The sequence below is a fragment of the Clostridium sp. ZS2-4 genome, assembly GCF_026719745.1.
Lineage (GTDB): Bacteria > Bacillota > Clostridia > Clostridiales > Clostridiaceae > Clostridium_H.
Genome location: NZ_JAPPRQ010000027.1, coordinates 173,015 through 227,115, shown reverse-complemented (window position 1 = coordinate 227,115; position 54,101 = coordinate 173,015). Strand labels below are relative to the sequence as shown.

The window sequence follows — 54,101 nt, the reverse complement described above, 5'->3', positions numbered from 1 at the left end:
GAGACCACATAGACATGACAGTAGAATTAATAACTCCAGTAGCAATGGAAGCTAACTTAAGATTCGCTATCAGAGAAGGTGGAAGAACAGTTGGTTCAGGAGTTGTTACTACTATAACTGAATAGTTTAATTTGAAAAATTTAATGTAATTAAGAATTCTAATAAAGGCCTTTATAAAATTAAAAGGAGAAGGGAGAAACCTTCTCCTTTTGTCTTCAAAAAAAGTTAAATTCAACATTTTTTATTGAATAATTAATAATAAAGAAAGAAATTTTGATAAAAAATAAAAAATACTTGTCAAAACAGAAAAAATATTATACAATATAAGAGTTGTGACACAAGGGAAGCGATGAAGCAAGAGGTTGCTGGAGATTTTCAGGGTATTCTTAGCTGAGCATGCTTTGATCTTGAATCAGGCGGCAGTGTTGTGCAAACGTGAAAGTGTGGTTCGAAATATGCAACACCTGGAACAGTTTACACTACATTGATGTTACATCTGTGAAGTAAAGAGGAACGAAAAGGAGGGAAATATAATGGCAAATCAAAAAATTAGAATTAGATTAAAGGCTTTTGATCATAATATTTTAGATCAATCAGCTGAAAAGATTGTTGAGACTGCAAAGAATACAGGAGCTAAAGTGGCTGGTCCAGTACCACTACCTACAGAAAAAGATATAGTTACAATCTTGAGAGCGACTCACAAATATAAAGATTCTAGAGAACAATTTGAAATAAGAACACATAAGAGACTTATCGATATATTAAGTCCATCACCAAAAACTGTTGATGCTTTAATGAGATTAGACTTACCAGCAGGTGTTGATATTGAAATAAAACTATAATTATCACGATGTATCATGAGATATTATGATTGCAAGAAAGTGATCCGCTAATATTTAGGGAGGTGCGCAGAATGAAAAAAGCGATATTAGGTAGAAAATTGGGGATGACTCAAATATTTGATGAAAATGGAAGAGTAGTTCCAGTTACGGTTGTAGAAGCAGGTCCATGTGCAGTATTACAAAAGAAAACTGAAGAAAAAGATGGATACAATGCTATACAAGTAGGATTTGAGGACATTAGAGAAAAATTAGCTAATAAACCTAAAAAAGGACATTTTGCTAAAGCAGGTGTTTCTGTTAAAAGAATAGTTAGAGAATTTAGATTAGACAACATTGATGAATATGAAGTAGGAAACGAAATAAAGGCTGACATATTCGCAGTAGGGGATAAAATAGATGTATCAGGAATTTCTAAAGGAAAGGGATTCCAAGGAACAATTAAAAGATGGAACATGCAAAGAGGACCTATGTCTCATGGTTCGAAATACCATAGAGCGGTTGGATCAATGGGTGCAGCATCAGCTCCATCAAGAACATTCAAAAACAAGAAAATGCCAGGGCAAATGGGAAATAAAAAAGCAACTGTTTTAAATCTTGAAGTTGTAAAAATCATGGCAGAGAAGAACGTTATTTTAATAAAAGGCGGAGTACCAGGACCAAATAAAGGCTACATTGTAATTAGAAACACAGTGAAAGCTTAAAGATTTGTAAGAAAGGAGGATATAGAATGCCTACAGTAGATTTATTTAATAGAGAAGGACAAAAGGTTGGAGATATTCAATTATCAGAAAACGTATTTGCAGTAGAAATAAATGAAAGTGTTTTACATCAAGTTGTAGTTGCACAACTTGCAAATAAAAGACAAGGAACTCAATCAACTAAGACGAGAGCAGAGGTTTCTGGGGGTGGAAGAAAACCTTGGAGACAAAAAGGAACAGGTAGAGCAAGACAAGGATCAACAAGAGCTCCACAGTGGATTCATGGTGGTATTGTTTTTGCACCAAAACCAAGAAGCTACAGAATGTCTATTCCAAAATCAATGAGAAGAGTTGCAATGAAATCAGCGTTAAGTAGCAAGGTTGTTGGAAATGAAATAGTAGTTCTTGAAAATTTAGAGTTAGATATGCCAAAGACTAAAGAAATGGTTAAAATGCTTAATACATTTGAAACTAAAAAAGCTTTAATCGTTGTACCAGAATCTAACGAAAATGTTTATAAATCAGCAAGAAATATACAAGGAGCAACTGTGATTCCTGTTAATAATTTGAATGTGTATGATATATTAAAACATGATAAATTCATTATTACAAAAGATGCGGTTGCTAAAATTGAGGAGGTGTATGCATAATGACAATGAGCAGTTATGATATTATAAGAAAACCAGTAATAACTGAAAAAAGCATGTCTGATATGGCAGATAAAAAATACACCTTTATAGTAGATATACATGCTAACAAATCTCAAATTAAAAGAGCAGTAGAAGAAGTATTCGATGTGAAAGTTGAAGAAGTAAATACTGTGAGAGTTATGGGAAAAGTTAAAAGAGTTGGAGTACATGTAGGAAAAAGAGCTGACTATAAGAAAGCTATAGTTAAGCTAACTGGGGAAAGTAAAACAATAGAATTCTTCGAGGGAATGTAAGAATTTAAATAAAGTCGTTATTGGTAAAAAAACCAGATAAGCTATAAGAAGGAGGGAATTTAGATGGCAGTTAAAAAGTTTAGACCAACTACACCTTCAAGAAGACAAATGACAGTTGCTACTTTTGAAGAAATAACTACTAATCAACCAGAAAAATCACTTCTTGTTACAATAAAGAAGAATGCTGGTAGAAACAATACAGGAAGAATAACTGTTCGTCATCGTGGTGGTGGAGAAAAGAGAAAATATAGATTAATAGATTTTAAGAGAAACAAAGATGGAATACCTGCAAAGGTTGCTACTATAGAATATGATCCAAATAGAACAGCATATATAGCACTTTTAAACTATGTTGATGGTGAAAAGAGATACATAATTGCACCAGTTGGATTAAAAGTTGGAAGTACTGTTATATCAGGCCCAGAAGCTGATATAAAAGCAGGGAATGCACTTCCACTTAAGAATATACCAGTAGGTACAGTGATACACAACATCGAATTACAAGCAGGAAAAGGTGGTCAAATAGTTAGAGCAGCAGGAGCTTCAGCTCAACTTATGGCTAAAGAAGGAAATTATGCTATCTTGAGACTTCCAAGTGGTGAAATGAGATACGTAAGAATCGAATGTAGAGCTACTATAGGAACAGTTTCAAACTTAACAAATGATATTATAAACATAGGTAAAGCAGGAAGAAAGAGACATATGGGATTCAGACCAACTGTTAGAGGATCTGTAATGAACCCTAACGATCACCCTCACGGTGGTGGAGAAGGTAGATCACCAGTAGGACGTCCAGGTCCAGTTACACCATGGGGAAAACCTACTCTTGGATATAAAACTAGAAAGAATAAGAAGTATTCTGATGGCATGATTATTAAGAAAAGAGGACAAAAGTAACAAATAAATAGAAGAAAAGGAAGGAATTTATATTCTCTTCCTGGACTTTTAAAATGTATGAAAGGAGGACACTAAATTGGGAAGATCAATTAAGAAGGGACCTTACGTTGCAGAGTCATTAATAAAGAAAATTGAGGCTATGAATGAAAAAGATGAGAAGAAAGTTGTAAAGACTTGGTCTAGATCATCAACAATATTCCCTCAAATGTTAGGTCATACTATAGCTGTCCATGATGGTAGAAAACATGTTCCGGTTTATATAAGTGAAGATATGGTAGGACATAAGTTAGGTGAATTTGTTTTAACAAGAACATTCAAAGGACACGTTGATAAAAGCGAAAAATCATCACGTGTAAGATAGTCATAGGAAGGAGGAACAAAAATGGAAGCTAGAGCTATAGCAAAGTATGTGAGAATGTCTTCAAGAAAAGTTGGGGTTGTTCTTGATTTAGTAAGAGGAAAAAATGTTAATGAAGCTTTTGCTATATTGAAATATACTCCAAAAGAAGCAGCTACTATAATTAATAAAGTGTTAAAGTCAGCTGTAGCTAATGCAGAAAATAATTATAATTTAGATGTTAATAAATTATATGTTGCAGAGGCTTATGCTAACCAAGGACCAACACTTAAAAGATTCAAACCGCGTGCACAAGGTAGAGCATATTCAATAATGAAGAGAACTACTCACGTTACAGTAGTTGTTAAAGAAAGAGCATAGAAGGAGGGAAATAGAGTGGGACAAAAAGTACATCCACATGGCCTCAGAGTCGGAGTTATTAAAGACTGGGATGCTAAATGGTATGCAAATAATAAAAATTTTGCAGATAACTTAATAGAAGACGATAAAATAAGAAAATTTGTAAAAAGCAAAGCTTATTCTGCTGGAATAGCTAAAATAGAAATCGAAAGAACTACTAAGAGAGTTAAGCTAAATATCTACACAGCTAAGCCAGGAATGCTTATAGGAAAAGGCGGAAAAGGTATAGAAGTTTTAAAAAAGGATATAGCGAAAATAGTTTCAGAAAAAAATATTATAATCAACATTGTTGAAGTTAAAAGGGCAGAAACAGATGCTCAATTAATGGCAGAAAATATTGCTCAACAACTTGAAAAGAGAATTTCATTCAGAAGAGCTATGAAGCAAACTATTCAAAGAGCTATGAGAAGTGGAGTAAAAGGAGTTAAAACTGCATGTGCAGGTAGACTTGGTGGCGCTGAAATAGCTAGAACTGAACAATATCACGAAGGAACAATTCCTCTTCAAACATTAAGAGCTGATATTGATTATGGATTTGCTGAAGCAGATACTACTTACGGAAAAATTGGTGTAAAAGTTTGGGTATATAAAGGTGAAATTCTTCCAACAAAAAAAGTTAAAGTAGAAGCAGAAGAAGTTAACCAATAAAGGAAGGAGGAATAAGGTATGTTGATGCCAAAGAAGGTTAAACATCGTAAGCAACAACGTGGTAAAATGAGAGGAAAAGCGACAAGAGGAAATTTCCTAGCATACGGTGATTATGGTATTCAAGCAACTGATTGTTCTTGGATGACAAGTAATCAAATAGAATCTGCCAGAATTGCAATAAATAGATATATAAAAAGAGGAGGAAAACTTTGGATTAAGGTTTTCCCAGACAAACCAGTAACTGCAACTCCTGCTGAAACTCGTATGGGTAAAGGTAAAGGTTCAGTTGAATTTTGGGTAGCTGTAGTTAAACCTGGTAGAGTATTGTTTGAACTATCTGGAGTTCCAGAAGATGTTGCTAGAGAAGCTATGAGACTTGCGGCACATAAGCTTCCAATGAAGACTAAATTTGTTACAAGAAGAGATTTTGAACAAATGGGTGGTGAAGTAAATGAAGGCTAATGAATTACAGGAATTAAAACAAAGTTCTTCACAAGAACTTTCAGTAAAATTAAATGATTTAAAGTCTGAGTTATTTAATTTAAGATTTCAATTAGCAACTGGCCAACTTGAAAACCCAATGAGAATTAGACAGGTTAAAAAGTCTATAGCACAAGTAAAAACAATACTTAGACAAAATGAATTACAAGCACTTGATCAGTAGTAAACTGAAAGGAGGATTACCCAGTGGAAAGAGGAAACAGAAAGACTAGAATAGGTAAGGTCGTTTCAGATAAAATGGATAAAACTATTGTAGTTGCAGTTGAAGATAAGGTACGTCATCCATTATATGGAAAGACAATGAACAGAACTAAAAAGTTCAAAGCACACGATGAAAATGGTGAAGCTAGAATTAATGATAGAGTAATGATAATGGAAACAAGACCATTGTCAAAAGATAAGAGATGGAGATTAGTAGAAATCGTTGAAAAAGCAAAATAATTCAATGATCGAAAGGAGGCATATATATGATACAGCCACAAACTCGCTTAAAAGTAGCAGATAATACTGGAGCAAAAGAGATTATGTGTATTAGAGTTTTAGGCGGTTCTAAAAGAAAGTATGGTAACGTTGGAGATATAATAGTTGCTAGCGTTAAAAGTGCAACACCAGGCGGTGTTGTTAAAAAAGGTGATGTTATCAAAGCAGTTATTGTAAGAACTAAGAGAGGCTCAAGAAGAGCTGATGGTTCATACATAAAGTTTGATGAAAATGCTGCGGTTGTTATTAAAGACGATAAACAACCAAGAGGAACACGTATCTTTGGAACTATCGCAAGAGAATTAAGAGAAAAAGATAAAGAGTTTAACAAAATATTATCATTAGCACCTGAAGTTCTATAAAAAGGAGGTGGCTGTGATGGCTAAAGTACATGTAAGAAGAACAGACAAAGTAGTTGTTATTTCAGGTAAAGATAAAGGAAAGGTAAGCGAAGTTTTAACGGTTTACCCAAAAAATGGAAAGGTGTTAGTTAAAGATGTAAACATCGTTACTAAGCACGTTAAACCAAATAGAGAAAATATGCAAGGTGGATTAATTAAACAAGAAGCTCCAATAAATAGTTCAAAAGTTATGCTACATTGTACAAAGTGTAATGCTGCTACAAGAGTTAGCAAGAAACTTTTAGAAGATGGAACTAAAGTGAGAGTTTGTAAAAAGTGCGGAGAAATACTATAGATTTTGAAAGGAGGTTTACTGAATGGATCGACTACAACAAAAATATAATAATGAAGTAGTGCCGGCCTTAATGGAAAAGTTCGGATATAAAAATATAATGCAAGTTCCAAAAGTTGAAAAAATAGTTATCAATATGGGTATTGGAGAAGCTAAAGATAACTCTAAGGTTATTGAATCAGCTCTTAATGATTTACAAATAATTGCAGGACAAAAGCCTGTAGTTACTAGAGCAAAAAAATCTATAGCTAATTTCAAACTTAGAGAAAAGATGCCTATAGGATGCAAGGTTACATTAAGAAAAGAACAAATGTATGAATTTGCAGATAAATTGATGAACATAGCTTTACCAAGAGTTAGAGATTTCAGAGGCATTTCAGCTAAGTCTTTTGATGGTAGAGGAAACTATGCATTAGGAATAAAAGAACAAATTATATTCCCAGAAATAGAATACGACAAAGTGGATAAAGTAAGAGGTATGGATATCATATTTGTTACTACAGCCAAGACTGATGAAGAAGCAAGAGAATTGCTTAAGTGTCTTGGAATGCCATTTGCTCAATAATAAGGAGGGAAAAACGTGGCACGTAAGGCAATGATTGAAAAATGGAAAAAAGAACCAAAATATTCAACTAGAGCATATACAAGATGCAGAATATGTGGAAGACCACATTCTGTATTAAAAAAATACGGAATATGCCGTATTTGTTTCAGAGAATTAGCATATAAAGGGCAAATTCCTGGATGTAGAAAAGCTAGTTGGTAAGAGATGATATTTAGAAAGGAGGCATAATAAATGGTTATGACAGACCCTATTGCAGATATGCTAACTCGTATAAGAAATGCAAATATAGTTAGACATCAAGTTGTTGAAGTCCCATCTTCAAATATAAAAAAATCTATAGCTAACATATTGTTTCAGGAAGGATATGTTAAAAATGTAGAAGAGTACGCAGATGGAGCAGTTCCAATGCTAAGATTGTCTTTAAAATATAATCAAAAAGAAAGAATAATAACTGGTCTTAAAAGAATATCAAAACCAGGTTTAAGAGTTTATTGTAAAAAGGATAACATTCCTAAAGTATTAAATGGATTAGGAGTTGCACTTATATCAACTTCTAAAGGAATAGTTGTTGATAGAGAAGCAAGAAAGTTAGGATTAGGTGGAGAAGTTATTTGTTACATTTGGTAATTTAACGTGAATAGGAGGTGTGGTCATGTCAAGAGTAGGAAGACTTCCAATAGAAATACCTAATGGAGTAAAAGTTGATGTAACACCAGATAACGTTGTTACAGTAAAAGGTCCAAAAGGCGAATTAGTAAAAGAAATGCATAAAGATATAAAAATAGCTGTTGAAGATAATCAAGTGGTTGTTACTAGACCAAGTGATGTTGCTCAACACAGAGCTCTACATGGCTTAACAAGAGCATTAATTAATAATATGGTAATTGGTGTAAGTCAAGGATACCAAAAAACTTTAGAATTAGTTGGTGTTGGTTATAAAGCTCAATTAAAAGGAAAAGATTTAACACTAAATCTTGGATATTCACATCCAGTTGAAATAAAATCTGTTGATGGCGTAGAATTTTCAGTTCCAGAAGTAACTAAAGTAGTAGTAAGTGGAATCGATAAAGAATTAGTTGGATCAGTTGCTGCTAATATAAGAGTATGGAGAAAACCTGAACCATATAAGGGTAAAGGAATTAGATACGCTGGTGAAGTTATAAGACGTAAAGAAGGAAAAACAGGTAAGAAATAACAGATATAACAACAGAAAGGAGTGAATATAATGTTCAAGAAAACTGATAGAAAGAAAGCTAGAGTAAAGCGTCATTCGAGAGTACGTAATAAAATTTCTGGTACATCTGAAAGACCAAGATTAGCAGTATATAGAAGTGAAAAAAATATATATGCACAAATTATAGATGACGTAGCTGGAAGAACTTTAGTTTCTACTTCCACTTTGGATAAAGACTTTGCAGGAAAAGTTGGAAGTAATAAAGAAGCAGCTAAGGTTGTAGGTGAACTTATAGCTAAAAAAGCTGTAGAAAATGGAATAGAAGAAGTTGTCTTTGATAGAGGCGGATACGTATATCATGGAAGAATAAAAGAACTTGCTGAAGGAGCAAGAGAAGCTGGTTTAAGATTCTAGAAAAGGAGGGAAAACTATGAAAATAGATCCTAACACGCTAACTATAAAAGAAAAAGTTGTGTTTATTAACAGAGTTACTAAAGTAGTTAAAGGTGGTAGAAACTTTAGATTTAGTGCTCTTGTAGTAGTAGGAGACGAAAACGGACACGTTGGCGTAGGAACGGGTAAAGCTGTAGAAATACCTGAAGCTATAAGAAAAGGTATCGAAGACGCTAAAAAACATTTAGTTGAAGTTTCTATAGTTGGAACAACTGTTCCACATAGAATACAAGGACAATTCGGAAGAGGAGATGTTTTAATAATGCCTGCTTCTGAAGGTACAGGAGTTATAGCTGGTGGTCCTGTTAGAGCGGTACTTGAATTAGCAGGATTAAAGGATGTTAGAGCAAAATCTTTAGGTTCTAATAACCCTAGAAACATGGTTGGCGCAACAATAGATGGATTATCAAAATTAAGAACTGCTGAACAGATTGCTAAATTAAGAGGCAAGACTGTAGAAGAGATATTAGGTTAGGAGGGGATCAACCTTGGCTAAGCTTAAGGTGACACTAACTAAGAGTTTAATTGGTAGAAAAAAAGATCATATTGCTACGGTGAATGCTCTTGGATTGAAAAAAATTGGTAAAAGTGTTAATCACGAAGATACTCCTCAAATAAGAGGTATGATAGAAAAAGTAAGCTATCTATTAAATATTGAAGAAGTATAGTAAGAGGAGGTGTAGAACATGAAACTTCATGACTTGAAACCTGCTGCAGGATCAAGAAAAGCTCCTAAGAGAATTGGTAGAGGTACTGGTTCAGGCTGGGGAAAAACAGCAGGAAGAGGAGAAAAAGGACAAAATGCTAGATCAGGTGGAGGCGTAAGACCAGGATTTGAAGGGGGTCAAATGCCTTTATACAGAAGATTACCAAAAAGAGGTTTTACTAACATTTTTGCAAAAGAATATGTTGAAGTCAATGTAAATAGATTAAATATATTTGAAGATGGAACAGAAATTACACCTGAAGTATTAAAAGCAAATGGCGTAATTAGCAAAATAAAAGACGGAGTTAAAATAATGGGACACGGTGACCTTGAAAAGAAACTAGTTGTTAAAGCAACAAAGTTTACTAAAGGTGCTATCGAGAAGATAGAATCCAATGGAGGAAAAGTAGAGGTGATATAATATGTTATCAACCTTACGAAATGCTTGGAAAGTTCCCGAGTTAAGAAGAAGAATTATATTTACAATTTTTATGGTAGCAATTATCAGGATGGGAAATCATATTCCTGTTCCTGGAATTGATACCGGGGCATTATCCAATTTAACAAAAACTGGATCATTGTTTAGCTTTTATGATTTAATGTCTGGTGGTGCTTTAAGTAATTTTAGTATCTTTGCTATGGGAGTTGTACCATATATTAACTCATCAATTATATTTCAATTATTGACTATTGCAATTCCTTCATTAGAACAACTTTCTAAGGAAGGAGAAGAGGGAAGAAAGAAAATACAGCAATATACAAGATATGGTGCAGTTATTATGGCAGCACTTCAATCGTTTGGAACATATGCTTTGATTAGAAGTCACGGAGCAATATCAAATGTTAGTAAATTGGATGTATTTTTAATAGTTCTTACCCTAACTACTTCATCAATATTTTTGATGTGGCTAGGTGATCAAATTACAGTTAAAGGTATAGGTAATGGTGTATCAATTATAATATTTGTAAATATAATGTCCAGATTACCACAAAAAATATTCCAAGTTGTTAGTTTACAGTCAACAGAAGCAGTAAGTTTTATAGAAATTATACTGCTGTTAGCATTTTCTTTATTGCTATTCATAGCAGTAGTTATAGCTACATTAGCTGAAAGAAGAATACCAATACAATATGCAGCTAAAAATTCTGGTGGGAGAATGTTTAAGGGTCAATCAACACATATTCCTATAAACATGAATTCATCAGGGATCATAGCTATAATTTTTGCAATGTCTGTTATGCAATTTCCTACAGTAATAGGAACATTTTGGTCAGAGTCTGCGTTCAATAAATTTGTATCAACAAGTAGATATAGTATGTTTAGAATGAATACATGGCCATATGCACTGGCAACTGTTATTTTAGTAATTTTCTTTACATGGTTTTATACTGAAGTTACATTTAAGCCTGATGAAATGGCTGAAAACATACATAAATCTGCTGGCTTTATACCTGGTATAAGACCCGGTGAACCTACTGCAAAATTTATTTCTAGAGTATTATTAAGAGTTTCAATACTTGGAGGGTTATTTGCTGCGGTAATAGCAACAACTCCTATGTTTATTGAAAACTATAGTAATTTTAAAGGATTATCATTTGGAGGTACTGCACTGCTGATTGAAGTTGGAGTTGCACTTGATTTTATGAGACAATTAGAAGCTCAATTGGTAATGAGACACTACAAAGGATTCCTTAAATAAAGAAATGTAAAGAAATTGGAGTTGATATAAATGAGAATGATTTTGTTAGGACCTCCTGGAGCAGGAAAGGGCACACAGGCAAAATTGATAAGTGAAAGATATTCTATTCCTCATATATCTACTGGAGATATATTTAGAAAAAACATTTCTGAAAAAACCCCATTAGGTATAAAAGCTAAAGAATATATGGATAAGGGATTGCTAGTTCCAGATGAATTAACAATAGATATAGTTAATGATAGATTAGCTAAAGATGATTGTGAAAATGGATTTCTATTAGATGGATTTCCTAGGACTGTAAAGCAAGCAGAATCCTTAGAAGGTTTTCTAAGAAAAAATAATCAAGAGATTGACATTGCATTGCTAATAGATGTGCCTAGAGAATTTATTCTTGAAAGAATGACTGGAAGAAGAGTTTGCCCATCATGCGGTGCAAGTTATCATATAAAATTCAACCCTCCTAAGAGTGAAGAAAAATGTGATGCTTGTGGTAGTGATATAGTGCAAAGAAAAGATGATGCTGAAGAAACAGTAAAAGATAGAATAGATGTATATGAAAAACAAACTCAGCCTTTAGTAGATTACTATAAATCTAAAAATCAATTGTTTGTGGTTGATGGTACACAATCAATTGATAAAGTGTTTGAAACTATTTGTATTCATGTAGGAAGTAATAAATAATGATTACCCTAAAGAATGATAGAGAAATAGAATATATGAGACAGGCTGGGAAAGTTGTCGGAGAAACTCTTGCTATCTTGCAAGAATGTATTAAACCAGGAATAACTACTGGTGAATTGGATAGAATAGCAGAAGAGTATATAAGAAGTCGAAATGCTGTTCCATCTTTTAAAGGATATTGTGGTTTCCCTGCTTCAATATGTGCTTCTATTAATAATGAAGTTGTTCATGGAATACCAGATAAAAGAGCATTGCAAGAAGGTGATATAATAAGTATTGATTGCGGTGCTATTCTAAATGGTTACCATGGTGATGCAGCTAGAACTTTTGCTGTAGGTCAAATTTCGAAGGAAGCTGAAAACTTAATCAAAGTTACTAAGGAGAGTTTTTTCAAAGGCATCGAAAAAGCTATAGCAGGAAATAGATTAAGTGATATATCATCAGCTATCCAGCAATATGCCGAAGGTGAAGGCTATTCTATAGTTAGAGATTATGTAGGACATGGAATAGGTACAGAAATGCATGAAGATCCTGAGGTGCCCAACTTTGGGAGACCGGATAGAGGACCTAAATTAGTTGAAGGTATGGTTTTAGCAATCGAACCTATGATTAATATAGGTGACTTTCATGTTAAGGTACAGTCGAATGATTGGACTGTAGTTACTAAGGACGGAACATTATCAGCACACTATGAAAACACTGTGGCAATTTTAAAGAATGGCCCTGAAATATTAACTTTATGTTAATCGAGGTGACCATGTTGGGATATGAAAATCTTATTGGAAGAGTAGTATACTCTAAATCAGGAAGAGATTCAGAAAGAGCATTTGTAATACTTGATGTAATTGATAAGAATTATGTCTATATTATAGATGGTAATCTGAGAAAAGTTGAAAAACCAAAGAAAAAGAAGATGAAACATTTAAATATAACAAATGATATATTGGAAGATATTAAGAAGTTGATAATGTCTGGAAATAATATCAGTAATTCAAAAGTAAGAAAGTGCTTAGAAAATAAGGACGCTGATAAGGAGGGTTAAGTGCCTTATGTCAAAAGACGATGTAATTGAAATGCAGGGTGCAGTTTTAGAAGCTTTACCTAATGCTATGTTTCAAGTTCAGTTAGAAAGTGGTCAAATAATATTAGCACATGTATCTGGAAAATTAAGAATGAACTTCATAAGAATTTTACCAGGTGACAAAGTTACAGTTGAGCTTTCTCCATATGATTTAAGTAGAGGTAGAATAACTTGGAGAGCAAAATAGCAAGGAGGGTTAGTAATGAAAGTAAGACCATCAGTAAAGCCTATATGTGAAAAATGTAAGGTTATAAGAAGAAAAGGAAAAGTAATGGTTATTTGTGAAAATCCTAAGCATAAACAAAAACAAGGTTAATAATCATTAAAAAATTTCTTAAAACCATTGATAATTTTGCAGATTTGCAATATTATGTATAGGTATGATATTGAATATAATTTTAACAAGATTATATGCGGCTGCTAACATATATGAAAAAGAATTAACTTTTGGAAAATTAGGAGGTGTAGGATTCAATGGCTAGAATAGCTGGTATAGATCTACCAAAGGATAAAAGAGTTGAAGTAGGTCTAACATACATCTACGGGATTGGAATATCAAGATCTCGTAAGATTCTTGATGTAACTGGAGTAAACCCTGAAACTAGAGTTAAAGATTTAACTGAAGAAGAAGTAAATACACTAAGAGATTATATAAGTAAAAGCTTCGAAGTTGAAGGTGACCTAAGAAGAAAAATAGCTCTTGATATTAAGAGATTAGTTGAAATAGGATGCTATAGAGGAATAAGACATAGAAAAGGTCTTCCACTAAGAGGACAAAAGACTAAGACTAATGCAAGAACAAGAAAAGGACCAAAGAAAACTATTAGCGGTAAGAAGAAGAAATAGTAAGGAGGGATGATAAGTGGCTAAGGCAAAAGTTAAAAAAACTAGAAGAAGAAAAGAAAGAAAAAATATTGAACACGGCTGTGCACATATAAAATCAACCTTCAATAACTCTATTGTTACATTGACTGATAGTGTTGGAAATGCTTTATCTTGGTCAAGTGCAGGTGCATTAGGATTTAAAGGTTCAAGAAAGAGCACACCATTTGCAGCACAAATGGCTGCTGAAACAGCAGCAGCTGGAGCAATGGAACATGGATTAAAGAGTATTGAAGTATATGTAAAAGGACCAGGTGCTGGTAGAGAAGCAGCTATAAGATCTTTACAAGCTGCAGGTCTTGAAATAACATTAATAAAAGATGTTACACCAATACCACACAATGGTTGTAGACCACCAAAGAGAAGAAGAGTTTAATTATATAGAAACAGGAGGTGTTACTTGAATGGCTAGATATACTGGACCTACATGTAGACAATGTAGAAGAGAAGGTATGAAACTATTCCTTAAAGGAGATAGATGTTATACAGATAAGTGTGCATTTGCTAGAAGAGGCTATGCACCAGGACAGCACGGACAAAGTAGAAAAAAACTTTCTAACTATGGAATTCAATTAAGAGAAAAGCAAAAAGCTAGAAGAATATATGGAATTCTTGAAAGCCAATTCAGAAAATACTATGAAAAGGCTGATAAAATGAGAGGAATAACAGGTGAAAACTTGTTAAAACTTCTTGAAATGAGATTAGATAACGTAGTATTTAGATTGGGAATTGCTGCTTCAAGAACAGAAGCAAGACAATTAGTTACTCACGGACATTTCTTAGTAAATGGAAAGAAAGTAGATATTCCATCTTATATAGTAAGTGTTAATGATGTTATAAGCGTTCGCGAAAAGAGCAGATCAGGTGAGAAATTCAAAGTATTTGCTGAAAATCCAAAGCCACTACCAGCTTGGTTAGAAGGCAATGTAGCAAATTTGGAAGGCAAAGTTATTGCTGAACCTACTAGAGCAGATATTGATGTTCCAGTAAACGAAACATTAATTGTTGAGTTATACAGTAAATAAGAATGGTGATTAGAATGGAATCAGTTACCCTCAGTATGGTATAATTCATTAAGGGAGGGTTCATATGTTAGAAATAGAAAAACCCAAAATAGAATGTATTGAAGCAGCTCAAGATGGATCTTATGGTAAATTTGTTATTGAACCATTAGAAAGAGGCTATGGTATTACACTTGGAAATTCATTAAGAAGAATTCTTTTATCATCATTACCTGGTGTTGCAGCAAATTCCATAAACATAGATGGAGTTCTTCATGAGTTATCAACTGTAACAGGAGTTAAAGAAGATGTCACTGAATTAATTTTAAATGTTAAAGGATTAGCATTAAAAATGGAAGGTGAAGGTCCAAAGACAGTATATATAGATATGCAAGGACCATGTGAAGTAACTGCTGCAGACATTACATCAGACGGTGATGTTGAAGTTGTAAACAAAGATTTACATATAGCAACTTTGGATGAAGACGGAAAATTATATATGGAAATCAATGTTGACAAGGGTAGAGGATATGTTTCTCAAAATAAAAATAAGAGAGATGATTTACCAATAGGTACTATCCCAGTAGATTCAATATACACTCCAGTTAAAAGAGTTAATTTCAGTGTAGAAAATACTAGAGTTGGTCAAATTACTGATTATGATAAATTAACCATAGAAGTATGGACTAACGGTACTATAAGACCGGAAGAAGCTATAAGTCTTTCAGCAAAAATTCTTATCGAACATTTCAAATTATTTATGACACTTACTGATCATGCGGATAATGTTGAAATAATGATTGAAAAAGAAGAAGATAAGAAAGAAAAAGTTCTTGAAATGACAATAGAAGAGTTAGATCTTTCTGTTAGAAGTTACAACTGCTTAAAGAGAGCAGGTATTAATACTGTACAGGAATTAACTGAAAGATCTATGGATGATATGATGAAGGTTAGAAATTTAGGCAAAAAATCACTAGAAGAAGTGCAAGAAAAACTTGCAGCTTTAGGATTAGGCTTAAAGAAATCCGATGAGTAAAGGAGGATGAAACATGGCACAACAACGTAAGTTGGGGCTTCCAACTGATCAGAGAAGAGCTATGCTAAGAAACTTAGTTACTAGTTTCTTAAAACATGGTAGAATAGAAACTACTGTAACTAGAGCAAAAGAAACTAGAAATATAGCTGAAAAAATGATCACTCTTGCTAAAAGAGGAGATCTTCATGCTAGAAGACAAGTATTAGCATATGTTACTGAAAAAGAAGTAGTTGAAAAGTTATTTGCAGATGTTGCTCCAAAGTATGCAGATAGAAATGGTGGATACACTAGAATATATAAAATGGGACCAAGAAGAGGAGACGGAGCAGAAGTAGTTATACTTGAATTAGTATAATTGTTTGTACGGGGATTAAGTATTTTCCAGCTTAGTCCCCATTTTGTTATAGTTTTTATTAGAAATTTTTGAAGGAGTATTTGTTCATATGAGTAAAAATATGATAGAATGCAAAAAGGTTATATACAAGTATGAAAAAAGTGAAGAAGATGCTAAAATTGCTGTAAATGGAGTTGACCTAGATATAAAAAAAGGTGAATTTTTAGTAGTACTTGGGCATAATGGGTCAGGGAAATCTACCTTAGCAAAGCATATGAATGCGCTTTTATTACCAAGTGGAGGACAGGTATATGTAGATGGTATGGATACATGTAATCCAGAATATATGTGGGAAATAAGAAATAAGGCAGGTATGGTTTTTCAAAATCCTGATAACCAAATTGTTGCTACAATAGTAGAAGAAGATGTAGCTTTTGGACCAGAAAATCTAGGGGTTGAACCATCTGAAATAAGAAAAAGAGTGGATGAAGCATTACAAAAGGTTAAAATGTATGAGTATAGAAAGCATGCACCACATTTATTATCAGGTGGACAGAAACAGAGAATAGCAATAGCAGGTATTTTAGCGATGAAACCAAATTGCATTATATTTGATGAACCAACAGCTATGCTAGATCCTTCTGGAAGAAAAGAAGTTATTGAAACAATTAGGGATATTAATAAGAATAATGGTATTACCATTGTACTAATTACTCATTATATGGAAGAAGCTGCTGAAGCAGATAGGATAGTGGTCATGGATAAAGGAAACATTATGATGGAAGGAACTCCTAGAAAAATTTTTAGTAATGTATCGGTAATGAAAGAAATCGGTCTTGATGTTCCACAGATGACAGAGTTGGCTTATGAATTAAAAAAAAGCGGAATAAGTATTGATTCAGATATATTAACTATAGATGAGATGGTGAATGCATTATGTCAATTAAAATAGAAAATTTAACACATATATATATGCCAGGGTCACCTTTTGAGAAAAGAGCACTTGAAAATGTAAACTTAACTATAGATGATGGAGAATTCGTAGCATTAATAGGTCATACTGGTTCAGGAAAGTCTACATTAATTCAACATATTAATGGACTTTTAAAGCCTACAAATGGAAAAATAATAATTGATGATATAGATATTACATCTGCAAAAGTAAAATTAAGTGATATAAGAAAAAAAGTTGGACTTGTATTCCAATATCCTGAATATCAATTGTTTGAAGAAACAATAGAAAAAGATATTGCATTTGGTCCTAAAAATTTAGGACTTAGTAATGAAGAAATATCAAATAGAGTCAAAAAGGCTATGAATATCGTAGGCTTGGATTATGATACATATAAAGATAAATCTCCTTTTGATTTAAGTGGAGGTCAGAAAAGAAGAGTTGCAATAGCTGGAGTTGTTGCAATGGAACCCAGGGTTTTAATTTTAGATGAACCTACTGCAGGACTAGATCCAAAAGGAAGAGATGAAATTTTAGATAGAGTTAGAGAACTTAGAGAAGAATATAATATGACAATAATATTAGTATCACATAGTATGGAAGATGTTGCAAAAGTTGCAACTAGAGTTTTTGTTATGGATAAAGGAAAATGTATTTTAAATGATATACCAAGTAACGTATTCAAGGAAATAGACATACTGGAAGATGTTGGTCTCGCAGTGCCACAGGTTACTTATTTGGTAAGAGAATTAAGAAAAAGTAATTTTAATATATCAGAAGATATATTTACAATAGATAAAGCAAAACAAGAAATAATAAATGTATTAAGGGGAGCTAAAAATGATTAAAGATATTACTATAGGGCAATATGTTCCAGGAGAATCCTTTATTCATAAATTAGATCCTAGAATTAAAATATTATTGTCTATGATATATATAATTGATTTGTTTTTAGTTAATAATTTTAAAGGGTATATTTTTATAATAGGTTTCACATTAGCCGCTATAATTATTTCTAGGGTACCCTTTTCGTATATATATAAAGGACTAAAACCTATATTCATATTGCTTATTATAACCGCTTTGCTAAATATTTTCATGACAGGTGGTTCACAGGGTGAAGTGCCACTGTGGCAGTGGAAATTTTTAAGAGTATATAAACAAGGATTGGTACTAGCTGCTTTTATGATTATCAGATTAGTTTTCTTAATTATAGGAACATCATTACTTACATTAACTACTTCTCCTATTGAGTTAACAGATGGTCTTGAAAAGCTTTTAAATCCATTTAAAAAGATTGGTTTACCAGCCCATGAACTTGCTATGATGATGACGATAGCTCTAAGATTTATTCCTACACTTATGGATGAAACTGATAAAATAATGAAGGCACAAATGGCTAGGGGAGCAGATTTTGAAACAGGTAATCTTTTTAGTAGAGCCAAGAATCTAATTCCTTTATTAGTGCCGTTATTTATTAGTTCTTTTAGAAGAGCTGATGAGCTTGCTATGGCTATGGAAGCCAGGTGCTATAGAGGCGGAGATGGCAGGACTAGAATGAAGATATTAAAATTAGAAAATAGAGATTTTATAGCGGTAACTATCATAATACTTTTAGTAGTTGTATCTGTTTGGAGCAGAACTTTATAAAAATTATATTATAGTTGATGAGTTACTATCAGAGGTGTAGCTGATGAGAAGGAATATAAAAATAATTGTAGAATTTGATGGAACTAATTATGCTGGATGGCAGAGGCAGAAAAATGCTGTCACAATTCAACAAAAAATTGAGAATGCTATAAAAGAGATAACAAAGGAAACGATTGAAGTTATTGGATCTAGTAGAACTGATGCTGGAGTTCATGCTAAAGGTTTTGTAGGAAATTTTTTTACTGAAAGTAGTATACCACCAGAAAAATTCAAGTATGCAATTAATACAAAGTTGCCAGAAGATATAGTGATACTTCATTCAGAAGAAGTTTCACAGCATTTTCATGCACGATATAACAGTAAAGGTAAGAAGTACGTGTATACTGTATTAAATAGAAAAGACAGAGCAGCAATTCAGAGAAATTATATATATAATTTTCAAGGAGAGCTTGATTTAAATTTAATGATAGAAGCTAGCAAATATTTTTTAGGTACACATGAATTTGATTCTTTTAGAAAAAAAGGTAGTTCAGTGAAAACAACAATAAGGACAATATACTGTTTGGATATTTTGAAAAATAATGATGAAATTAAATTTATTATTTCAGGTGATGGTTTTTTATATAATATGGTAAGAATAATTGTAGGAACTCTACTTGAGGTGGGAATAAATAAAATTAAGCCTCGAGATATTAAAAATATAATTCTGGCTAAAGATAGAACTAAGGCAGGAAAAGCAGTTCCAGCTAGTGGATTATGCTTGAAAGAAGTATTTTACTAATATAGTAAAAAAACTTTTGAATTTGTCAATTAAAATTGAAAGATATGTTGACACGCCTGGCTAATTGTATTATAATATTCTTTGTTTGAAGGGTAAGTATATAAGACCACAGGCCCCGGTCTTGATATAGAAGAGAAGAACACGAGTGAAAAGTTCAAGGAGGGAAAATGATGAAATCATATATCGCAAAGCCAAATGAAGTAGAAAGAAAATGGTATGTTATAGACGTTGAAGGAAAAGCATTAGGAAGAGCAGCAAGTCAAGTTGCTTCAATTTTAAGAGGAAAGAATAAACCAACATATACACCAAATGTTGATACTGGAGACTATGTTATAGTATTAAATGCTGATAAAATACTATTAACTGGAAAAAAATTAGATCAAAAAATGTTAAGACATCATTCATTATATCCAGGTGGATTAAAAGAAATTTCTTATAGAAAAGCTATAGAAAAGAAACCTGAATTTGTTTTTCAAGAAGCTGTAAGAAGAATGCTTCCACAAGGGCCTTTGGGAAGACAAATGCTTAAAAAATTAAAAGTATACAAAGGTTCAGAACATAATCAAGAAGCTCAAAAACCAGAAGTTTTAGAGTTAAGATACTAAGAGGAACTGAAGGGAGGATATATAGATGGCTAAAGTTCAATATTTTGCAACAGGAAGAAGAAAGAAAGCAGTAGCTAGAGTAAGACTTGTACCTGGTGAAGGTAGAGTTACAATAAATAAAAGAGATATACAAGAGTTCTTTGGTTTAGAAACTTTAAGATATATCGTAAATCAACCATTAGTTTTAACAGGAACTAAAGAAAAATTTGACGTATTAGTAAATGTTTATGGTGGTGGATTCACAGGTCAAGCAGGAGCTATAAGACATGGTGTAGCAAGAGCACTTGTTAAAGCTGACGAAACATTAAAGTCAGAAATTAAAAGAGCTGGTTTCTTAACAAGAGATCCAAGAATGAAAGAAAGAAAGAAATACGGTCTTAAAAAAGCAAGAAGAGCTCCACAATTCTCAAAGAGATAATATGGATTCAAAGCAAGAAAGAGAAATCTTTCTTGCTTTTTTTATGATGTATCTTGACTTACAATTTTGATATTTTTTTCAAGGACAAACTCAATTACGTTTTCTAATGAAAATATAGATCAATCAATTTATATTTTAAAATATTAATATAAGTCATATATTATTGTATTATTTGATATGGAACACTAAATTGGGAGGGAGAATTTTGATAAATATAATTATTGGACTTTTAGGTGGATTAGGATTATTTTTATATGGAATGAAGCTGATGGGAGATGGATTAGAAAATATTGCTGGAGATAAAATGAAGGTATTTTTTCAAAAGATAACATCTAATCCAGTTAAAGGAATTACTACAGGTGCTATTGTTACAGCCATTATCCAGAGCAGTAGTGCCACCACTGTGATAGTAGTAGGTTTTGTTAATGCAGGACTTATGAATCTTTATCAAGCTGCAGGAGTAATAATGGGAGCCAATATTGGAACTACCGTTACTACACAGATAATAGCATTTAAATTAGATGGAATTATACCTATATTTATTGCATTAGGTGCAGCAATGTTTTTATTTTGCAAAAAAGACAAAATAAAAGAAATAGGACATATTATATTAGGATTTGGTATTCTGTTTTTAGGTATGGAGTTAATGAAAGAAACTATGAATCCATTAGCTCAATCAGATTTTTTTGCAAATTTGATAGTTTCTCTTCAAGGTAATATTTTCTTGGGGATTTTTGTAGGAATGATTATGACAGCAGTTATACAAAGTTCATCAGCTTCCACAGGGATATTGGTAGCTTTATCTGGAACAGGATTGCTTCCGATAGAGGTTGCAATACCTATTTTATTTGGTAATAATATAGGTACTTGTATTACTGCATTAATATCTAGTGTAGGAACAAATAAAACAGCTAAAAAGGCAGCGTTAATTCATTTGTTTTTCAACTTAATAGGTACATTAGTATTTATACCTCTAATACCTTTATTAACAAGTATAGTTGTAAAAATGAATCAAAATGATATTACAAGACAAATTGCCAATGCACATACTATATTTAACATAGCTAATACTATTATTATGGTTCCTTTCATAAATTATTTGGTGTTATTAGTAAACAAAGTAATACCAGGGGAGGATGAGATAGAAGGTTTTGGAACTAAATATATAGATGAAAGATTGTTAGAAACACCTATTATAGCTGTAGGGCAAGCTACTCAAGAGATAGTCAGAATGTCAAAAAAGGCAAAAGAAAATTTGCTTATTGCTATGGAAGCTTTTGAGACAGATAATGAAGAATTGATTAAAAAAGTATATGAAAATGAAAAATTAATAAATTTATTAGAACATGAAATTACTATTTTCCTGGTGAAATTATCAAATACGGATATGGCTGAAGATCAAAAAAATATAGTTGTATCTATGTTTCATGTCGTAAATGACATTGAACGTATTGGAGATCATTGTAAAAACTTAGCTGACTTAACAAATGAAAAAGTTCAAAAGAAATTGGTTTTTTCAGATAAAGGGATGCAAGAACTAAGACATTTATATGAATATACTATGGATGCAGTACGTACAAGTATAGGTAGTTTTAAAGAGAATAATATAGCTAAAGCTGAAAGCACATTGGTTATTGAAGAAAATATAGACAGATTAGAACAAGAATATAGAGAGGCTCATATTAAAAGATTAAATAAAGGTTATTGCAGTGCTAGAGAAGGAGCGATATTTTTAGATATAATCAGTAATCTTGAAAGAATAGGAGATCATTCAACGAATATTGCTGAATCAATTATAAACAGATAAAAAAATAAAGATAAAGTCTTGCAGTTATGCAAGGCTTTATTTTTAAACAAAATATCAAAAATATTCAATATATTTTCCCGTTTTTGTAAGAAGATAACGTAAGTAAGAAATATAAATATAGGACAAAATATAGAATGAAGTGAAGTTTAGGAGGAATATTATGATAAGAGAAAACAAGTTAATATATATTATTTTAATTTTAATAATATCAGCAGTATCTTTCGGTAATTTTGAGCATATAGTTTTTGCAGAAGAAAATACGCAAAAAATAATTTTATTAGATCCAGGACATGGTGGTATTGATGGAGGAGCTATATCAAAAAATGGTACCGTTGAAAAAAATATTAATTTAAGTATTGCCAAAAAGCTAAAAATAAATTTAGAACAAAAGGGTTTTAATGTAATTATGACTAGAGAAGATGATATAGGTCTTTATTCGGATAAAGGAAGAATTAGAGATAAAAAAAATGAAGATTTGAATAATAGATGTAAAATAAAGGGAGAAACAAATTGTGATATATTTATGAGTATTCATTTAAATATGTTTCAGCAAAGTCAATATTATGGAGCACAGGTGTGGTATTCTAAAGAAGGTGAAAGTGCAGAATTAGCTCATATATTGCAGCAGAATCTTATAAAAGATTTAAATAATAATAATAAGAGAAAAGAAAAATGTGCTAAGGGAGCATATAAAATATTAAGATGCCATAGTGATATACCATCTGTTCTAGTGGAATGTGGTTTTTTATCAAATCTGGAGGAGGAAGAAAAACTGAAAACTGATTCCTATCAAGAAAAAATAGCTGTTTCTTTAGCAAATTCAATTGAAGAATTTTTCAAGTATAAAAAGAATAAGCAAGATAACATGGAAGCTGAAGAAAGTGCTAAGGTTAAACGGTTATGGGATATTTTCAGTAGAATGACAAGTAAATAGAAATATATAAAAACCGACATATTACCTAGGAAATATGTCGGTTAATTATATTTAATCTTCCTTCATGCAATATGGACATTTTTTATGAACTGGATGATCTAGCATTAATGAAGCTTCATTTAGAGAACTATACATTTCGATATCTTCTTCATCAATTTCGTTAATTTTACATTCAGATTTTTCATTTTTCAAATCATGTATCACGTTTGTTGAAAGATCATAAGCAAATCTTTTATAAAAAAATGGATACTCTTTTCTAATCATATTTATCACCTCAGTATTTATTATGTAGACTATTAATACAATTGTATCATATAACATATTTTAATGCATTACATAATAAAAGAACTTATATATATAAGTTGTAATAAATGATATTCATTATATTAAAACTTCATCGAAGTTTTTTCATAAATTGATCATTGAACAATGAGTATTGATAATTGTAATATATTATAAAGTTATCTTTTATGTCTTTTTGAATTTATATAAATATATATATTAATTTTATGGTAAAATATAAATTAGTATTGGGATATATGAAAATGAAGGGAGTTAGTTGATTTTCAATTTATAGAAATCGGCGAAAATATATGAGAGAAATACAGGTGCTAAAAATAGTTGAAACAGTTAAGGAAATGTGTATTGAGGCAAATTATTATTTAAGTGATGATATAAAGTCTGCATTAGAAAACTCTTATGAAACGGAAGAATGGCAAATAGGACAAAATATATTAGAAAAGATTTTGGAAAATGTAAATATATCAGAAACGGAACAAATGCCTATATGTCAAGATACTGGTATGGCTTGTATATTTGTAGAAATTGGACAGGATGTACATATTAATGGAGGCAGCTTGGAAGATGCTATAAATGAAGGTGTAAGAAAAGGATATCAAGAAGGGTATTTAAGAAAATCGGTGGTGAAAGATCCTTTGGATAGAGTAAATACTAATGACAATACTCCAGCTGTTATATATTATGATATAGTTAAGGGAGATAAGCTTAAAATCACTGTAGCCCCTAAAGGATTTGGGTCAGAAAATATGAGTAAAATAGAAATGTTAAAGCCTGCTGATGGAGTTGAAGGTGTTAAGAATTTTATTATAGATACTGTTAAGAAAGCAGGACCTAATCCATGTCCACCTATAGTTGTAGGAGTAGGAATAGGAGGTACCTTTGATAAAGCTGCTTATTTAGCAAAAAAGGCATTAATAAGGCATTTAAATATTAGAAATTCAAATGAATTTTATTCAAATTTGGAAAAAGAACTTCTTGAGAGTATAAATGAACTTGGTATAGGTCCTCAAGGGTTTGGAGGAAAAACTACAGCTTTGGGTGTAAATATTGAAACATATCCTACTCATATTGCAGGACTTCCTGTAGCGGTTAATATCAATTGTCACGTTACAAGACATGTTACAAGAGAAATATAGAAAAAGAAAAAAGGTACGAAAGGTGGTTTTAACCTATGGATAAAAGAATTACTACGCCGTTAACTGAAGATATGGTTAAAGACTTAAAAGTTGGAGATACTGTTTTAATTTCGGGAACAATTTATACGGCTAGAGATGCTGCTCATAAAAGATTGATTGAACTTTTAGATAAAGGTGAAGAACTTCCAATGGATATAGAGAATAAAATTATATATTATGTTGGACCTACACCTGCTAAGCCTGGAATGGCTATTGGATCAGCTGGACCAACTACTAGCTATAGAATGGATCCATATGCACCTAGATTACTGGATAAAGGTCTTAGGGGAATGATAGGCAAAGGTCTTAGATCAGATAAGGTTATAGACTCTATTATAAAGAATAAAGCAGTATATTTTGGAGCTATAGGTGGGGCTGCTGCACTTATTGGTAAATCAATAGTTAATTCAGAAATTATAGCATATGAAGATTTAGGATCAGAGGCAATAAGAAAATTAGAAGTAATTGATTTCCCTGCTGTGGTTGTAATAGATAGTAATGGTAATAACTTGTATGAAATGGGACAAAAACAATATTTAAAATCATTAAAATAAGGGGGAACTGAGAAGAGAAAAATAGGCTTCTCTACTTAGGTATGGAATATAGACAGGAAGACATATTAACAGATAAAGAAAAGAGAATACGATTACAAGATATAATAATAGATAAATATAAAATGACTTTAATAGTTATTATAGTTAATTATCCTACACGAAATAAAAATAATGAGATAACAAATAATATAATACAAAATATAGATGAAATACTATCAGATATATTTTGTTGTTTTATTGATTTTAAGGTTTTAAGAATTACTGCAGAAGGTCCCATTTTAACTATTGCATTGAATAAAAAGGCCGTAGATGTGAAAAAGACTACTATAGAAATAGAAGATAAACATATTTTAGGAAAATGTATCCATATAGATGTATACGATAAAAATAAAAATAAAATAACTAGAAAAGATTTGGGATATCCAGAAAAAAAATGCATTTTGTGTGATAATCCATGGATAAAGTGTGTTAAAGAAAATATCCACAGCAAGGAAGAAATAGTGCAGTATATAGGTGAATGCTATAGAGAGTATATGGAGAGTTTTTATGGAAAAAAAATATAGTAGCATTTCATTAAAATCAAAACTAATTATTTTTGTGGTTGTAGCAATAGTTTCAATAGGGATTGTAATTATGGATGGAAGAAATAATAGAAAAAATAATCTTATAATAGAGAATAAAACAAATAGTAAAATAACAAGTACAGAACTAAATTTTATTCAAAATAAAGAAATTTTAAATACAACAGATACTTCTAAGAGTGATGAAACTAATAGAAAAATAAATAATAAGCTTGAGGAAAAATATAAAAAAGGATATGATGCTTTTCACAGCAAAAAATACGAGGAAGCCATAAAGATAGAAAATGAAGTAATTGCAGAAGATAAAAACTTTTATAAAGCTTACAGCATAAAAGGGATAGCTTTATGCTTTGATGGGAATTATGAAGAAGGAATGAAAGCTATAGATAAAGCTTTAGAAATAAATTCAGGGTACGGTTACGGCAGATTCAATAAGGCTCTTGCTTATGAACTATATAGATATTACGATGAAGCACTAATATGGTATGACAAGGCTTTAGAGGTGGAAAATTATATATGGAGTTATTATGGAAAAGCTAGCATCTACGGAAGACGTGGAGATATTGAAAATACAGTTAAATATTTAAAAATAGCTATAGATATGGATGCTTCTGTTAAGAATTTGGCTAAAGAAGAAAGAGATTTTAATAATGTGAGAGAAAGTAAAGAGTTTAAAGAATCAATTCAATGAAATAATAGAGGCGAAGTTATTAAAAAAGGAAGTAAGTTAGGCTTGTACAACCTTAACTCGACTTCCTTTTTATTCATATAAATTCTTATTGAATTTTTTTATTTTTGCTAATTATCTTCTGTCTAAGATCATTAGTGCGATATTATTTGAATGGTCACCTATTCTTTCAAGGTTAGTTACTAAATCTATGAAAATAGCACTACCAGCGGTATTACATTCTCTTTGATTAAGTCTAGAGAAATGCTCTTTTCTAAATTGTTTTTCCATAGCGTCAATTTTTCCTTCGGTTTCAATAGCTTTTTCTGCCATTTTAAAATCGAAATCCTCTAAAGATTTTATGACACAGTTTACTGCATGACTAGCAGCTTTATATATATCGTCTGTATCTCCTATGGCTTTTTTAGAAAAAACAACAGAGTCATTAATTTTTAATTCAGCAAGTTCTACAATATTTTTTGCATGGTCACCAATTCTTTCAATATCACTCACTACATGGAACAATGAGGATACAAGTGATGACTGTTGTTCAGATAAATCAGTATTTGCAAGTAGAACCATATAATCAGTTATTTCTCTTTGTAAGAAATTAATTAGTTTTTCTTGTCCATATACAGAGCTTATTAATTCGTTATCATTATTAAAAAATGCTTCCATAGAATTAGTTAAGTTTTCAGAAGAAAGTTTCCCCATTCTTACGATCTCTTTAACTAATTGACCAGATGCTATTGATGGAGTTTCAAGTATTCGTTTATCAAGATATTCTAAAGAATAATCACTTGTCATCTTATCATCACCTGGTACCAATTTATTTACAAATTTAACCAAAAAGGAGATGAAAGGTACTTGTATAACCACATTGGATATATTGAATATTGTATGTGCATTTGCAATTTGTCTTTGAACATCTCCGCCAAGCATAGGTACAAGTTTTAAAACAATACCAAGACCTAACATAAATATCATTGTACCTATAGCATTAAATGTTAGATGTATAAGTGATGCACGTTTTGCATTTTTCGTAGTTCCAATACTAGCTAGTAGAGCAGTGACACATGTACCCATGTTATCACCAAAAAGTATTGGAAGTGCAACATTTAATGTGATTGCATTTGTACCTGCAAGTGCCATAAGAATACCAATTGTAGCACTACTACTTTGAACTGTAGCCGTCATACATAATCCAACAAGAACACCTAGTAAAGGATGTTTTCCAAGAGTAATTATAAGATTTTTAAAGTTTTCCATTTCTCTTAATGGATGCATGGAATCTTTCATTATTTCCATACCTACAAACAAAATACCAAAACCAAGAATTATTTCACCTATGTCTTTAGTTTTTTTCTTTTTGGCAAATAAAACTATAGCTGCACCTATTCCAAGAATTAGAGGAGCTATATCAGATAGCTTGAAGGCTATAAGCTGTGCTGTTATTGTTGTACCTATATTGGCACCCATTATAACACCAGCAGCTTGGAATAAATTCATAAGACCAGCATTAACAAAACCAACAGTCATTACTGTTGTAGCACTACTACTTTGAATTATTGCAGTAACACCAGCACCAACAAGTACAGCTAAAATTCTATTACTTGTTAGTATTTCTAGAATTCTCTTAAGTTTTTCACCGGCAGCTTTTTGAAGACCGTCTCCCATAAGCTTCATACCGTAAACAAATAATCCTAGTCCACCTAATAATTGAAAAATCATTACATAGTTCATATCAACTCTCCTATTAAAAATGTTAATAATATATTAAGTACTTTATGAATTCTATCATAGAAATGTTAAATCTATATTAAATTGCAAAAATAAATTAATAGAAAAAATAAATACTTATGTTATTTGCAAACCTCTATTCCATATTTTTTACATTTTAATGATACTGTTCTGTGAGTTAATCCTAAAGCTTTACCTGCTTTATTAAAGCTTTTATATTTTTTCATAGCTAAAGAAATAATTTCTTTTTCGTATTCCTCCATAGGAAGTATTTGTCCATCTCTTAAATTTATTAGATTAATATTTTTAGGAGAACTATTAGAGATATAGAAAGGTAAATCTTTCAGTGTAATAATTTCATCATCACACATATTTATAGCCCTTTCTATAATGTTTTCGAGTTCACGAATATTACCAGGCCAGTCATAATTCTGTATATAAGCTAATACATTAAAATCTATTCCAGCGATTTTTTTATTCATTTTAGTACTTATTTTTTCAATAAAGTGTTCTACTAAGGAGTTAAGATCCTCTCGTCTATTCTTAAGGGGAGGAAGATGTATGCTTATTACATTTAATCTATAATATAAGTCTTCTCTGAAGTCTTCACTTTTCATCATTTCTTCCAGATTTTTGTTTGTAGCTGCAATTATCCTAACATCTACTTTTTTAGTGTTCAAGCCACCTATACTTTCAAATTCTTTTTCTTGAATAACACGAAGAAGTTTTACTTGCATAGCAGGGGACATATCTCCGATTTCATCAAGAAATATTGTTCCTTCATTAGCAATAGTGAACTTACCAGGTTTACTTTTAACTGCACCAGTAAAAGCTCCCTTTTCGTATCCGAATAATTCACTTTCTAAAAGATTCTCTGGAATAGCTGCACAATTTACTCTCACAAAAGGTTTATTTTTTCTAGGGCTATTATTGTGTATAGCTTGAGCAATAAGTTCTTTTCCTGTTCCGCTTTCTCCACGTATTAGTACAGTTGAAGAAGATCTTGAGGCTTTATCAGCAATTATTAAACATTCTCTTAAGCTGCTGCTGCTTCCTATAATATTACTAAAGGAGCTGTTTAACTGAGAGTGTCTTTGTAATTCTTCTTTATAGTAATTTAATTCCTCTTCAAAGTTTTCCAGCTTTTTCATAAGATCTTTAATCTCATTTACTGGTTTAGAGATGGAAATGACACCTTTAAAGGAATTATCAATAAATAAAGGTTGAACTGTAGAAATTATATTTAAATCTTCCTTTTGATGAACTATGTTTTCAAGTTTGGTTTTAGAATTAAAAACTTTTATTCTAAGACCATTTGGAGAAATCTCTATTAAGTCTTTACCAAGAATATCGTTTATTTTCATTTTGAAGTAATTTTCATAAGATGGATTCACATAACTTATCTGTCTTTTTTCATCTACAAAGCAAATAAGTTCATGAGATGTTTCTAATATCTTTTTGAATTTTTCATTTAATTCTTTTATACCAACTAATTCTGAAATATCTTGAAAGATTCCAACAGCACCTATTACTTTACTATCAGATATTATTGGAGAACGATTAACGATAGTTATATGATTATTTATATGTTGAATTTTCCCATACTGATTTTCCTTGTGTGCTAGTACATATGGCAAATCAGAAGTAGGAATAATGTCTTTTACAAATCTGCCAATTACATTTTTTGCTTGTTTATCTATAAGCTTAAGCGCATAACTATTAATAGTAGTAATGTTAGAGTTATTATCAATTACAATTATGCCTACAGGAATGCTTTCTAGAATTTGCTTATTGGCTATAGTGTTTTCCTCCAAGATAGCATCAAGTTTTGACATTGAGAAGGTACTTGTACTTAACTCTTCTGATATAAAATGACATAATTCCAATACAGCAGTTTTACCATTTATACTATCAGATAAACAGGAAACTTCTATTTCTTCATTTTCGGAAATTTTTAGAGATATTAGTGCCAACATACTTACAGCTATTGATTCTGCGTTGTTAAGTTTTCTTATATATAAGTCTACATTATATTTTGATTTTATCACAGATACTTTGTGAACTATTGTAGCGGCTACACGAGTGTGAACTCCATCTTTAATTTTTACTATAATATTTTTTTTGAACATAAAATAATACTCCTTCTGTTTATAAGTAGAAATACGATTAATTGATAAAAAGTATCAAGAATCCATAGAGGATTGATAAAAAATACCATATATATAATATACCATATAAATTCATTAGTCTAGTGGAATTATATAGAGTCTGTCAGGAAATAATAAGTATGCTTTAAATTTAAAGTTGATAAAAAATATCAAGAAATTTTTTGTTGACTTTTACATAAGGGATACAAACAGCTAATTTTCGACAAATAGAAGAATATATAAAAATGGCATGATTATTGCTATAAATTAATAAGGACATATGTTAATAAAAATTCATAAAAATAACTTGCAATTTAATTTAAATAATAATTTGTTGATTTTGAAATTGATTTTAGGAGGAAATATAATGAAAAAAGGTATTGCTGCATCAAAAGGCTATGCAATCGGACAGGTTATAATAAAAGAGGAAAGTGAAGTTACTGTAGTTGAAACAAAAATAACAGATTTACAAGCTGAAAAAGGAAGACTTAAAAAAGCAATAGAAGATTCTAGAGAACAATTATCTAAAATTAAGGAAAAAGCTGAAATAGAATTAGGACCAGAAAAGGCAGCTGTATTTGAAAGCCATATGATGCTTTTAGATGACCCGGAATTTACAGGAGCAGTTGAAATGAATATAGAATCAAGCATGGTAAATGCTGAAAAAGCATTAAATGATGTTATTGAAATGTACATGGGTATCTTTGGAGCAATAGAAGATGAATACATGAAGGAAAGAGCTGCAGATGTTAAAGACGTTGGAAACAGAATACTTGCAAATCTTGCAGGAAAAGCAGGTTCTGGACTTGAAAATTTAGATAAAAATACTATAGTTGTTGCACATGATTTAACACCATCAGATACTGCACAGCTTGACAAGAACAAAGTTGTTGGTTTCTTAACAAACATAGGTGGAAGAACTTCACACAGTGCTATCATGGCAAGAACTTTAGAAATTCCAGCTGTTGTTGGGTTAATGGACATAACTGAAGCTGTTAAAGATGGAGATACTGTTATCTTAGATGGAGAACAAGGATTAGCAATCATAAATCCAGATGAAGCTACAATAGCTCAATACGAAGAAAAAAAAGCAGCTTATGAAAAAGAAAAAGAAGAATTAAAGAAGCTTATAGAAGTTGAGACAGTAACTAAATTAGGAAAACGTGTTGAAGTCTGTGGGAACATAGGAAAAGCAAAAGATATAGACCAAGTACTTGAAAATGGGGGAGATGGTGTAGGACTGTTCAGAACTGAGTTCTTATATATGGATAGAAATGATATGCCAACAGAAGAAGAACAATTTGAAGCATATAAATATGTTGCAGAAAAATCAGCAGGTAAGCCAATAGTTATAAGAACTCTTGATATTGGAGGAGATAAGAAGCTTCCATATCTTCCATTACCTGAAGAAATGAATCCATTCTTAGGATATAGAGCAATAAGATTATGCTTAGATAGAAAAGAAATATTCAAAATTCAATTAAGAGCATTATTAAGAGCTTCAGCTTATGGAAACATAAAGATAATGTTCCCTATGATTGCTTCACTTGAAGAATTTTTAGCTGCAAAAGAAGTTCTAAGTGAATGCATGGAAGAATTAAAAGCAGAAGGAAAAGAATTTAATGCAGATTTAGAAGTTGGAATGATGGTTGAAATACCAGCAGCAGCAGTTTGTGCTGATGAACTAGCAAAACATGTTGATTTCTTCAGTATAGGAACTAATGACTTAATTCAATATACTCTTGCTGCTGACAGAATGAATGAAAAAGTTTCTTACCTTTATAATCCACAACATCCTGCTGTTTTAAGACTTATAAAGATGACAATAGATGCTGCACATAAAGAAGGAAAATGGTGTGGAATGTGTGGAGAAGCAGCTGGAGATGAATCAATGATACCAATACTTGTTGAATATGGTTTGGATGAATTCTCAATGAGTGCTACTTCAATATTAAGAGCTAAGCAAATAATAATGAACAACTAATCATAAGAATAGAGAAATAAGTGAATACAAGTTTATAAAATATAAAAAGCTTTATATCTTTCAAAGGTATAAGGCTTTTTGTTTTAAAATATTAATAATTTAAACAAATAAAAAATGTGGAAAAATGAAGAAAAAACAATGGTAAAATTAACATTGTTTTTTATTTTTTGTGACTTTTGCGATATAATTATCGTATAAATTATTAGGCAGGTGTTAGGGGGGAAGGTCACTTGTTCAACAACGAAGAAGATGTAAAATTAGTTGGGGAAGTTTTGGAAGGGCGTATAGAAAGCTTTGAAGAGATTGTAAATCGATATGAAATGACTATTTTAAAATTTATTTATAGCATGATTAAAGATAAGGAAGCGTCAGAGGATATAACTCAGGAGGTATTTATAACAGTATATAATAAACTGGATACTTTTGATAACAGGTATAAATTTTCAAATTGGATTTTAAGAATAGCTAAAAATAAATGTATTGATTATGTTAGAAAATATAAAAAGGTACATGAAGAAAATATAGATGATGTAAAAGCAATGACAATAGCTTCAAAAGAGATTTCCCCAGAACAAACTCTTGAATATAAAGAAACAAAACGAGTGATACAAGAATACATAAACGGGCTTGAATATATAGACAAGCAAATAATTATGCTGAGATATCTTAAAGAGGTAACTTTTAATGATATATCTAAAATATTAGATATAAGTGAGTCAGCGGTTAAACGAAGATATTATAAAATAAGAGAGAAATTTAAGAAAAATATAATCTATGAAGAAAAGAGGTGTGAATATGAAGTGTGAAACATTTACAGATAATTTGGAAAAATATATATTAGATGATTTATGTGATGATTTAAAAATAAAGATGGAAGAACATATGAAATTTTGCAGCCACTGCAGAGAATTATATGAAGAAGAAATGTTATTTGAACAAGCCATAGAAGAGAGCTTAAATTTTGAGGATGTTGATTTTAAAAGCCAAAAGCAAAAAATAATGTCAAAAATTGATAAAGATAAATATAAAAAAGATATAATTATTAAAACCAAGGTAAATCCTATAAAATACATAAAGTGGTGTGCACCAATAGCTGCTGCAGCAGCATTTATATTAATGGTTAATCCTATAGCAAAATTTAAAATAGAGTCCAGCCCACAAAAAGAGATAGCAAGTGTAACAGAAAATATAGATAGTAAAAACTCAACGTTGAATAGTAACAATATTCCTGGAAATGTTACAGATGCTATACCAGATAAAGAAGGCAAAGATAATAAAGAAGGAAAAGAAACAAAAGAAGAGACTTATAAAAAAACTGAAATTAAGCAAGATGATAAAAAACAAATTACATCCATACCTAATAATGATTCAGGAAAAAGTACAGTTAATAATGATAATTCAAATGAAAGTGCTAATAATTCAGAAAAACTTATACCTGATATAGTTTCACAGGATGGAGAAAATAAAAAAGACATTGCAATGAATATAGAGGATAAAAATGATTTAAAAGATGAAAGTCTTAATATTGGTGTGGAATTAGAAAAAATATCAATAGAAGATAATAATAGAAAAGTTAGTGCTATGATGATTGAAGATAATATATGGTGTAATTCTCCTAATGAAAAATTAAGCTATAGTACAGCAGATAAAGGAAAGTCTGATATAATAGAAGAAAATAGGGATAAGATATTTATAAAGGACTTGAAAAATAATAAAAAGTGGTTATTTCGATTATCAGATAATAAAAACAAGGTTTTTATTAAATATGCTAAATGGATTGATGATGAAAGTCTATTTGTAGTATCTAAAATGATGAAAAAGAATGTAGTTCAGCATGAGGAACTTTATATGGTAAATACCATCACAGGAAAGGGCCTAATGGTCTACAAAACAGGGAATAGCAAAAGAAGTATTGTAGATGTTGAAAAAAATGATGAAAATCATATACAGGTTAAGCTTAATACAAAAAATAACGATAATTCCAGTGAAACTTATTTAGAAAAACACACTATATATAATGTACAAAATGATATAATAGATAATGATAAGAAAAAATAATGGGACTAAGGAGGACATTTATGAAAAATGAGGTTACTAAGTACAAAGAAATTGCTTGTTTAATGTTAAGTGTAGTATTTATATCAAGTATTATTGCCTTTACAGGTTGTTCAAAAAATAAAAATCAGATAGAGAATACTAAATTAAGTACGGACAAAAACCAGATTGCTGATTCAAACGATACAGATAAGAAAACACAAGATGAAAATGTGAAACCTAATGAAGAAAACACTAAAAATGAACCTGTGGGTGATGATAAAAAAGACGCTGGAGAAGATATGTCAAGAACTGAGGAAAATAAGGTTAAATTTGTAAAACATCAACTGGCAAAAAGTGTTGAGCCTGAATTTGGAACACCATGGAAGAATTCTATTAATAAAAAATTAAGTGTATGTATAGAAGGTAAAGGCCCTGATGCAGAAGAAGAGGGAATAGGAAAAATATATGTACGCGACTTATCAACAGGAGTAAAATGGTCTCTTGAAATTATTGAAGGGGAAAATCAGAATTCGCCAAAATCTATAGAATGGATAGATGATGAAAATATTATATCAATAGTGGGATTGGGTTATGGAACAGTTGCAATGGGTGGAAATGTATATAAAATAAATGTAAAAACAGCGGAAACTACTTTATTATATGATACAAAAAGTCAAAAGAAGCAAGTTATATCAGTAAAAAAAGTTGGAAATAAATTAGAACTTCAAATTTTAGTATATGACGATGAAGAGTTTATTAAAAACCATACTGAAAAGAAGGTTATTGAGTTAAAATAATTTAGGAAGGAAAATGAGCAGCACTGATGGAGAAGTCAAATAAATTATATCTAAAGGCTTTAAACAAGTATCAGAGTGGGTATATTGATCAGGCGATAGAGATATGTGAAGAGAGTATATCTATAAACATGAATAATACAGCTTCTATTAGTTTAAAAGGACTGCTGTACTATTTAAAAGGAGACATAGATAGTGCAAAAGCTCTTTGGAAATTGAATTATGAAGTTAATGAGGATGAAGTGTCTAGAAAGTATTTACAAGGATTAAATGAGGATGAGAGAAAATTAGCTTTATATACAAAGGCAGTAGGGTTAATTAAGAAATTGAATATAAAAGAAGCTTTAGGGCTGCTTATGGAATGCAAAGAAAGTGATTATAATTGCATAAATGTAAATAATGCTATAGCAGCTTGCTATGTAAAGCATGGTCAGTATGAAAAAGCTGTTCCTTATGTAAATGAAGTTTTGAAAATTGATATGAAAAACGATGTAGCCTTAATGAACAGAAAAGAACTGATTAAGTACGGTGTTAGAAGGAAAAGCTTTGTAAATAAACCTTTTAAAAAAAATGGAAAAATAATTGCAGCAGTAGCTTTAATTATGTTTTGTATTTTGATAGGTAAATATGGTATGACTGTTATGAAAAAAGTTAGCTTTAATAATGAAAAAATAAAAGCTTCTGTAAAAAATCAGAAATATGTTGATAAAAAAGAGATTGTAGATAAAAAGACAGATGTAAGCAAAAACATACAGCTTACCACTAAAGAAGCAGACAATAATAAAATTAATACTAAAACTGAAAAAAAACAAGAAGAAGTATTTCCACATGAAGATATAAAAAAAAGCTTAGGAAGTAAAGAGTATTATAAGCTTCATGGATATGTTTCCAAGTGGAAAAAAACAGAGTTAAAGATTAATGACAAAATTTTATTATCACAGTGTGAAGAAGTTCTAAAAAAAGAAGGAGTAAAATATTTTTATACAAAGGGTAGTGAATTTTTAGTATCTTCTAAAGAATATAAGAATACCATAGATAATTTATCAAAAGCTTATTTATATGGAAAAGATAATTATTTATATCAGGATATTGTGTATATGCTAGGTGTTGCTTATGAAAAAGGTGAAGATAATGAAAAAGCTCTAAAGTATTATTCAGAATATGATATTAAGTTTCCAAAAGGAAGCTATGAGGCGGAAGTATTATATAGACTTACTCTTATATATAAAGATGTAAATTTAAATAAATCAAAAGAATATGCAATAAAGCTTGTTAATAATTATTCAGCTTCTCAATATAATAATTCTATTATTAAGAACATAATTAACAAGCAGTAGAGATAAAATACGGTATACAAAATAATTTTTAATTTTGTATACCGTATTTTAAAAATTAGACTTTTGGAGACAATAAGTTATACGAAAAGATAATTGATAATTGCAAATAATTATTAATTAATATAAATTTACACTTGACTTATAAAGGGATTAGAGGTATATTAATAATATAAAGCATACCCCAACGGGGTATATAAATAGGACGGAGGGATATTATGGTAAGAGAAATAAGTGGATCAAATTTTATTCAAGAAGTAATAAATTCAGAACAAGCAGCTGTTGTAGACTTTTGGGCACCATGGTGCGGACCATGCAGAATGCTAGGACCTGTTATGGATGAATTAGCAGAAGAGATGAATGGTAAAGCTAAATTCTTTAAAATTAATGTTGATGAAAATTCTGCAATAGCACAAAAATATAGAATTTCCAGCATACCTTGCGTTATGGTATTTAAAGATGGAGAAGTTGTAGATACTGTGGTAGGATTTAGACCAAAACAAGATATACAAAGCATAATTGCCAAACATCTTTAGGATACATGTCCCGCAATACTTTAACTGTATTGTGGGATTTTATAATATAAAGGAGGTAAAAAGATGAGTGAAAGATATGATATAGCTATTGTTGGTTCTGGTCCAGCAGGACTTGAGGCTGCAATAAATGCTAAAATTAGAAATAAGAATATTATTGTTTTTGGAAATAAAGATTTAAGTGCAAAACTTATAAAAGCACCTAAGATAAATAATTTCTTAGGATTTTACAATGTAACCGGGGTAGAATTAGGAAAATATTTTCAAGAACATATAGAAAAAATGGGAATTGAAATAACTGAAGAAAGAATAGATTCTATCTATGCTATGGGTGACTATTTTGCTTTAATGGTTAATGAAAAAATGTATGAAGCTAAGGCAATTATTTTAGCTACTGGAATGCAGTATGATAAACCAATAAAAGGTGAAGAAGAATTTTTAGGTAGAGGAGTAGGATATTGTGCTACTTGTGATGCTCCTTTGTATAAAGGTAAGACTGTAACTATAATAGGGTATAATAAGGAAGCAGAAGAGGAAGCAAACTATGTAAGTGAGCTTGCTAAAGATTTGTATTATGTTCCTATGTATAGAGGAGATTATGGACTGAATGATAATATAAAGGTAGTAAATGATAATCCACTAGAAATTTTAGGTGGTGACAGAGTTGAAAAAATAGTTATGAAAAAGGATACTATTGATACAGATGGAGTATTTATGTTGAAAGATAGTATTTCTCCTAGTCAATTAGTTCCAGGATTGGAAATGGAAAATGAACACATAAAAGTAGATAGGAAAATGCAAACAAATATTAAAAATTGCTATGCTGCTGGAGATTGTACTGGAAAACCATATCAGTACATGAAGGCAGCAGGAGAAGGTCAAATTGCTGCATTGGCAGCGATAGAAAATATTTCTTAAATGGAAGTACGAGAAAAGCAGTTCATAATCTTATGATGATGAACTGCTTTGTATATTTTATGGCATATTATAATTAATATGCATGTGTAAGCTTTTGAAAAGAATTTATTAAATAAATTATCTTACGACGAAAAACACATGATTTCCAATCTTTTTTGTATTTGATTTATTTATATTTTTCATCCATTTGGATGTGGCAATCTTTGGGTTATAAAAGTAAATGGCATTATTTGTAGGATCTTTACCATGTAAAGCATCCTTTACAGCACGATAACAATTTTCATTAGGTTGTGCATGTATTTTACCATTCTTGACACAGGAGAAAGCGGCTTTTTGTTTTACGACTCCCTCAATGTTATTAGGAAATCTGTAATCTTGAAGTCTGTTCAATATGACAGACGCTACTGCTACTTTTCCTTCATATGGTTCTGCATTACTTTCGGCATATACTATCTGTGCCATTAAATGTATATCTGAATCAGTTATATAAATATTTCTTCCTTTGTTGTTAAAAACAGTTACTACCTGTGCTTCCTCCTTGTATAAATTTTTCGTTTCAGAATCACACAGAATTTTGGCGTTGGCATAATTAAATAGTGAGATTACCACAGCAAGCAGTGTCATTATGCTAACAAATACTTTTTTCATTTTTAATATCCTCTCCTTATAAAATTTATGGAGCTGAATAAGTAGGCTATAAATATTGTTCCCGTAAAAAAAAAAATAATTCAAAAATATAAAATTTGTATTAGCAAATAAAAAAGTGACTAATTTTAGTCACTTTTTTATTTACTAATAGATTATCTTTAAATGTATTGTATTCTTTCAAAAAAATATCGTAATCACTATTTAGTATTTTGAATTTTTCATTGGAACTTTCATATAATTTGTTTATAGAATCATCTTTTGAATTAGAAATATAAGCTAATTTTTCAGTTCTCACAGCATATTTAAAATCTTGTATGTATCCATTATAATCATTCAAAACTTTTATAAAGGATTTATATAAAGCTGTACCATCATTAGGTATGGTTAAGTTTGATGCGTTACTCTTTAAACTGTTTAAAGTATCCTGATAGCTGTTGATATTATTTATCAATTTATCATATCCTTCTTTATTGCTTCTAGCTTCGACTATTTGTAGAGATAAGTTTTTATTTATAGGAGTAAAGGTATCTACAAGTTTATTTAGAGAGTTCAGGAAATCCTTGTTCTGACTATTTGCTATTTTATTATCAATATTTAACCTAATTTGCTTTTCTGTAAAATAAACAGTATTATTTATAAAATTGATACATTCTTTTGGTAAATCAATTTTTGTGTCATTCATAGAAATTAAAGTATAGTGATTCATACAATTATTTCTATAATTCTGCAATGAAGTTAAAGCTTTATCAAGAGTTACATTTTCAGTGTTTTTACAAATTATATATATTTGGTCGTACATAGAGATATTTTCTTTCAAGCCTATGAGTAAATTCTTGTGATCATTGCTGTATTTATTATTAACAGTTAATTTCCTTAATCTTTCTTCAGAGATTTTTAATGAAGATACATACGAAGGCAGTTCCTTTAGAATTTTTTCTGTATCTATGGTTTGACCTTTAGTAAATACAGAAGTTGTTTCATTTATTCTATTTATATTATTTATCTCTGTTTTTACTACTTTTTCATAAGAAGACATAGACTTACTTATAAAGAAGTAATAAGTTCCATAGAAAACACCTATGCCTATGATGAAAAAAGCTAAAGTAAGAAGTAAAGAATTTACTAATTTTTTATTTGATGCATTCAAATAATTCACTCCCTTACAGTAATTTATACTTTTATATTAACATAATGATAATATTATTCCAGCAAATTAATAAAATATTTCTTAGTTAGATTATAATAAATTAATAAATATTTATTAATTTAACCACTTTGTATTATTAATAAATAAACAATAGTGTATAATTATAATAGAAATTAGAAGCAAGAGGTGAACTAGGTGGATGTTGTAAACTTAATTATAAATACAGTAAAAAATATTAGCATAACGTCTATATTAGATATTATTGTTGTTTCATATATTTTTTACAAGATATATATGTTAATGAATGAAACAAGGGCGGAACAATTATTAAAAGGTATCCTTCTGATTATACTTCTTATTCCAATTAGTAGTATATTTCACTTAACAACTTTAAATTGGATACTTAATAAAACATTAACTATTGGAGTTCTTTCCTTTGTAATAATTTTTCAGCCAGAAATACGAAAAGCCCTTGAGCACATAGGAAGAAGTGCTTTTACAGACAAACATATTTTTGAAGATGAAGAAAAAACAAATGAAGTTATAACAGAAATAGTGAATGCAGTAGAAAATCTTTCAAAAATCAGAACGGGTGCTCTTATTGTAATAGAACAGACTACAGGTCTTGGAGATATAATTGCTACAGGAAATAAATTAGATGCGATTATTTCATCCGCGCTATTAGAAAATATTTTTGTTGTAAATACTCCACTTCATGATGGAGCTACAATAATAAGAAATGATAGGATTGTAGCGGCAGGGTGTTTTTTGCCTTTAACAAACAATAATACAATAAATAAGCAGTTAGGAACCAGACATAGAGCTTCTATAGGAATATCAGAAGTATCAGATGCGTTAACTATAATAGTATCAGAGGAGACAGGAATGATCTCTCTTGCTGTAAATGGAAATTTAACCAGACATTATACTAAGGAAAAATTAAAAGATATTTTAATTAGAATTATTGAATGTAGAAATAATAAAAAGATAACATACAAGGAGAAGGTGAAGTCATGGTTAGGGAGAGCAGACAAGAATTAATAATAAAAATATGTTGTGTTATAGCTGCTTTTGTTTTGTGGCTTTATACTTCTAATGATGAAACTGTAAATAAAACATATAAGCTAACTAATATTCCTATACAGGTTATTAATGAAGATGTATTAATTCAATCAGGTCTTATATTGCTGCCAAACCAGCAGTTTACAACTAATCTAAGAATAACAGGAACACCAGCAGAGATTTATTCAGTCAGACCAGAGGAATTTAAAATAGTTGCTGATATTGGTGCTTATGCCCTGAAAAAAGGCAGTAATAAGGTACCTATAAATATTGTAAAAAAACCTAATAGAAATATTAACATAATAAATGATGGAGCTATGTGGATTACAATAAATATTGATGATTATGTAGAAAAATCTTTTACAATAAAACCTAAAATTAATGGGGAATCCAAGAATGGATTTTATAAAGAAGCTCCAATTATAACTCCTTCTACTGTTGTTGTAAGGGGAGCAAAACAATATGTCAATAATGTTGAAGAAGTTTTTGCAGAAATAAAAATGGATAATGCTGATAAGAATGTAAGATTGTTAGCCAACCTAAAAGCTGTTGATAAAGCAGGGAGAGAAATACCAGAGGTTCAATTGTCATCTAAGTTTGTAGATGTTGTAGTTCCTATTCAAAAAACAAAACAAGTAGGAATAAATATAAAAACAAAAGGAGCACTAAATTCTAATTATATTTTGAAATCCATTAAGCCTAAAATAGATAAAGTTGTAATTACTGGAGAACCTAAGGCTTTGGTTGGCATAGATAAATTAGAAATTGAACCTATAGATTTGACTATTTTAACATCTGAGAAAACTGATTTAAAATTAAACTTGATTCTACCACAGGGAATAAAGTTAGTTCAGGATGAACAGCATATTGGTGCGGAAATTATTTTGGATAAGGTAGTACAAAAAAATATAAACCTCAGCATAAACATGAAAAATTTAGAAAAGGGAGCTAGTGCAAAATTAGAAAAAGAAAATGTATCTATAGTAATATCAGGGGGAAAGAGTATACTTGATTCTTTAACAAGCAGCAGTATAGAATGCTTTGTTAATTTACAGTCTTTAGATGAAGGTGAATATACTGTTCCTGTTAATATAGAATTACCCACAGGGGTAACTAAGATATCACAAAATATTGAATTTGTTAAAGTAAATATAACAAAGAATAAGGAAACATCAAAAGAAAATGAGCAAAATAATGATTCACAGGGGGATGGTATAACCAATAGTAAACCCGTTAATAATTAAAGATATTGTATATATTTTGGAGGAAAAACATGACGATTAGAATTAATAATATAGCATTAGATATAGAAGAAGATATGACATTATTAAAGAAAAAGGTAGCTAAAAGATTGAGGATTAAAGAAGAGAACATAAAGAAATTCAACATTCTTAGGGAATCTATTGATGCAAGGAAAAAAAACACTATAAAGTTTAATTATAGTGTAGAAGTAGAGTGTGACGGTGAATCAAGGGTGGTAGCTAGAGCTAATAATAAGGATATAAAGATTGAAGAAGTCAAATATGATTCAGAATTTAGTTTTGGAACTGAAAAGCTTAATCACAGACCAGTTGTAGTTGGAATGGGACCTGCGGGGATGTTTGCTGCTCTGTTAATGGCGGAAAAGGGATATAGACCTATTGTTATTGAAAGAGGAGAAAAAGTAGAAGACAGATCTGAAACAGTAAAGGAGTTTTGGAAGAATGGAAGATTAAATTTAGAATCCAATGTTCAATTTGGAGAAGGGGGAGCTGGCACTTTCTCAGATGGTAAGCTTACTACTAGAATTAAAGATTCCAGATGTGATTATGTAGTTGAAGAATTTATAAAAGCTGGAGCCCCAGAGGAAATAATGTATAAAGGTAAACCACACATAGGAACAGATATATTGAAGGTTGTAGTAAAAAATATTAGAGAAAAAATAATAAGCTTAGGTGGAGAAGTTAGGTTCAATAGTAAGCTTGAGGATATGAAAATAAAAGATAACAAGCTTTATGGAATTGTGGTGAATGGAGAAGAAATTCCTTGTGAAGCTTTAGTTTTAGCACTTGGACACAGTTCCAGGGATACTTATGAAATGCTGTATAAAAGAGGTATTTTTATGTCTCCTAAACCTTTTGCAATAGGAGTGAGAGTTGAACATTCTCAACAGCTTATAAACGAGAACCAATATGGAAAATTTGCAAATCACAAAAGACTTAAAGCAGCAGACTATAAACTTACATATACAAGTCCAAAAACTAATAGGGGAGTTTATAGCTTTTGTATGTGCCCTGGAGGAGATGTTGTTGCAGCAGCTTCAGAAGAAGGAAGACTTGTTACTAATGGTATGAGTTATTACAGCAGAGATAAAGAAAATGCTAATGCAGCTATAGTGGTAACTGTTGGAGAAAAGGATTTTACAGGAGATACTCCTCTTAAAGGAATGGAATTTCAAAGACATTATGAAAGACTTGCATATAAATTAGGTGGAGAAAATTATCATGCTCCAATTCAGTTATTAGGAGATTTTTTAGAAGATAAAGTTAGTCAGAAGCTTGGAAGCATAAAACCAAGCTATAAACCAGGATATGTGTTTGCAGATTTAAGAGAATGTCTTCCCAATGGTGTTGTGGATACTTTAAAGGACGGACTTATAGAGTTTGATAAGAAAATTAAAGGATTTGCACAAAAGGATGCTATTTTAACTGGAATAGAGACAAGAACATCAGCACCAGTTAAGATTGAAAGAAATGAAAAATTACAGAGTATCTCATTACAAGGATTGTATCCTTCAGGTGAGGGCGCTGGTTTTGCAGGCGGAATTATGTCAGCAGCTGTTGATGGACTAAAGAGCGCAGAGAGTATAATGAAAGAGTACGCACAAATATAAATAAGAATTAAAGAAATATTAGAGCATGTAGAAGGTATAATTCTACATGTTTTTATTTTATGATTAATAACTACTGAATTAATATATAGATTAACAATTGGAATAAATGACGAAGATTACAAGTATAAGGTATTTAATGTATAGTAGACTATATAATATACATGAATTTATTATGTCATGTAATAGTTTAAATTATGATATATTATAAGATATTTGAATAGGAAAGGATGTATAATCAATGCAAAAATATACTTGTCCCTGCTGCGGATATAAAACATTAGATGAAAAGCCACCAGGCACACACCAAATTTGTCCAATATGTTTTTGGGAAGATGATGGATATCAAATAGAATTTTTAGGAGAAACAGGTGCAAATAATGTTTCATTGAGAGCTGCACAAGAAAATTTCAAAAGATTTGGAGCATGTGAAGAAAGACTAGTAGATTGTGTTAGAAAACCAACAGAAGAAGATATTTTTGATGGACCTTTAGATATATCAGATGTAGTTGATATATCTTTGTTTGAATTAATAAAACTCTTTACTTCTTTAAAATTACCATTATATAAATTAATAGATTTATACTGTAAAAATATTATGATACCTAATTCAAAACTTATGTTTAATTCAAAGGAATTAAATGAATATCTTTCAGAAGAAGATATATCAGAATATTATATGTTATCTAGTTATCATGTGATTAAAGAGCTTTTTAATTATCAAGAAAATACAAGTGATGAAATGAAAAGAATTATTAATTTAAGTGAAGAAAAAGTAAAAGAAAAATTAGAAACTATTAGAAAAAGATTTTGTGCGGCTGTAAAGAGTAAGAATGAAAAAGTAAATGCTTAATATCATGAGGTGAACATATAAAATAATTCAATTATGGCAGAATGTATAAACAGAACAATAAAAATTATGAAAAAGCATCTTGAAGCAGTTAAATAGCTGTCTGAAGATGTTTTTTTATTATCTTATGATTTAAAAGAAGTACTGTTTTAACATATTTTTCACAATAAATGTTGACCTTGACATTATGGGAAGGCTTATAATGAAATTAAGCTAGCTTATAAGAAAATATGTATCGGTACATGGAGGAGAGTATGTATACAATTGGTGAATTTTCAAGGATAGGAAAAGTATCTACAAAAATGTTAAGGCACTATGACAAGATAGAATTACTTAAACCGGATTATACGAACCCTAATAATGGATATAGATATTATTCAAAGGATCAAATAAAAGATGTTTTATTTGTAAATAAATTAAAAAAATATGGATTTTCGCTAGAAGAAATCAGTAAAGTATTGAAAAAAAGAGACTCAGAATATTTACAATTAGTGATTGAGCAAAAATTATTGGATTTAACAGAAGAAATAAGAAGAAGTCAGTTTATCTTAAAAGAGATGGAAGAAAATATTGAACAATTAAAAAAAGGAGCGGATATTATGATTTCAAAAAGAAAATTTGATATAGCTATAGATAACTTAAAACCTATGACAGTTTTAAGTCTTAGGCAGACAATTTCAATGGAGGATATATCAAAGCTTATAGGTAAGATATTTGAAAATATTTATAAGAATCAACTGACACCAGCAGGAGAAATTATGACTATATATTATGATAAGGATTTTGATCCGGAAAATGCAGATGTAGAGGTGTGTATTCCTGTAAATAAGCACTTGAAAACAGCGGAAATAAGTACAAAAACGGTTGATGGTGGTTTGGTTGCTCATACAACATTTATAGGTCCATATAGTGAAATAGGAGAGGCATATGCTGCACTAATGGAGTGGGTTGAGAAAAATGATTATGAAGTTATAAGACCACCTTTTGATAAATATATAAAAGGTCCAGGTGCAGGATGCAGTCCAAAAGAATTCATTACAGAAGTGTATTTTCCTGTTGAAAAAATAATATAATAAAAAGCTTAGTTGTTTGACAAATGCCAATATTTACTCATATTGTGATAATAGAAGATATGTAATATAATTAAAAATATATGTAATATAATTAAAAATATATGTAAAAAACAATAAAGAGAGGTAACAATATGGGTAGATTGTTTGGAACAGATGGAGTAAGAGGAATTGCTAACGATGAACTAACAGCTGATCTTGCATATAAACTAGGAAGAGCAGGAGCTTTTGTACTAACGGAAGGAACTCATAAACCTAAAATATTAGTTGGAATGGATACAAGAATATCAGGAGATATGCTTGAAGCTGCTCTTGTTGCAGGTATTCTATCAGTTGGCGCAGAAGCAATTTGTGTAGGGGTTATACCAACACCAGCTGTAGCTTATCTTACAAGAAAATACAATGCAGATGCAGGTGTTGTAATATCAGCTTCTCATAATCCAGTAGAATATAATGGAATAAAGTTTTTCAATGGACAAGGGTATAAGCTTAAAGATGAGCTAGAGGATAAAATCCAAAATGTAATAGAAAATAATTTAGATGGAATTCCATCTCCTACAGGTGCGGCACTTGGAAGAAAAATTATAGAAGAAAGTGCAACAGAAGATTATGTTGAGTTTGCAAAATCTACTATAGATTCAGACTTAAAAGGGCTTAAAGTAGCTCTGGATTGTGCAAATGGTGCAGCATATGAAGTAGCTGTTGATACTTTCAGACAATTAGGAGCAGAAGTAGTTGTAATAAATAATGACCCAGATGGAGTAAACATAAATAAAAATTGTGGGTCAACTCATCCAGAAGAATTAATGGACTATGTTGTTAGAAAAGAATGTGACTTAGGGCTTGCTTTTGACGGGGATGCAGATAGATGTCTTGCTGTAGATGATAAAGGAAACCTTATAGATGGAGACTTTATAATTGCTATTTGTGCAAAGCATCTAAAAGAGCAGGGAAAACTTAAGGATAACATGGCAGTTGTTACTGTAATGAGCAATTTAGGACTTGATATTGCTTTCAAGAAGGAAGGAATATCTACAATAAAAACTAAGGTTGGAGATAGATATGTTCTTGAGGAAATGATAAAAGATGGATATGTATTAGGTGGAGAACAATCAGGACATATAATTTTCTTGGATTATAATACAACTGGCGATGGACTTGTAACAGGTCTGCAACTTGCTGCAATTAAAAAGAAAAGTGGAAAGAAGGTGTCAGAACTTGCTTCTATGATGACAAAGCTTCCACAAGTTTTAGCAAATGCAAAAGTGCCTAACAATATGAAGGATATTCATGAAAAGGATAGCCAAATCGTGGCAGAAATAAAGAAGATAGAAGAAAAATTAGATGGATGTGGAAGAGTACTTATAAGACCATCAGGAACAGAACCGTTAGTTAGAGTTATGCTTGAAGGTGAGAATCAAGAAGAATTAGATCAAATGGCACATTCTCTTGCTGAATTGATTGAGAAAAAAGCAAATCAATAAAGTAATCACTAAATAATTAGGTGCAGTAAATGAAGTTTTTTAATTCATTTACTGCACTTTAACTTTATAAGTACTTTGTTTATAAGGAATATATTGTATGAATTTTCAAAATTTATTTCATAATTATTAAATAATTGTGAAACAAAATTAATTTTATTGACGTATAATATAATGTCAAATATAATATTGAAGGAAGCTTGAAAGTGTAGACAATTTTCAAAGAAGTAAGTTTGGGGAAGGAGGATAGTAATAAAATTATATAAAAGCGCCAGAACTTAAGTGATAAGGAAACTCAGACTAACGTCTGAGTAAGCGATCATCACAAAATCAGAGATTTAAAGGTTAAATGAAACTCAAGCTAAGGCTTGAGTAAGTTCGCCTTACCAAATCAAAGATTAAAAGATTAAAGGAAACTCAGCAGAGTCCTGCTGAGTAAGTTCGCCTTACCAAATCAAAGATTTGGAGGCTCACTTAAGTTGACGAGGATGGGGAGTATCGAGGATTCGGCGGATGCCCCACGGTAGAGTACTACCGTTAGAGACTGATAAATCTGAAAAGTGATTTTTAGTACAAATTCAGTCGGGTACTGAAAATTGAATATGAATAAAGGCTTCCCTTATATTTGAAAATTAATTTAAAAAGGGAGAATAAATTATGTGCGGAATAGTTGGATATTTAGGAAATAAGAAAGCAGCAGAAATTTTAGTAGAAGGACTATCAAAGTTAGAGTATAGAGGATATGATTCTGCTGGAGTTGCTGTTATTGAAGATGGAAATATAGATGTAAAGAAATGCAAGGGAAGACTTGCTAATCTAGAAGACAAGCTTAGCCAGCATATTTTAAATGGAGCTATAGGAATTGGACATACTAGATGGGCAACTCATGGAGAACCATCTGATGTAAATTCACATCCACATACTAATGGAGATGGAACAATAGCTGTAGTTCATAATGGTATTATTGAAAACTACCTTGTTTTAAGAGATTGGTTAACATCAGAAGGATATAAATTTCAATCAGAAACAGATACGGAGGTTATACCGCATCTTGTAGATTACTACTATGAAGGAGACCTTTTAGATGCAGTAATGAAGGCTATTAAGAAAATGGAAGGAAGCTATGCGGTAGGAGTAATTTGCAAAAATGAGCCAGACAAACTTATAGCCGTTAGAAAAGATAGTCCATTAATAGTAGGTGTTGGTGAAGGTGAGAGCTTTATTGCATCAGATATACCAGCAGTTTTAAATTACACAAGAGAAGTATATCTGCTTGAGGATAATGAATTTGTACTTATTGATGAAAATGGAGTAACTATCCTAGATGAAAACAAACAAAAAATAGAAAAAGAAATATACCATGTAACATGGGATGCAGATGCTGCTGAAAAGGGTGGATATGAACACTTTATGCTTAAAGAAATCCATGAGCAGCCAAAGGCAATAAAAGATACTTTAACATCAAGAGTAGTTAAAGGACAAAAAATAAGTCTAGATAGTATAACTCTTACAAAGGAACAAATAGCAGACATAGACAAAATATATATAGTTGCATGTGGAACTGCTTATCATGCAGGATTGGTTGGTAAAACTGCTATAGAAAAGCTTGCTAAAATACCTGTAGAAGTAGAAGTAGCTTCAGAATTCAGATATAGAGAACCACTTATAAATGAAAGAACTCTTATGATTGTTATAAGCCAATCAGGAGAAACAGCAGATACACTTGCTGCATTAAGACTTGCTAAAGCTGAAAATGCTAGGGTTATAGCTGTTACAAATGTAGTTGGAAGTTCAGTTTCAAGAGAAGCAGATGATGTTTTATACACTTGGGCAGGACCAGAAATTGCTGTTGCTTCAACAAAAGCATATGTAACTCAACTTATTGCAATGTATATAATAGCTTTATATCTTGCTGAAAATAAAGGAAGCGTAAGAGAATCAGAAATAGAAAAAATAAAATGCGGACTTTTAAATCTTTCTGAAAAAGCAGCAGAAGTTTTAAATCATAAAGATTTAATTAAAGACTTTGCTAAAAAAATCTGCATGGATAAAGATATGTATTTCTTAGGAAGAGGACTTGATTATGCAGTAGCTATGGAAGGTTCATTAAAGCTTAAAGAAATATCTTATATTCATTCAGAAGCTTATGCAGGTGGAGAATTAAAGCATGGACCAATTGCTTTAATAGAAGAAGGAACAAAGGTAATAGCTCTTGCAACTCAAGAATACTTATTTGATAAAATGCTAAGCAATATCAAAGAAGTTAAAACAAGAGGAGCAAATGTTATAGGAATAGCTATGGAAGGTCACGATGTAATTGAAAAGACTGTAGATTCAGCAATCTACATTCCAAGAGTTAAGGCAATATTAGCTCCAATACTTTCAGTTATACCACTACAACTTTTATCTTACTATGTTTCAATAGAAAAAGGCTGTGACGTAGACAAGCCAAGAAACCTAGCTAAATCAGTTACAGTAGAATAGGAAAAGTTATACATATAACAAAAAGTGTGTGTTATATGTATAAGTAAAAAATAAATTTGATTTAAGAGCCATGTAGTAAATGCGGGTGAAACCTGATTTGCTGCATGGCTCTTTTGCAAGGATAGAATATTTAAAAGAGAGGACGTATTTAAGATGAATATATCATTCCTGTTATAGCAAAAGAATATCCTTTAGCCAAAATTTATTGTAACAACATGACAAAGGATTTGATGAGGGTTTTACTTTACGATAGTATAAAAATTATGAATGGAAGAGAAGTTGAAATACCTCTTTATAGTGAATCTAATGTAGAAGATGTGTTAAATAGAACATATACTTATAATTTTGAAACGGAGTTCAAAATTTTTGAAGATATAAAAGTAATATTTTATATGGCGGGGCATATACCAGGAGCAGCACGTGTTTATTTAATATCTGATGAAGGAAGTCTTTTTTATAGTGGAGATTTTTCATTATTTCCACAAATAGCAGTTGAAGGGGCTAAATTTCCTAAACTTAGACCAGATGTTGCAATAGTTGAATCAACATATGATGATAATATAATAGAGATGAAATATTAAAATCAAAAGAACCTTTTATTATTGTTTCTAGTTCTGTCTAGTACAAGGACTTATATACCAAGAGTAGGAGATTCTTATGAAATAAATATAATAAAACCAAGAAAACAGTTAAGAAAGAGCTTAAATTATAAAATGAATAGAAATGATGATATAGATGCAGAAAAATTAAAAGAATTAAGAAGGTTTATAATAGATAATTATGGTGAGAGAGCATTTACATCAGAAGACTTACTTTGCATATGGGGAGAAAAAGTTATAAGTAAGGACAAAATAGAATATATTCAAAAATTACTTATTGAAACTGTATATTTTGAACAGGATAACAAAAGGTTATTTATGTTTTTACCAGTTAATGGACATGAACTAAATAAAAAGCTTCAGGATAAAGAACCAACACAAACAGAAGTACATGATTTAAGTTTAGAACTTAAATGGAATATAGAAATCAATGAACAGACTAATTTCGCAGCTGTTGATGGGTTAATAAAAGAACTTATAGGTTATGAACTGGTAAGCAAAATATCACATCATATTGGTGAAAATAAAATTATAGTAAAATTAAATGGAGAAAAGGATATATCAGATATACAAGAGGAATTTTATAAAAAGACAGGCTTTAAAGATGAATTATTTAAACCGTATAAAAAAAGTATAATAAGGATTGGGTTTATGAAACTTACATTTATATCACCAGAAGCAGGAAATATAAATATAAATAAGATTAATGAATTAGCTAGAATTAGTGGATGGAATATAGAAGTAACTGATAGCTATAATCAAAATGAAATATTAAATATAGCAGAAAATATATGTAGGAAACTTGATATTCATTTAAAGAAAAGGCCTTCATTTAATCCACAATTAAAATGTGTAAAAATACAAAGTACTACAGAAATAAGTGAAGTTGTATTAAAAAAGCTTGATGAAATGTTATATTTAAAAACGGCCATAAAGAATAAACATTAAAAATAATAAATTTGATTTAAGAGCCATGTAGTAAATAATAGTGGAAAGCTTATTTACTACATGGCTTTTGTCTGGTGATTAACTTTAGTGATGGAGAAAATAAAATAGTTCTATATACTGGAGGACAAATTAGTACTTTATAAAAGATTTAAAAAGCCATTGAGGGCGTATTATGAATAATGATATAATGTAAATTGTTAATTAATTTAACAAGTATAGAAAATTAAGTAAGCTATGAAAGAAACGTAAATTTTAAACCAAGTATTATAATGCAATATTTGATTTAAGACCACAAGGAGCTGAAAAGGTGTGAAATACAAAGTTACGAACATTATAGATATAGAAAAAATTGAAAAGCTTATGAGTGATTTTTATGCTATAACTAAAATTCCATATGGACTTTTAGATCTTGAAGGTAATATATTAAGCGGTATAGGATGGCAGGATATTTGTACAAAATTTCATAGAGCAAATCCAGTAAGTGAAGTAAGGTGCAGACGAAGTGATAAATCTGTAGTAAATAGATTAAATGAAAAAAGAGAAGAGTATTATATGTATAAATGTCCAAATGGTATTATGGAAGCAGTTGCACCTATTATAGTTGAAGGAGAACATATTGCTAATTTATTTTGTGGTCATTTTTTTTTGGAAGAATCTGATGAGGAATACTTTAGAAAACAAGCAGTTGAGTTTGGCTATGATGTAGATGCATATTTAGAGGCATTATCATGTGTCCCAATTATTTCAAAAGATAAACTTGAAACCTGTATAAGATATTATGCAAAATTGGCAGAAATGTTTTCTACTATGGGATTGAATCAGTTAAAACAGAGAGAAGCTGAAGAAAAACTTCAAAAGTATAATGAAATATTAGAAAAGAGGGTGGCTCAACGTACCCATGAATTAGTTAAAGCAAATGAACAGCTTAAAGAAAGTGAAGGGAAATACAGAAATCTTTTACAGATATTGCCTTATAGTATTATTGTACGAAATAAAGAGACTATTTTATTTGCAAATAAGGTATGTGCAAAGTATCTTAAGATAGATAATCCAGAACAGATTATTGGAAAGAAATTATCAAATTTTATTGATGTACATCCAGATTATGAAGATGGTTATCAAAAGTATTTAAAATTCATAGAAAAAGAAGGCTTTGTGCCTTTAATGGAAGAAAAATATATTCGTAAGAAAGATGGAAAAATTTTAGAAGTAGAGACAGTAGTGACTACTATTACTGATAATGGAGAAAAATTGATTTTAGAAGTTTGTAGAGATATTTCTGAACGAAAAAACTTGAAAAAATTAAATGAAAAGGTAAAAGAAAAAACTATTTTATTAGAAGAGACGCTTGAGTATGATAGACTGAAAACAGAATTCTTTTCAAACATTTCTCATGAATTGAAAACACCAATAAATGTAATATTTAGTGCAGTACAGATTACCAATTCTATGTTAAAAAATATTGAAATATTTGATAATGATAGTAAAAATAAAACTAAAAAATATTTAGGTATAATGAGACAAAATTGTTTTAGATTGATAAGATTAGTTAATAATCTATTAGATATTACAAAAATTGATTCAGGATACTTTAAAATAGATTTAGTAAATTGTGATATTGTAAAGGTTGTTGAAGATATAACACTATCAGTTGTGGAATATGTAGAGAGTATAGGTATAAATCTCATATTTGATACTGATATTGAAGAAAAAACATTAGCTTGTGATCCAGATAAAATTGAAAGAATTATGCTAAACTTACTTTCTAATGCTGTAAAGTTTACAAAATCAGGAGGAAAAATTTTTGTAAATATTTTGGACAAGGGACAAAGTATAATTATTTCAGTAAAAGATACAGGTATTGGAATACCAGAAGAAAAGCAGAAACAGATTTTTGAAAGATTTATACAAGTAGATAAATCTTTATCTAGACAAAGTGAAGGAAGTGGTATAGGATTAGCTCTTGTTAAGTCTATCGTTGAAATGCATGAAGGAGATATTCATGTTAATAGCATGTTGGAAAAAGGAACTGAATTTATCATAGAATTACCAGTTAAAGTATTATCACAAAATATAAAAATAGAAAATAATAGTTACAGCGAAAATAATAATATAGAAAAAGTGAAAATTGAGTTTTCAGATATATATGTATAAAGCACATTGATAAGGGGAGGGAACTACATGAAGTTAATTTCATGGAATGTTAATGGAATTAGGGCTTGCGTTCAGAAGGGGTTCTTAGATTATTTTAAAGAAGTAGATGCAGATATTTTTTGTATTCAAGAAAGCAAATTACAAGAAGGACAAATAAATTTAGAATTAGAAGGACGTTATCAGTATTGGAATTATGCAGATAAAAAAGGGTATTCAGGTACAGCAATATTTACTAAAAAAAAACCTATTGGTGTTAGCTATGGCATAAATAAAGATGAACATGATAAAGAGGGAAGAGTAATTACCTTAGAGTTTGATGATTTTTATTTTGTGACAGTGTATACTCCTAATTCACAGCAAAAACTGGCCAGGCTGGATTATAGGATGCAGTGGGAAGATGACTTTAGAGAGTATATAAGAGTCTTAGATGGAATTAAGCCTGTAATTATATGTGGAGATTTGAATGTTGCACATAAGGAAATAGACCTTAAGAATCCTAAAACAAATAGAAAAAATGCGGGATTTACGGATGAAGAAAGAAATAAATTTACTGAGTTTTTAAATACAGGATTTATAGATACTTATCGTTATTTTTATCCAGATAGAGAAGGGGTATATAGTTGGTGGTCCTATAGATTCAATGCAAGAACTAATAATGCAGGATGGCGTATAGACTATTTTTGTGTGTCAGAGAGAATGAAGGATAGACTTATAAGTGCAGACATATATTCTAATATACTTGGATCAGATCATTGTCCTATTGAGTTAGTCATAAAATAATAAAAAAATTTTATCTATAACTATTC

67 protein-coding genes and 1 pseudogene are annotated in these 54,101 nt (G+C 30.5%); 63 read left to right on the top strand and 5 right to left on the bottom strand.

What is annotated here, in order from left to right; all coding sequences use genetic code 11:
- From tuf to cwlD, 41 genes and pseudogenes are all read left to right on the top strand, one after another.
- Positions 1 to 125 (top strand): annotated as a pseudogene (gene tuf / locus OIO11_RS05710) (elongation factor Tu); the annotation flags it as partial.
- A 408-nt stretch (positions 126 to 533) separates the two neighbouring features.
- Positions 534 to 842 carry a 30S ribosomal protein S10 gene (gene rpsJ, locus OIO11_RS05705; RefSeq protein WP_268059724.1) on the top strand — a complete coding sequence of 103 codons (309 nt, stop codon included), beginning with the start codon at positions 534 to 536 and terminating at the stop codon, positions 840 to 842.
- Between the two features lie 71 nt (positions 843 to 913).
- Positions 914 to 1,543, top strand: coding sequence for a 50S ribosomal protein L3 (rplC, locus tag OIO11_RS05700; RefSeq protein WP_268070488.1), 630 nt, complete (start codon positions 914 to 916; stop codon positions 1,541 to 1,543).
- Positions 1,544 to 1,569: 26 nt separating this feature from the next.
- Positions 1,570 to 2,190, top strand: coding sequence for a 50S ribosomal protein L4 (gene rplD / locus OIO11_RS05695; RefSeq protein WP_268070487.1), 621 nt, complete (start codon positions 1,570 to 1,572; stop codon positions 2,188 to 2,190).
- On the top strand, positions 2,190 to 2,483 hold the full coding sequence (gene rplW, locus OIO11_RS05690; protein WP_268070486.1) for a 50S ribosomal protein L23: 294 nt from the start codon (positions 2,190 to 2,192) through the stop codon (positions 2,481 to 2,483). Before rplD ends, rplW begins: the two co-directional genes overlap by 1 nt.
- A gap of 63 nt (positions 2,484 to 2,546) precedes the next feature.
- Positions 2,547 to 3,380: a 50S ribosomal protein L2 gene (gene rplB / locus OIO11_RS05685; RefSeq protein WP_268070485.1), complete on the top strand. Its 834-nt coding sequence runs from the start codon at positions 2,547 to 2,549 to the stop codon at positions 3,378 to 3,380.
- 76 nt (positions 3,381 to 3,456) lie between these two features.
- Positions 3,457 to 3,741 (top strand): 30S ribosomal protein S19, encoded by a 285-nt coding sequence (gene rpsS, locus OIO11_RS05680; protein WP_268070483.1) that lies wholly within the window; start codon positions 3,457 to 3,459, stop codon positions 3,739 to 3,741.
- Positions 3,742 to 3,762: 21 nt separating this feature from the next.
- Positions 3,763 to 4,098 (top strand): 50S ribosomal protein L22, encoded by a 336-nt coding sequence (gene rplV / locus OIO11_RS05675; protein WP_268070481.1) that lies wholly within the window; start codon positions 3,763 to 3,765, stop codon positions 4,096 to 4,098.
- A gap of 15 nt (positions 4,099 to 4,113) precedes the next feature.
- A complete protein-coding gene (gene rpsC, locus OIO11_RS05670) occupies positions 4,114 to 4,785 on the top strand; it encodes a 30S ribosomal protein S3 (protein ID WP_268070479.1) in 672 nt (223 codons plus the stop codon).
- An 18-nt stretch (positions 4,786 to 4,803) separates the two neighbouring features.
- Positions 4,804 to 5,247: a 50S ribosomal protein L16 gene (gene rplP / locus OIO11_RS05665; RefSeq protein ID WP_268070477.1), complete on the top strand. Its 444-nt coding sequence runs from the start codon at positions 4,804 to 4,806 to the stop codon at positions 5,245 to 5,247.
- Positions 5,237 to 5,449, top strand: coding sequence for a 50S ribosomal protein L29 (gene rpmC, locus OIO11_RS05660; protein WP_268070475.1), 213 nt, complete (start codon positions 5,237 to 5,239; stop codon positions 5,447 to 5,449). The genes rplP and rpmC overlap by 11 nt, the downstream gene beginning before the upstream one ends.
- 23 nt (positions 5,450 to 5,472) lie before the next feature.
- Positions 5,473 to 5,727, top strand: a complete 255-nt coding sequence (gene rpsQ, locus OIO11_RS05655) for a 30S ribosomal protein S17 (RefSeq protein WP_268070473.1) — start codon at positions 5,473 to 5,475, stop codon at positions 5,725 to 5,727.
- A 26-nt stretch (positions 5,728 to 5,753) separates the two neighbouring features.
- Positions 5,754 to 6,128: a 50S ribosomal protein L14 gene (gene rplN / locus OIO11_RS05650; RefSeq protein WP_268070471.1), complete on the top strand. Its 375-nt coding sequence runs from the start codon at positions 5,754 to 5,756 to the stop codon at positions 6,126 to 6,128.
- Between the two features lie 16 nt (positions 6,129 to 6,144).
- Positions 6,145 to 6,462: a 50S ribosomal protein L24 gene (rplX, locus tag OIO11_RS05645; RefSeq protein WP_268070469.1), complete on the top strand. Its 318-nt coding sequence runs from the start codon at positions 6,145 to 6,147 to the stop codon at positions 6,460 to 6,462.
- Positions 6,463 to 6,484: 22 nt separating this feature from the next.
- Entirely contained in the window at positions 6,485 to 7,024 is a 540-nt protein-coding gene (gene rplE / locus OIO11_RS05640) for a 50S ribosomal protein L5 (RefSeq protein WP_268070467.1), read from the top strand.
- 15 nt (positions 7,025 to 7,039) lie between these two features.
- On the top strand, positions 7,040 to 7,225 hold the full coding sequence (locus tag OIO11_RS05635; protein ID WP_268070465.1) for a type Z 30S ribosomal protein S14: 186 nt from the start codon (positions 7,040 to 7,042) through the stop codon (positions 7,223 to 7,225).
- 30 nt (positions 7,226 to 7,255) lie between these two features.
- Positions 7,256 to 7,651, top strand: a complete 396-nt coding sequence (gene rpsH / locus OIO11_RS05630; RefSeq protein ID WP_268070463.1) for a 30S ribosomal protein S8 — start codon at positions 7,256 to 7,258, stop codon at positions 7,649 to 7,651.
- Between the two features lie 25 nt (positions 7,652 to 7,676).
- Positions 7,677 to 8,219: a 50S ribosomal protein L6 gene (gene rplF, locus OIO11_RS05625; protein WP_268070462.1), complete on the top strand. Its 543-nt coding sequence runs from the start codon at positions 7,677 to 7,679 to the stop codon at positions 8,217 to 8,219.
- Between the two features lie 30 nt (positions 8,220 to 8,249).
- Entirely contained in the window at positions 8,250 to 8,612 is a 363-nt protein-coding gene (rplR, locus tag OIO11_RS05620; RefSeq protein WP_268070461.1) for a 50S ribosomal protein L18, read from the top strand.
- Between the two features lie 16 nt (positions 8,613 to 8,628).
- Positions 8,629 to 9,126 (top strand): 30S ribosomal protein S5, encoded by a 498-nt coding sequence (gene rpsE / locus OIO11_RS05615; protein WP_268070460.1) that lies wholly within the window; start codon positions 8,629 to 8,631, stop codon positions 9,124 to 9,126.
- Between the two features lie 13 nt (positions 9,127 to 9,139).
- Positions 9,140 to 9,319 carry a 50S ribosomal protein L30 gene (gene rpmD / locus OIO11_RS05610; RefSeq protein ID WP_268070459.1) on the top strand — a complete coding sequence of 60 codons (180 nt, stop codon included), beginning with the start codon at positions 9,140 to 9,142 and terminating at the stop codon, positions 9,317 to 9,319.
- Between the two features lie 18 nt (positions 9,320 to 9,337).
- Entirely contained in the window at positions 9,338 to 9,778 is a 441-nt protein-coding gene (gene rplO, locus OIO11_RS05605; RefSeq protein ID WP_268070458.1) for a 50S ribosomal protein L15, read from the top strand.
- 1 nt (position 9,779) lies between these two features.
- Positions 9,780 to 11,057 (top strand): preprotein translocase subunit SecY, encoded by a 1,278-nt coding sequence (secY, locus tag OIO11_RS05600; RefSeq protein ID WP_268070456.1) that lies wholly within the window; start codon positions 9,780 to 9,782, stop codon positions 11,055 to 11,057.
- A 30-nt stretch (positions 11,058 to 11,087) separates the two neighbouring features.
- The gene (locus tag OIO11_RS05595) at positions 11,088 to 11,738 is read left to right on the top strand and encodes an adenylate kinase (RefSeq protein WP_268070454.1); all 651 of its coding nucleotides are present in this window, start codon (positions 11,088 to 11,090) and stop codon (positions 11,736 to 11,738) included.
- Positions 11,738 to 12,484 (top strand): type I methionyl aminopeptidase, encoded by a 747-nt coding sequence (gene map / locus OIO11_RS05590; protein ID WP_268070452.1) that lies wholly within the window; start codon positions 11,738 to 11,740, stop codon positions 12,482 to 12,484. The genes OIO11_RS05595 and map overlap by 1 nt, the downstream gene beginning before the upstream one ends.
- On the top strand, positions 12,478 to 12,780 hold the full coding sequence (locus OIO11_RS05585) for a KOW domain-containing RNA-binding protein (RefSeq protein ID WP_268070450.1): 303 nt from the start codon (positions 12,478 to 12,480) through the stop codon (positions 12,778 to 12,780). Before map ends, OIO11_RS05585 begins: the two co-directional genes overlap by 7 nt.
- A gap of 7 nt (positions 12,781 to 12,787) precedes the next feature.
- Positions 12,788 to 13,006: a translation initiation factor IF-1 gene (gene infA, locus OIO11_RS05580; RefSeq protein ID WP_268070448.1), complete on the top strand. Its 219-nt coding sequence runs from the start codon at positions 12,788 to 12,790 to the stop codon at positions 13,004 to 13,006.
- 15 nt (positions 13,007 to 13,021) lie between these two features.
- A complete protein-coding gene (gene rpmJ, locus OIO11_RS05575) occupies positions 13,022 to 13,135 on the top strand; it encodes a 50S ribosomal protein L36 (protein WP_003156543.1) in 114 nt (37 codons plus the stop codon).
- A gap of 158 nt (positions 13,136 to 13,293) precedes the next feature.
- Positions 13,294 to 13,665 (top strand): 30S ribosomal protein S13, encoded by a 372-nt coding sequence (gene rpsM / locus OIO11_RS05570; RefSeq protein ID WP_268070446.1) that lies wholly within the window; start codon positions 13,294 to 13,296, stop codon positions 13,663 to 13,665.
- A gap of 16 nt (positions 13,666 to 13,681) precedes the next feature.
- On the top strand, positions 13,682 to 14,077 hold the full coding sequence (rpsK, locus tag OIO11_RS05565) for a 30S ribosomal protein S11 (RefSeq protein WP_268070445.1): 396 nt from the start codon (positions 13,682 to 13,684) through the stop codon (positions 14,075 to 14,077).
- A gap of 28 nt (positions 14,078 to 14,105) precedes the next feature.
- Complete coding sequence (gene rpsD / locus OIO11_RS05560; RefSeq protein WP_268070444.1) at positions 14,106 to 14,726, top strand: 30S ribosomal protein S4; 621 nt, start codon at positions 14,106 to 14,108, stop codon at positions 14,724 to 14,726.
- A 64-nt stretch (positions 14,727 to 14,790) separates the two neighbouring features.
- Positions 14,791 to 15,738 carry a DNA-directed RNA polymerase subunit alpha gene (locus OIO11_RS05555; protein WP_268070443.1) on the top strand — a complete coding sequence of 316 codons (948 nt, stop codon included), beginning with the start codon at positions 14,791 to 14,793 and terminating at the stop codon, positions 15,736 to 15,738.
- Between the two features lie 13 nt (positions 15,739 to 15,751).
- Positions 15,752 to 16,093 (top strand): 50S ribosomal protein L17, encoded by a 342-nt coding sequence (rplQ, locus tag OIO11_RS05550; protein WP_268070442.1) that lies wholly within the window; start codon positions 15,752 to 15,754, stop codon positions 16,091 to 16,093.
- An 88-nt stretch (positions 16,094 to 16,181) separates the two neighbouring features.
- On the top strand, positions 16,182 to 17,024 hold the full coding sequence (locus OIO11_RS05545) for an energy-coupling factor transporter ATPase (protein WP_268070441.1): 843 nt from the start codon (positions 16,182 to 16,184) through the stop codon (positions 17,022 to 17,024).
- On the top strand, positions 17,009 to 17,872 hold the full coding sequence (locus OIO11_RS05540) for an energy-coupling factor transporter ATPase (RefSeq protein WP_268070439.1): 864 nt from the start codon (positions 17,009 to 17,011) through the stop codon (positions 17,870 to 17,872). The genes OIO11_RS05545 and OIO11_RS05540 overlap by 16 nt, the downstream gene beginning before the upstream one ends.
- On the top strand, positions 17,865 to 18,674 hold the full coding sequence (locus tag OIO11_RS05535; RefSeq protein ID WP_268070438.1) for an energy-coupling factor transporter transmembrane component T family protein: 810 nt from the start codon (positions 17,865 to 17,867) through the stop codon (positions 18,672 to 18,674). Before OIO11_RS05540 ends, OIO11_RS05535 begins: the two co-directional genes overlap by 8 nt.
- 43 nt (positions 18,675 to 18,717) lie before the next feature.
- Positions 18,718 to 19,455 (top strand): tRNA pseudouridine(38-40) synthase TruA, encoded by a 738-nt coding sequence (gene truA / locus OIO11_RS05530; protein ID WP_268070436.1) that lies wholly within the window; start codon positions 18,718 to 18,720, stop codon positions 19,453 to 19,455.
- A gap of 170 nt (positions 19,456 to 19,625) precedes the next feature.
- Positions 19,626 to 20,060 (top strand): 50S ribosomal protein L13, encoded by a 435-nt coding sequence (gene rplM, locus OIO11_RS05525; protein ID WP_268070434.1) that lies wholly within the window; start codon positions 19,626 to 19,628, stop codon positions 20,058 to 20,060.
- A 25-nt stretch (positions 20,061 to 20,085) separates the two neighbouring features.
- Positions 20,086 to 20,478 (top strand): 30S ribosomal protein S9, encoded by a 393-nt coding sequence (gene rpsI / locus OIO11_RS05520; RefSeq protein WP_268070432.1) that lies wholly within the window; start codon positions 20,086 to 20,088, stop codon positions 20,476 to 20,478.
- A gap of 205 nt (positions 20,479 to 20,683) precedes the next feature.
- On the top strand, positions 20,684 to 22,285 hold the full coding sequence (locus OIO11_RS05515; protein WP_442781232.1) for a Na/Pi cotransporter family protein: 1,602 nt from the start codon (positions 20,684 to 20,686) through the stop codon (positions 22,283 to 22,285).
- A gap of 157 nt (positions 22,286 to 22,442) precedes the next feature.
- Positions 22,443 to 23,219: an N-acetylmuramoyl-L-alanine amidase CwlD gene (gene cwlD, locus OIO11_RS05510; RefSeq protein ID WP_442781236.1), complete on the top strand. Its 777-nt coding sequence runs from the start codon at positions 22,443 to 22,445 to the stop codon at positions 23,217 to 23,219.
- Positions 23,220 to 23,270: 51 nt separating this feature from the next.
- On the opposite strand, the gene OIO11_RS05505 is transcribed toward cwlD, so the two are convergent.
- Positions 23,271 to 23,492 carry a hypothetical protein gene (locus OIO11_RS05505; RefSeq protein ID WP_268070428.1) on the bottom strand — a complete coding sequence of 74 codons (222 nt, stop codon included), beginning with the start codon at positions 23,490 to 23,492 and terminating at the stop codon, positions 23,271 to 23,273.
- 320 nt (positions 23,493 to 23,812) lie between these two features.
- On the opposite strand from OIO11_RS05505, the gene OIO11_RS05500 reads away from it, so the two are divergent.
- The 4 genes from OIO11_RS05500 to OIO11_RS05485 are packed head-to-tail and all read left to right on the top strand — an operon-like array spanning position 23,813 to position 26,520.
- Positions 23,813 to 24,655 (top strand): fumarate hydratase, encoded by an 843-nt coding sequence (locus OIO11_RS05500; protein ID WP_268070427.1) that lies wholly within the window; start codon positions 23,813 to 23,815, stop codon positions 24,653 to 24,655.
- 35 nt (positions 24,656 to 24,690) lie between these two features.
- Positions 24,691 to 25,248, top strand: a complete 558-nt coding sequence (locus OIO11_RS05495) for a Fe-S-containing hydro-lyase (protein WP_268070425.1) — start codon at positions 24,691 to 24,693, stop codon at positions 25,246 to 25,248.
- Positions 25,249 to 25,289: 41 nt separating this feature from the next.
- Positions 25,290 to 25,811, top strand: coding sequence for a citrate lyase holo-[acyl-carrier protein] synthase (citX, locus tag OIO11_RS05490; RefSeq protein ID WP_268070423.1), 522 nt, complete (start codon positions 25,290 to 25,292; stop codon positions 25,809 to 25,811).
- The gene (locus tag OIO11_RS05485) at positions 25,795 to 26,520 is read left to right on the top strand and encodes a tetratricopeptide repeat protein (RefSeq protein WP_268070421.1); all 726 of its coding nucleotides are present in this window, start codon (positions 25,795 to 25,797) and stop codon (positions 26,518 to 26,520) included. The genes citX and OIO11_RS05485 overlap by 17 nt, the downstream gene beginning before the upstream one ends.
- A gap of 111 nt (positions 26,521 to 26,631) precedes the next feature.
- On the opposite strand, the gene OIO11_RS05480 is transcribed toward OIO11_RS05485, so the two are convergent.
- The gene (locus OIO11_RS05480) at positions 26,632 to 28,239 is read right to left on the bottom strand and encodes a Na/Pi cotransporter family protein (protein WP_268070420.1); all 1,608 of its coding nucleotides are present in this window, start codon (positions 28,237 to 28,239) and stop codon (positions 26,632 to 26,634) included.
- Between the two features lie 119 nt (positions 28,240 to 28,358).
- Entirely contained in the window at positions 28,359 to 30,365 is a 2,007-nt protein-coding gene (locus OIO11_RS05475) for a sigma 54-interacting transcriptional regulator (protein WP_268070419.1), read from the bottom strand.
- A gap of 385 nt (positions 30,366 to 30,750) precedes the next feature.
- Between OIO11_RS05475 and ptsP the strand changes: the two genes are divergently transcribed.
- The 7 genes from ptsP to OIO11_RS05440 all read left to right on the top strand — a co-directional run bounded on the left by ptsP (position 30,751) and on the right by OIO11_RS05440 (position 37,983).
- Entirely contained in the window at positions 30,751 to 32,367 is a 1,617-nt protein-coding gene (ptsP, locus tag OIO11_RS05470; RefSeq protein ID WP_268070418.1) for a phosphoenolpyruvate--protein phosphotransferase, read from the top strand.
- Positions 32,368 to 32,597: 230 nt separating this feature from the next.
- The gene (locus OIO11_RS05465) at positions 32,598 to 33,173 is read left to right on the top strand and encodes an RNA polymerase sigma factor (protein WP_268070417.1); all 576 of its coding nucleotides are present in this window, start codon (positions 32,598 to 32,600) and stop codon (positions 33,171 to 33,173) included.
- Complete coding sequence (locus OIO11_RS05460; RefSeq protein WP_268070416.1) at positions 33,163 to 34,425, top strand: DUF4652 domain-containing protein; 1,263 nt, start codon at positions 33,163 to 33,165, stop codon at positions 34,423 to 34,425. The genes OIO11_RS05465 and OIO11_RS05460 overlap by 11 nt, the downstream gene beginning before the upstream one ends.
- A gap of 20 nt (positions 34,426 to 34,445) precedes the next feature.
- A complete protein-coding gene (locus OIO11_RS05455) occupies positions 34,446 to 35,201 on the top strand; it encodes a DUF4652 domain-containing protein (RefSeq protein ID WP_268070415.1) in 756 nt (251 codons plus the stop codon).
- Positions 35,202 to 35,227: 26 nt separating this feature from the next.
- Positions 35,228 to 36,535: a tetratricopeptide repeat protein gene (locus tag OIO11_RS05450; protein ID WP_268070413.1), complete on the top strand. Its 1,308-nt coding sequence runs from the start codon at positions 35,228 to 35,230 to the stop codon at positions 36,533 to 36,535.
- A gap of 215 nt (positions 36,536 to 36,750) precedes the next feature.
- The gene (trxA, locus tag OIO11_RS05445; protein WP_268070412.1) at positions 36,751 to 37,068 is read left to right on the top strand and encodes a thioredoxin; all 318 of its coding nucleotides are present in this window, start codon (positions 36,751 to 36,753) and stop codon (positions 37,066 to 37,068) included.
- A gap of 63 nt (positions 37,069 to 37,131) precedes the next feature.
- The gene (locus OIO11_RS05440; RefSeq protein ID WP_268070410.1) at positions 37,132 to 37,983 is read left to right on the top strand and encodes an NAD(P)/FAD-dependent oxidoreductase; all 852 of its coding nucleotides are present in this window, start codon (positions 37,132 to 37,134) and stop codon (positions 37,981 to 37,983) included.
- A gap of 117 nt (positions 37,984 to 38,100) precedes the next feature.
- Here the strand turns inward: OIO11_RS05440 and OIO11_RS05435 are convergent, their stop codons facing one another.
- Together OIO11_RS05435 and OIO11_RS05430 are read right to left on the bottom strand one after the other, a co-directional pair.
- Positions 38,101 to 38,631 carry a cell wall hydrolase gene (locus OIO11_RS05435; RefSeq protein WP_268070408.1) on the bottom strand — a complete coding sequence of 177 codons (531 nt, stop codon included), beginning with the start codon at positions 38,629 to 38,631 and terminating at the stop codon, positions 38,101 to 38,103.
- A gap of 100 nt (positions 38,632 to 38,731) precedes the next feature.
- Positions 38,732 to 39,778 (bottom strand): hypothetical protein, encoded by a 1,047-nt coding sequence (locus OIO11_RS05430; RefSeq protein WP_268070406.1) that lies wholly within the window; start codon positions 39,776 to 39,778, stop codon positions 38,732 to 38,734.
- Positions 39,779 to 39,973: 195 nt separating this feature from the next.
- Between OIO11_RS05430 and cdaA the strand changes: the two genes are divergently transcribed.
- From cdaA to OIO11_RS05375, 11 genes are all read left to right on the top strand, one after another.
- On the top strand, positions 39,974 to 40,819 hold the full coding sequence (cdaA, locus tag OIO11_RS05425) for a diadenylate cyclase CdaA (RefSeq protein ID WP_268070404.1): 846 nt from the start codon (positions 39,974 to 39,976) through the stop codon (positions 40,817 to 40,819).
- Positions 40,792 to 42,084 carry a CdaR family protein gene (locus OIO11_RS05420; RefSeq protein WP_268070402.1) on the top strand — a complete coding sequence of 431 codons (1,293 nt, stop codon included), beginning with the start codon at positions 40,792 to 40,794 and terminating at the stop codon, positions 42,082 to 42,084. Before cdaA ends, OIO11_RS05420 begins: the two co-directional genes overlap by 28 nt.
- 29 nt (positions 42,085 to 42,113) lie before the next feature.
- Entirely contained in the window at positions 42,114 to 43,712 is a 1,599-nt protein-coding gene (locus OIO11_RS05415; RefSeq protein ID WP_268070400.1) for an NAD(P)/FAD-dependent oxidoreductase, read from the top strand.
- 238 nt (positions 43,713 to 43,950) lie between these two features.
- On the top strand, positions 43,951 to 44,562 hold the full coding sequence (locus OIO11_RS17150) for a CPCC family cysteine-rich protein (protein ID WP_326497925.1): 612 nt from the start codon (positions 43,951 to 43,953) through the stop codon (positions 44,560 to 44,562).
- A gap of 251 nt (positions 44,563 to 44,813) precedes the next feature.
- The gene (locus tag OIO11_RS05405; protein WP_268070398.1) at positions 44,814 to 45,632 is read left to right on the top strand and encodes a MerR family transcriptional regulator; all 819 of its coding nucleotides are present in this window, start codon (positions 44,814 to 44,816) and stop codon (positions 45,630 to 45,632) included.
- Between the two features lie 131 nt (positions 45,633 to 45,763).
- Positions 45,764 to 47,113, top strand: a complete 1,350-nt coding sequence (gene glmM, locus OIO11_RS05400) for a phosphoglucosamine mutase (RefSeq protein ID WP_268070396.1) — start codon at positions 45,764 to 45,766, stop codon at positions 47,111 to 47,113.
- Between the two features lie 654 nt (positions 47,114 to 47,767).
- Positions 47,768 to 49,594 carry a glutamine--fructose-6-phosphate transaminase (isomerizing) gene (gene glmS / locus OIO11_RS05395; protein WP_268070395.1) on the top strand — a complete coding sequence of 609 codons (1,827 nt, stop codon included), beginning with the start codon at positions 47,768 to 47,770 and terminating at the stop codon, positions 49,592 to 49,594.
- Positions 49,595 to 49,809: 215 nt separating this feature from the next.
- The gene (locus OIO11_RS05390; protein ID WP_268070394.1) at positions 49,810 to 50,175 is read left to right on the top strand and encodes a hypothetical protein; all 366 of its coding nucleotides are present in this window, start codon (positions 49,810 to 49,812) and stop codon (positions 50,173 to 50,175) included.
- Positions 50,176 to 50,196: 21 nt separating this feature from the next.
- Positions 50,197 to 51,141, top strand: coding sequence for a hypothetical protein (locus tag OIO11_RS05385; protein ID WP_268070393.1), 945 nt, complete (start codon positions 50,197 to 50,199; stop codon positions 51,139 to 51,141).
- A 309-nt stretch (positions 51,142 to 51,450) separates the two neighbouring features.
- On the top strand, positions 51,451 to 53,295 hold the full coding sequence (locus tag OIO11_RS05380; RefSeq protein WP_268070392.1) for an MASE3 domain-containing sensor histidine kinase: 1,845 nt from the start codon (positions 51,451 to 51,453) through the stop codon (positions 53,293 to 53,295).
- A gap of 27 nt (positions 53,296 to 53,322) precedes the next feature.
- Positions 53,323 to 54,075 carry an exodeoxyribonuclease III gene (locus tag OIO11_RS05375; RefSeq protein WP_268070391.1) on the top strand — a complete coding sequence of 251 codons (753 nt, stop codon included), beginning with the start codon at positions 53,323 to 53,325 and terminating at the stop codon, positions 54,073 to 54,075.
- The last annotated feature ends 26 nt before the right edge of the window (positions 54,076 to 54,101 follow it).

Excerpts from the sequence above, each read along its gene's own strand:
- OIO11_RS05405 (WP_268070398.1), top strand. The coding sequence starts at position 44,814 with ATGTATACAATTGGTGAATTTTCAAGGATAGGAAAAGTATCTACAAAA.
- rpsM (WP_268070446.1), top strand. The coding sequence starts at position 13,294 with ATGGCTAGAATAGCTGGTATAGATCTACCAAAGGATAAAAGAGTTGAA.
- rpsD (WP_268070444.1), top strand. The coding sequence starts at position 14,106 with ATGGCTAGATATACTGGACCTACATGTAGACAATGTAGAAGAGAAGGT.
- rpsE (WP_268070460.1), top strand. The coding sequence starts at position 8,629 with ATGAAAATAGATCCTAACACGCTAACTATAAAAGAAAAAGTTGTGTTT.
- OIO11_RS05495 (WP_268070425.1), top strand. The coding sequence starts at position 24,691 with ATGGATAAAAGAATTACTACGCCGTTAACTGAAGATATGGTTAAAGAC.
- rpsH (WP_268070463.1), top strand. The coding sequence starts at position 7,256 with ATGGTTATGACAGACCCTATTGCAGATATGCTAACTCGTATAAGAAAT.
- OIO11_RS05455 (WP_268070415.1), top strand. The coding sequence starts at position 34,446 with ATGAAAAATGAGGTTACTAAGTACAAAGAAATTGCTTGTTTAATGTTA.
- rpmC (WP_268070475.1), top strand. The coding sequence starts at position 5,237 with ATGAAGGCTAATGAATTACAGGAATTAAAACAAAGTTCTTCACAAGAA.
- OIO11_RS05585 (WP_268070450.1), top strand. The coding sequence starts at position 12,478 with ATGTTAATCGAGGTGACCATGTTGGGATATGAAAATCTTATTGGAAGA.
- rplW (WP_268070486.1), top strand. The coding sequence starts at position 2,190 with ATGACAATGAGCAGTTATGATATTATAAGAAAACCAGTAATAACTGAA.
- OIO11_RS05375 (WP_268070391.1), top strand. The coding sequence starts at position 53,323 with ATGAAGTTAATTTCATGGAATGTTAATGGAATTAGGGCTTGCGTTCAG.
- OIO11_RS05485 (WP_268070421.1), top strand. The coding sequence starts at position 25,795 with ATGGAAAAAAAATATAGTAGCATTTCATTAAAATCAAAACTAATTATT.
- rpmJ (WP_003156543.1), top strand. The coding sequence starts at position 13,022 with ATGAAAGTAAGACCATCAGTAAAGCCTATATGTGAAAAATGTAAGGTT.
- rplR (WP_268070461.1), top strand. The coding sequence starts at position 8,250 with ATGTTCAAGAAAACTGATAGAAAGAAAGCTAGAGTAAAGCGTCATTCG.
- map (WP_268070452.1), top strand. The coding sequence starts at position 11,738 with ATGATTACCCTAAAGAATGATAGAGAAATAGAATATATGAGACAGGCT.
- truA (WP_268070436.1), top strand. The coding sequence starts at position 18,718 with ATGAGAAGGAATATAAAAATAATTGTAGAATTTGATGGAACTAATTAT.
- rplM (WP_268070434.1), top strand. The coding sequence starts at position 19,626 with ATGAAATCATATATCGCAAAGCCAAATGAAGTAGAAAGAAAATGGTAT.
- rplF (WP_268070462.1), top strand. The coding sequence starts at position 7,677 with ATGTCAAGAGTAGGAAGACTTCCAATAGAAATACCTAATGGAGTAAAA.
- OIO11_RS05535 (WP_268070438.1), top strand. The coding sequence starts at position 17,865 with ATGATTAAAGATATTACTATAGGGCAATATGTTCCAGGAGAATCCTTT.
- rplD (WP_268070487.1), top strand. The coding sequence starts at position 1,570 with ATGCCTACAGTAGATTTATTTAATAGAGAAGGACAAAAGGTTGGAGAT.
- OIO11_RS17150 (WP_326497925.1), top strand. The coding sequence starts at position 43,951 with ATGCAAAAATATACTTGTCCCTGCTGCGGATATAAAACATTAGATGAA.
- rplV (WP_268070481.1), top strand. The coding sequence starts at position 3,763 with ATGGAAGCTAGAGCTATAGCAAAGTATGTGAGAATGTCTTCAAGAAAA.
- rpsJ (WP_268059724.1), top strand. The coding sequence starts at position 534 with ATGGCAAATCAAAAAATTAGAATTAGATTAAAGGCTTTTGATCATAAT.
- infA (WP_268070448.1), top strand. The coding sequence starts at position 12,788 with ATGTCAAAAGACGATGTAATTGAAATGCAGGGTGCAGTTTTAGAAGCT.
- trxA (WP_268070412.1), top strand. The coding sequence starts at position 36,751 with ATGGTAAGAGAAATAAGTGGATCAAATTTTATTCAAGAAGTAATAAAT.
- rplX (WP_268070469.1), top strand. The coding sequence starts at position 6,145 with ATGGCTAAAGTACATGTAAGAAGAACAGACAAAGTAGTTGTTATTTCA.
- OIO11_RS05420 (WP_268070402.1), top strand. The coding sequence starts at position 40,792 with ATGGTTAGGGAGAGCAGACAAGAATTAATAATAAAAATATGTTGTGTT.
- OIO11_RS05475 (WP_268070419.1), bottom strand. The coding sequence starts at position 30,365 with ATGTTCAAAAAAAATATTATAGTAAAAATTAAAGATGGAGTTCACACT.
- OIO11_RS05450 (WP_268070413.1), top strand. The coding sequence starts at position 35,228 with ATGGAGAAGTCAAATAAATTATATCTAAAGGCTTTAAACAAGTATCAG.
- rpsI (WP_268070432.1), top strand. The coding sequence starts at position 20,086 with ATGGCTAAAGTTCAATATTTTGCAACAGGAAGAAGAAAGAAAGCAGTA.
- OIO11_RS05545 (WP_268070441.1), top strand. The coding sequence starts at position 16,182 with ATGAGTAAAAATATGATAGAATGCAAAAAGGTTATATACAAGTATGAA.
- ptsP (WP_268070418.1), top strand. The coding sequence starts at position 30,751 with ATGAAAAAAGGTATTGCTGCATCAAAAGGCTATGCAATCGGACAGGTT.
- secY (WP_268070456.1), top strand. The coding sequence starts at position 9,780 with ATGTTATCAACCTTACGAAATGCTTGGAAAGTTCCCGAGTTAAGAAGA.
- glmS (WP_268070395.1), top strand. The coding sequence starts at position 47,768 with ATGTGCGGAATAGTTGGATATTTAGGAAATAAGAAAGCAGCAGAAATT.
- OIO11_RS05440 (WP_268070410.1), top strand. The coding sequence starts at position 37,132 with ATGAGTGAAAGATATGATATAGCTATTGTTGGTTCTGGTCCAGCAGGA.
- rplO (WP_268070458.1), top strand. The coding sequence starts at position 9,338 with ATGAAACTTCATGACTTGAAACCTGCTGCAGGATCAAGAAAAGCTCCT.
- OIO11_RS05390 (WP_268070394.1), top strand. The coding sequence starts at position 49,810 with ATGACAAAGGATTTGATGAGGGTTTTACTTTACGATAGTATAAAAATT.
- OIO11_RS05595 (WP_268070454.1), top strand. The coding sequence starts at position 11,088 with ATGAGAATGATTTTGTTAGGACCTCCTGGAGCAGGAAAGGGCACACAG.
- OIO11_RS05415 (WP_268070400.1), top strand. The coding sequence starts at position 42,114 with ATGACGATTAGAATTAATAATATAGCATTAGATATAGAAGAAGATATG.
- OIO11_RS05555 (WP_268070443.1), top strand. The coding sequence starts at position 14,791 with ATGTTAGAAATAGAAAAACCCAAAATAGAATGTATTGAAGCAGCTCAA.
- OIO11_RS05500 (WP_268070427.1), top strand. The coding sequence starts at position 23,813 with ATGAGAGAAATACAGGTGCTAAAAATAGTTGAAACAGTTAAGGAAATG.
- OIO11_RS05460 (WP_268070416.1), top strand. The coding sequence starts at position 33,163 with ATGAAGTGTGAAACATTTACAGATAATTTGGAAAAATATATATTAGAT.
- rplE (WP_268070467.1), top strand. The coding sequence starts at position 6,485 with ATGGATCGACTACAACAAAAATATAATAATGAAGTAGTGCCGGCCTTA.
- rplN (WP_268070471.1), top strand. The coding sequence starts at position 5,754 with ATGATACAGCCACAAACTCGCTTAAAAGTAGCAGATAATACTGGAGCA.
- rplB (WP_268070485.1), top strand. The coding sequence starts at position 2,547 with ATGGCAGTTAAAAAGTTTAGACCAACTACACCTTCAAGAAGACAAATG.
- OIO11_RS05435 (WP_268070408.1), bottom strand. The coding sequence starts at position 38,631 with ATGAAAAAAGTATTTGTTAGCATAATGACACTGCTTGCTGTGGTAATC.
- rplQ (WP_268070442.1), top strand. The coding sequence starts at position 15,752 with ATGGCACAACAACGTAAGTTGGGGCTTCCAACTGATCAGAGAAGAGCT.
- rplC (WP_268070488.1), top strand. The coding sequence starts at position 914 with ATGAAAAAAGCGATATTAGGTAGAAAATTGGGGATGACTCAAATATTT.
- glmM (WP_268070396.1), top strand. The coding sequence starts at position 45,764 with ATGGGTAGATTGTTTGGAACAGATGGAGTAAGAGGAATTGCTAACGAT.
- citX (WP_268070423.1), top strand. The coding sequence starts at position 25,290 with ATGGAATATAGACAGGAAGACATATTAACAGATAAAGAAAAGAGAATA.
- rplP (WP_268070477.1), top strand. The coding sequence starts at position 4,804 with ATGTTGATGCCAAAGAAGGTTAAACATCGTAAGCAACAACGTGGTAAA.
- OIO11_RS05540 (WP_268070439.1), top strand. The coding sequence starts at position 17,009 with ATGTCAATTAAAATAGAAAATTTAACACATATATATATGCCAGGGTCA.
- OIO11_RS05480 (WP_268070420.1), bottom strand. The coding sequence starts at position 28,239 with ATGAACTATGTAATGATTTTTCAATTATTAGGTGGACTAGGATTATTT.